The 57,671-nt window shown below is 37.2% G+C and carries 49 protein-coding genes (2 of these 49 cut by a window edge); 15 read left to right on the top strand and 34 right to left on the bottom strand.

What is annotated here, in order from left to right; translation table 11 throughout:
* Positions 1-4,186, bottom strand: the 5' portion of a protein-coding gene (locus ICG50_RS05520) for a choice-of-anchor L domain-containing protein (protein WP_187659908.1). It extends 428 nt beyond the left edge of the window; only the first 4,186 of its 4,614 coding nucleotides appear in the window; its start codon is at positions 4,184-4,186; the stop codon falls past the left edge of the window.
* Between the two features lie 209 nt (positions 4,187-4,395).
* Here ICG50_RS05520 and argS point away from each other — a divergent pair, with 209 nt between their 5' ends.
* Positions 4,396-6,174, top strand: a complete 1,779-nt coding sequence (gene argS / locus ICG50_RS05525; RefSeq protein WP_187659909.1) for an arginine--tRNA ligase — start codon at positions 4,396-4,398, stop codon at positions 6,172-6,174.
* A 36-nt stretch (positions 6,175-6,210) separates the two neighbouring features.
* Here the strand turns inward: argS and ICG50_RS05530 are convergent, their stop codons facing one another.
* Genes ICG50_RS05530 through ICG50_RS05540 form a run of 3 tightly spaced genes read right to left on the bottom strand, consistent with a single transcriptional unit; the run spans position 6,211 to position 10,201 of the window.
* Complete coding sequence (locus ICG50_RS05530; RefSeq protein WP_187659910.1) at positions 6,211-8,733, bottom strand: TonB-dependent receptor; 2,523 nt, start codon at positions 8,731-8,733, stop codon at positions 6,211-6,213.
* On the bottom strand, positions 8,723-9,634 hold the full coding sequence (locus ICG50_RS05535; RefSeq protein ID WP_187659911.1) for a FecR family protein: 912 nt from the start codon (positions 9,632-9,634) through the stop codon (positions 8,723-8,725). The genes ICG50_RS05530 and ICG50_RS05535 overlap by 11 nt, the downstream gene beginning before the upstream one ends.
* A gap of 45 nt (positions 9,635-9,679) precedes the next feature.
* On the bottom strand, positions 9,680-10,201 hold the full coding sequence (locus ICG50_RS05540; RefSeq protein ID WP_187659912.1) for an RNA polymerase sigma factor: 522 nt from the start codon (positions 10,199-10,201) through the stop codon (positions 9,680-9,682).
* 106 nt (positions 10,202-10,307) lie between these two features.
* Between ICG50_RS05540 and ICG50_RS05545 the strand changes: the two genes are divergently transcribed.
* The 4 genes from ICG50_RS05545 to ICG50_RS05560 all read left to right on the top strand — a co-directional run bounded on the left by ICG50_RS05545 (position 10,308) and on the right by ICG50_RS05560 (position 14,443).
* Positions 10,308-11,354 carry a hypothetical protein gene (locus ICG50_RS05545; RefSeq protein WP_187659913.1) on the top strand — a complete coding sequence of 349 codons (1,047 nt, stop codon included), beginning with the start codon at positions 10,308-10,310 and terminating at the stop codon, positions 11,352-11,354.
* A 209-nt stretch (positions 11,355-11,563) separates the two neighbouring features.
* On the top strand, positions 11,564-12,028 hold the full coding sequence (locus tag ICG50_RS05550) for a hypothetical protein (RefSeq protein ID WP_187659914.1): 465 nt from the start codon (positions 11,564-11,566) through the stop codon (positions 12,026-12,028).
* A 131-nt stretch (positions 12,029-12,159) separates the two neighbouring features.
* Complete coding sequence (gene ffh / locus ICG50_RS05555) at positions 12,160-13,497, top strand: signal recognition particle protein (protein ID WP_187659915.1); 1,338 nt, start codon at positions 12,160-12,162, stop codon at positions 13,495-13,497.
* A gap of 58 nt (positions 13,498-13,555) precedes the next feature.
* Complete coding sequence (locus ICG50_RS05560) at positions 13,556-14,443, top strand: bifunctional 5,10-methylenetetrahydrofolate dehydrogenase/5,10-methenyltetrahydrofolate cyclohydrolase (protein ID WP_187659916.1); 888 nt, start codon at positions 13,556-13,558, stop codon at positions 14,441-14,443.
* Between the two features lie 20 nt (positions 14,444-14,463).
* Here the strand turns inward: ICG50_RS05560 and ICG50_RS05565 are convergent, their stop codons facing one another.
* From ICG50_RS05565 to ICG50_RS05575, 3 genes are read right to left on the bottom strand one after another with little or no spacing between them, the layout of a single operon-like run.
* Positions 14,464-14,889 (bottom strand): DUF1456 family protein, encoded by a 426-nt coding sequence (locus tag ICG50_RS05565; RefSeq protein ID WP_187659917.1) that lies wholly within the window; start codon positions 14,887-14,889, stop codon positions 14,464-14,466.
* A gap of 43 nt (positions 14,890-14,932) precedes the next feature.
* A complete protein-coding gene (locus ICG50_RS05570) occupies positions 14,933-15,739 on the bottom strand; it encodes an alpha/beta hydrolase-fold protein (RefSeq protein WP_187659974.1) in 807 nt (268 codons plus the stop codon).
* The gene (locus ICG50_RS05575) at positions 15,739-16,242 is read right to left on the bottom strand and encodes a hypothetical protein (RefSeq protein WP_187659918.1); all 504 of its coding nucleotides are present in this window, start codon (positions 16,240-16,242) and stop codon (positions 15,739-15,741) included. The genes ICG50_RS05570 and ICG50_RS05575 overlap by 1 nt, the downstream gene beginning before the upstream one ends.
* Positions 16,243-16,358: 116 nt before the next feature.
* Between ICG50_RS05575 and ICG50_RS05580 the strand changes: the two genes are divergently transcribed.
* Both ICG50_RS05580 and ICG50_RS05585 read left to right on the top strand, forming a co-directional pair.
* Positions 16,359-16,760: a tellurite resistance TerB family protein gene (locus ICG50_RS05580; RefSeq protein ID WP_187659919.1), complete on the top strand. Its 402-nt coding sequence runs from the start codon at positions 16,359-16,361 to the stop codon at positions 16,758-16,760.
* Positions 16,761-16,908: 148 nt separating this feature from the next.
* Complete coding sequence (locus ICG50_RS05585; RefSeq protein ID WP_187659920.1) at positions 16,909-17,340, top strand: Hsp20/alpha crystallin family protein; 432 nt, start codon at positions 16,909-16,911, stop codon at positions 17,338-17,340.
* A gap of 45 nt (positions 17,341-17,385) precedes the next feature.
* Here ICG50_RS05585 and ICG50_RS05590 read toward each other — a convergent pair whose 3' ends face one another.
* From ICG50_RS05590 to ICG50_RS05620, 7 genes are all read right to left on the bottom strand, one after another.
* Positions 17,386-17,802 (bottom strand): DUF3788 family protein, encoded by a 417-nt coding sequence (locus ICG50_RS05590; protein ID WP_187659921.1) that lies wholly within the window; start codon positions 17,800-17,802, stop codon positions 17,386-17,388.
* Entirely contained in the window at positions 17,802-19,799 is a 1,998-nt protein-coding gene (gene uvrB / locus ICG50_RS05595) for an excinuclease ABC subunit UvrB (RefSeq protein ID WP_187659922.1), read from the bottom strand. Before uvrB ends, ICG50_RS05590 begins: the two co-directional genes overlap by 1 nt.
* A gap of 61 nt (positions 19,800-19,860) precedes the next feature.
* Positions 19,861-20,445, bottom strand: coding sequence for a GDP-mannose pyrophosphatase NudK (nudK, locus tag ICG50_RS05600; protein ID WP_187659923.1), 585 nt, complete (start codon positions 20,443-20,445; stop codon positions 19,861-19,863).
* Positions 20,442-21,398, bottom strand: coding sequence for a 23S rRNA (adenine(1618)-N(6))-methyltransferase RlmF (gene rlmF / locus ICG50_RS05605; protein WP_187659924.1), 957 nt, complete (start codon positions 21,396-21,398; stop codon positions 20,442-20,444). The genes nudK and rlmF overlap by 4 nt, the downstream gene beginning before the upstream one ends.
* A 12-nt stretch (positions 21,399-21,410) precedes the next feature.
* Positions 21,411-22,073: a thiamine diphosphokinase gene (locus ICG50_RS05610; RefSeq protein WP_187659925.1), complete on the bottom strand. Its 663-nt coding sequence runs from the start codon at positions 22,071-22,073 to the stop codon at positions 21,411-21,413.
* A 79-nt stretch (positions 22,074-22,152) separates the two neighbouring features.
* A complete protein-coding gene (locus ICG50_RS05615) occupies positions 22,153-22,971 on the bottom strand; it encodes a DUF4249 family protein (protein WP_187659926.1) in 819 nt (272 codons plus the stop codon).
* A gap of 4 nt (positions 22,972-22,975) precedes the next feature.
* The gene (locus tag ICG50_RS05620; protein ID WP_187659927.1) at positions 22,976-25,348 is read right to left on the bottom strand and encodes a TonB-dependent receptor; all 2,373 of its coding nucleotides are present in this window, start codon (positions 25,346-25,348) and stop codon (positions 22,976-22,978) included.
* Between the two features lie 133 nt (positions 25,349-25,481).
* Here ICG50_RS05620 and ICG50_RS05625 point away from each other — a divergent pair, with 133 nt between their 5' ends.
* Positions 25,482-26,162 carry a hypothetical protein gene (locus ICG50_RS05625; protein ID WP_187659928.1) on the top strand — a complete coding sequence of 227 codons (681 nt, stop codon included), beginning with the start codon at positions 25,482-25,484 and terminating at the stop codon, positions 26,160-26,162.
* A gap of 49 nt (positions 26,163-26,211) precedes the next feature.
* On the opposite strand, the gene ICG50_RS05630 is transcribed toward ICG50_RS05625, so the two are convergent.
* From ICG50_RS05630 to ICG50_RS05645, 4 genes are all read right to left on the bottom strand, one after another.
* Positions 26,212-28,434, bottom strand: a complete 2,223-nt coding sequence (locus ICG50_RS05630) for an NADP-dependent isocitrate dehydrogenase (RefSeq protein WP_187659929.1) — start codon at positions 28,432-28,434, stop codon at positions 26,212-26,214.
* Between the two features lie 272 nt (positions 28,435-28,706).
* Positions 28,707-29,057: a 50S ribosomal protein L19 gene (rplS, locus tag ICG50_RS05635; RefSeq protein WP_171223341.1), complete on the bottom strand. Its 351-nt coding sequence runs from the start codon at positions 29,055-29,057 to the stop codon at positions 28,707-28,709.
* Between the two features lie 199 nt (positions 29,058-29,256).
* Entirely contained in the window at positions 29,257-29,943 is a 687-nt protein-coding gene (trmD, locus tag ICG50_RS05640) for a tRNA (guanosine(37)-N1)-methyltransferase TrmD (protein WP_187659930.1), read from the bottom strand.
* A 143-nt stretch (positions 29,944-30,086) separates the two neighbouring features.
* Positions 30,087-30,887, bottom strand: coding sequence for a class I SAM-dependent methyltransferase (locus ICG50_RS05645; RefSeq protein ID WP_187659931.1), 801 nt, complete (start codon positions 30,885-30,887; stop codon positions 30,087-30,089).
* Positions 30,888-30,965: 78 nt separating this feature from the next.
* On the opposite strand from ICG50_RS05645, the gene ICG50_RS05650 reads away from it, so the two are divergent.
* Together ICG50_RS05650 and ICG50_RS05655 are read left to right on the top strand one after the other, a co-directional pair.
* Positions 30,966-31,901 carry a peptidylprolyl isomerase gene (locus ICG50_RS05650; protein ID WP_187659932.1) on the top strand — a complete coding sequence of 312 codons (936 nt, stop codon included), beginning with the start codon at positions 30,966-30,968 and terminating at the stop codon, positions 31,899-31,901.
* Positions 31,902-31,992: 91 nt separating this feature from the next.
* The gene (locus ICG50_RS05655; protein ID WP_187659933.1) at positions 31,993-32,295 is read left to right on the top strand and encodes a c-type cytochrome; all 303 of its coding nucleotides are present in this window, start codon (positions 31,993-31,995) and stop codon (positions 32,293-32,295) included.
* A 37-nt stretch (positions 32,296-32,332) separates the two neighbouring features.
* Here the strand turns inward: ICG50_RS05655 and ICG50_RS05660 are convergent, their stop codons facing one another.
* Positions 32,333-33,607 (bottom strand): glucose-1-phosphate adenylyltransferase, encoded by a 1,275-nt coding sequence (locus ICG50_RS05660; RefSeq protein WP_187659934.1) that lies wholly within the window; start codon positions 33,605-33,607, stop codon positions 32,333-32,335.
* Between the two features lie 23 nt (positions 33,608-33,630).
* A complete protein-coding gene (gene glgA, locus ICG50_RS05665) occupies positions 33,631-34,857 on the bottom strand; it encodes a glycogen synthase (protein WP_187659935.1) in 1,227 nt (408 codons plus the stop codon).
* A 134-nt stretch (positions 34,858-34,991) separates the two neighbouring features.
* Between glgA and ICG50_RS05670 the strand changes: the two genes are divergently transcribed.
* A complete protein-coding gene (locus tag ICG50_RS05670; RefSeq protein ID WP_187659936.1) occupies positions 34,992-35,345 on the top strand; it encodes a tRNA-binding protein in 354 nt (117 codons plus the stop codon).
* Here ICG50_RS05670 and ICG50_RS05675 read toward each other — a convergent pair.
* From ICG50_RS05675 to ICG50_RS05685, 3 genes are all read right to left on the bottom strand, one after another.
* Complete coding sequence (locus ICG50_RS05675; protein WP_187659937.1) at positions 35,342-35,557, bottom strand: hypothetical protein; 216 nt, start codon at positions 35,555-35,557, stop codon at positions 35,342-35,344. The genes ICG50_RS05670 and ICG50_RS05675 overlap by 4 nt on opposite strands.
* 87 nt (positions 35,558-35,644) lie before the next feature.
* On the bottom strand, positions 35,645-36,022 hold the full coding sequence (locus ICG50_RS05680) for a PUR family DNA/RNA-binding protein (RefSeq protein ID WP_187659975.1): 378 nt from the start codon (positions 36,020-36,022) through the stop codon (positions 35,645-35,647).
* A 70-nt stretch (positions 36,023-36,092) separates the two neighbouring features.
* Positions 36,093-37,850 carry an ABC transporter ATP-binding protein gene (locus ICG50_RS05685; RefSeq protein ID WP_187659938.1) on the bottom strand — a complete coding sequence of 586 codons (1,758 nt, stop codon included), beginning with the start codon at positions 37,848-37,850 and terminating at the stop codon, positions 36,093-36,095.
* A gap of 195 nt (positions 37,851-38,045) precedes the next feature.
* Between ICG50_RS05685 and ICG50_RS05690 the strand changes: the two genes are divergently transcribed.
* From ICG50_RS05690 to yajC, 4 genes are all read left to right on the top strand, one after another.
* Positions 38,046-39,152 carry a Glu/Leu/Phe/Val family dehydrogenase gene (locus ICG50_RS05690; RefSeq protein WP_187659939.1) on the top strand — a complete coding sequence of 369 codons (1,107 nt, stop codon included), beginning with the start codon at positions 38,046-38,048 and terminating at the stop codon, positions 39,150-39,152.
* 113 nt (positions 39,153-39,265) lie between these two features.
* Positions 39,266-40,171 carry a transcription antitermination factor NusB gene (gene nusB / locus ICG50_RS05695; protein ID WP_187659976.1) on the top strand — a complete coding sequence of 302 codons (906 nt, stop codon included), beginning with the start codon at positions 39,266-39,268 and terminating at the stop codon, positions 40,169-40,171.
* 9 nt (positions 40,172-40,180) lie between these two features.
* Positions 40,181-40,678 carry a DUF1573 domain-containing protein gene (locus ICG50_RS05700; protein WP_187659940.1) on the top strand — a complete coding sequence of 166 codons (498 nt, stop codon included), beginning with the start codon at positions 40,181-40,183 and terminating at the stop codon, positions 40,676-40,678.
* Positions 40,679-40,687: 9 nt separating this feature from the next.
* The gene (yajC, locus tag ICG50_RS05705; protein WP_187659941.1) at positions 40,688-40,963 is read left to right on the top strand and encodes a preprotein translocase subunit YajC; all 276 of its coding nucleotides are present in this window, start codon (positions 40,688-40,690) and stop codon (positions 40,961-40,963) included.
* Positions 40,964-41,076: 113 nt separating this feature from the next.
* On the opposite strand, the gene ICG50_RS05710 is transcribed toward yajC, so the two are convergent.
* The 11 genes from ICG50_RS05710 to ggt all read right to left on the bottom strand — a co-directional run.
* Positions 41,077-41,658, bottom strand: a complete 582-nt coding sequence (locus ICG50_RS05710; protein ID WP_187659942.1) for a YdeI/OmpD-associated family protein — start codon at positions 41,656-41,658, stop codon at positions 41,077-41,079.
* Positions 41,658-42,452, bottom strand: coding sequence for a hypothetical protein (locus ICG50_RS05715; protein ID WP_187659943.1), 795 nt, complete (start codon positions 42,450-42,452; stop codon positions 41,658-41,660). The genes ICG50_RS05710 and ICG50_RS05715 overlap by 1 nt, the downstream gene beginning before the upstream one ends.
* 1 nt (position 42,453) lies before the next feature.
* Positions 42,454-43,758: a peptidase T gene (gene pepT / locus ICG50_RS05720; RefSeq protein WP_187659944.1), complete on the bottom strand. Its 1,305-nt coding sequence runs from the start codon at positions 43,756-43,758 to the stop codon at positions 42,454-42,456.
* A gap of 471 nt (positions 43,759-44,229) precedes the next feature.
* The gene (locus ICG50_RS05725) at positions 44,230-44,883 is read right to left on the bottom strand and encodes an MAE_28990/MAE_18760 family HEPN-like nuclease (protein ID WP_187659945.1); all 654 of its coding nucleotides are present in this window, start codon (positions 44,881-44,883) and stop codon (positions 44,230-44,232) included.
* Positions 44,884-45,984 (bottom strand): GmrSD restriction endonuclease domain-containing protein, encoded by a 1,101-nt coding sequence (locus ICG50_RS05730; protein ID WP_187659946.1) that lies wholly within the window; start codon positions 45,982-45,984, stop codon positions 44,884-44,886.
* 242 nt (positions 45,985-46,226) lie between these two features.
* Positions 46,227-48,632 (bottom strand): alpha-ketoacid dehydrogenase subunit alpha/beta, encoded by a 2,406-nt coding sequence (locus ICG50_RS05735; RefSeq protein ID WP_187659947.1) that lies wholly within the window; start codon positions 48,630-48,632, stop codon positions 46,227-46,229.
* A 185-nt stretch (positions 48,633-48,817) separates the two neighbouring features.
* Positions 48,818-51,565 (bottom strand): gluzincin family metallopeptidase, encoded by a 2,748-nt coding sequence (locus tag ICG50_RS05740; protein WP_187659977.1) that lies wholly within the window; start codon positions 51,563-51,565, stop codon positions 48,818-48,820.
* A 130-nt stretch (positions 51,566-51,695) separates the two neighbouring features.
* Positions 51,696-52,418, bottom strand: a complete 723-nt coding sequence (locus tag ICG50_RS05745) for an LOG family protein (RefSeq protein ID WP_187659948.1) — start codon at positions 52,416-52,418, stop codon at positions 51,696-51,698.
* A gap of 31 nt (positions 52,419-52,449) precedes the next feature.
* A complete protein-coding gene (gene uvrA / locus ICG50_RS05750; protein ID WP_187659949.1) occupies positions 52,450-55,281 on the bottom strand; it encodes an excinuclease ABC subunit UvrA in 2,832 nt (943 codons plus the stop codon).
* Positions 55,282-55,360: 79 nt separating this feature from the next.
* Positions 55,361-57,178, bottom strand: coding sequence for a chloride channel protein (locus ICG50_RS05755; RefSeq protein ID WP_187659950.1), 1,818 nt, complete (start codon positions 57,176-57,178; stop codon positions 55,361-55,363).
* Positions 57,179-57,217: 39 nt separating this feature from the next.
* Positions 57,218-57,671, bottom strand: partial view of a gamma-glutamyltransferase gene (gene ggt / locus ICG50_RS05760; protein WP_187659951.1) — the final stretch only. The gene runs 1,217 nt beyond the window's last position; 454 of the gene's 1,671 nt are visible here — the last part of the coding sequence; the start codon falls outside the window, past its right edge; the stop codon is at positions 57,218-57,220.

Raw genomic sequence — 57,671 nt, forward strand, 5'->3', positions numbered from 1 at the left:
TAATGTATTGTGAATCGGAAAAATCTTCTGTGACTGTATAGGTAACAACTGCCGGTTCAGAGGCAATAACATTAACATTTACCGGAACTGAGCTACATCCTGTTGCAGTACGAGTGGCAATTAAGGTATAAGCACCTGGTAATAAAGCAGTATAATTACTACTGGTACCAACAGTTTGCCCTTGTTCATTTGTCCAAATAAAAGTGTGTGTAGCAGTACTTAAACCACTAAAAATGGTGTATGAATTTAAAAGCGTTTGAGTTTCACTGTCAAAACAAATAACACCATCAAGCGGAGTTGGCTCAGGTAAAGTATTTACGATAATTGTTATTGGTTTGATATCAAAACAACTTGTTGCTAAAGTATTGCTAACTCTAACATAAACAGTTGAAAGAGTTGTTGTTGCAATAGCATTAGATTGATTTGAAGCATCTGCTAGCGTGGCATAGTAGGCAACAGTAAATTCGCTTCCTGTTTGGGTTCCTAAAATGGTAGTTGATAAACTTGTTAAGTCAAATGATGTAGCGCCATCATTTGTACCGTCTACATCACAAACTGTTCTCAAAGCAACAGGAACTGGATTAGCAATTGGAGTGTCTATGATAGTTACCGTGAACGAACTTTCATCTGAACAGCCTGAATTAAATGGCGAGACAGCAAAAATATAAATAGTTTGTGAAGTTGAAAATGAAGATCCAGCAGTCAAAAGCGTTCCGGTACCGTTAGGTCCTGTATAATAGTTTCCATTTGTTAGTGTTGGTAAAGTATAGCTTTCGCATATGGTTACATTTGGTAAATCATTAACATTGAAAATTGTAACATTAAAACTAGTCTGGCTGGTACAGTCCGGCGAGGTATTTGTATTCGCATAAACATATAAAGTTTGTGTTGAAGTTAATACAGTTCCGGCATTTAATTGTGTTCCTGTAGCATTCGGACCTGTGTAATAGTTTCCAACGGTTAAGGTTTGTAACGTGTATGAATTACATGCAAATATATTAGCTATCGAAGGAATAACAGGAGTATTATTGATAGTAACCACAAATGAAGTTTCATCGATACATGAAAAAGAAGTTCTGATTTCAGATTCTTTATAAATATAGATGGTTTGAGTAGTAGTAATCACAGCACCCGGTAAAAGTTCAGAGCCGGTTCCGTTTGGACCACCTGATTGTGTATAATATTTATTATGGATTGACAATGATGGCAAAGTGAAGCTATCACACGCCGTTACATCAGCAATTACATCGGCAGAAGTAGAGAAGATATTAATTTGAAAACTATTTTCCGCACTACATGCAGGGGTAGTATCCGAGATAGCATAAATATAAATCCTTTGAGAAGTTGTTATAACTGTTCCTCCAGGAATCATGGTTCCTGTTCCATTCGGACCGGTAAAATAATTACCCACTTGTAATGGTGTTAAAACATATTGATCACAAATATCAATATCAGATCTTGAACTAATAGCCGGAGGTGGATTAATAGTAACTGTAAAACTCGATTGGTTAAAACAAGTACTGTCTAATCTTTTAAAAATATAGACTGTTTGTGTTGAAATAATTACATCACCCGGAAACAATAACGTACCTGTACCGCCTGTTTCAGTATAGTATTCTCCATTGGTTAATGTTGGAAGCGTATAACTTTCGCAAACGGTTACATCGCTTAAAGTATCGATTTCAGGTTGGGCTATACTTAAAGTAAAGAATAAATTATCCGTACAATTTGGGCCTCCGCTTGTAGTTGGCGCATAAATATAAATAGTGGTACTTGAATTGATTACAGTACCGCTTGCAATTTGTTGTCCGGTACCATTTGGTCCGGTAAAATAATTTCCAACAGACAATTGTGGTAGCGTAAAACCATTACACTGTGTGATGTTTTGAGGGGCGATTAAACCAATCACTACTTCAAAACTATCTTCATCACTACATGGTGTTGTGCCTGTGGTTGTGGCAAATACATAAATAGTTTGGCTAGTTGTAATTTGTGTTCCTGCTACAAGTTGTGTTCCAGTTCCGTTAGGTCCTGTAAAATAATTTCCTAAGGATAAGGTAGGTAAAGTATAAGATGAGCATTCAAACACATTGGTTCTTTCTCCAACTTCAATGGTTGGCAGTATAGTAACTGTAAAGCTCGAATCCACAATACAAATTGGAGGAGTTTCAGTTATAAAATAATAGTATACTGTTTGAGATGAATGGATAACTGTACCGGCAGGAATTTCTGTTCCACTTGCTCCGGGACCTGTATAATACTTGCCATAGTCTAGTGATGGTAGAGTATAGCTACCACAATTTGTTACGTCAGGAGGTGTTAGTGATGGTAAATCGATAATAGTTACTACAAAAGAACTATTAGCTGCACAAGTAGACCCTGTAGGTTGGTTGTAAATGTAAAGTGTTGTTGTCACAGTTATTACATCGCCAGCATTTAACATGGTTCCACCACCATTTGTTTCTGTATAATAGTTGCCATTCACTAATGGTAGTAAAGTGTAACTTGAACAAACCACAACATCAAGTAATTCGTCAACCATTGGAGTTGGGTTTACAATTAAATTAAAACTAGTTATACTGAAGCAATCAGGATCTTGTGTGTTGAAAATTCTAACATAAATAGTTTGACCTGAAGACAAAAAATTACTTGAATTAGCAGTTGAAATTGGATTAGTACCATTTGTAGCATTAAGCAATGACGTATAATATCTTATAGTGTATATACCACTCGATTGACCATTTAATACAGTTGGATTTTGTGATACTAAATCAAAATAGGCATCATTCTGAGTTTGTGACCTGGCACACATCGTCAAATCTTGTGGTTGTGTTGCCGTTGGAGGAGGAGCAATTAATAGCGTAAATGATTTAACTCTAAAACACCCGTTTGGTAATTGAATTCTAACAAATATGGTTTGGTTAGGGGAACTATTATATTGTAGAGATAAAGGATTAATATTATTGTCGGCATCATTTTGAGAAATATGATATGTTACAATAGTTAACGGATCTAACCCTACTTTTACTCTACTAGTATTTAAATCAAGATTATAAGTGTAAGTTGTTGCTCCGGTATCACATCTGTATAATGCTCTTGGATTTGGGGATATTATTTCCGGAAGGTATTCTACATTTATTGTGTCTGAAATCGGTTGGCAAAAATTATTATTATTGGTATACGTAACTGTATATGTTCCGGTTTGGTTGACCACTAAAGATGGCAATGTTTCACCAGCTAATAAAACGCCATTTCTTTCCCAAACAAAAGTATAGTCAGCAGCGTTTAAACCCGTGTCTAATGTGTGTGTAGTTCCAAAACATAAAGCGGTATTTGCAGATGATGTTAAATCTAAACCTAAAACATCTTGACCAATATTAAAACTCTCCGATGACATGAATATAGCAGAATCTGATTGCGGATCTAATCTGTCTGCGATAACCAATTTAATGTGATAGGGAACACCTGGTGTTAAAACTGAAGCAGCAGTCAATACTGTAGTTTGACCATTAAAATTAGTGGCAGAGCCTAGTGCACCTGAACCACCATTAAAACTACCAAAATATTGTGAGTTAGCTGAGGGACAAGATGAATTAAATAAAAAATCTCTAATAGTCACAATGGAAATTGGATCATTTGTATTTGGTACTACAGCCAAATTGGTCGTGATACCTGTATTCATATTGGTCAATAAAAATGCAAAAGCATCCGAATATTGACATTGAAAATTTCCGTACTCTTCTGAAGCAAATATAAAATCAAAACTAAAATTAGGTGAGATAGGTGTAAAATCAAACTCTAATATGGTTGCATTTTTAGACACCATTGGGATGCCTGCAGCTGCTAATGCTGCTTCTAGGTTTGCATCGCCAGGCCAAATTGCAGACCCATCATTTAATGATGAAGTGTTCGGACCAGGTGCATTTAAAGCATTTCCAGTACTTAAAACGACACCACTTTGCATCGGGAAATTTGGATTCGTATTTTGAAAGAATCCGATTCCATTGGAGGAACCAAAATTCGTTCCTGTGCTCCAAGTAATATTAGTAGCTGATACACATGGTGAATTGATTAAAACATTGTTAACCAATTGTGGTACCGTATAACTTGTTGTACTTACGGTTACAGGTTGTGATAAACCTATGGCAGACGTTAAGAATGTGATAAATAGTAATAACTTTTTCATGATTTGGGATTTTGACAAAGCAAATATGTATTAAAACATCGTTAAAACGCAAAAAAAGTCGATGAAATGCATAATAATTAATTAATAATAAGTATTAAACTTACAAAATTATTATTTCAGCATAGAAAATATTACTTTTTATATTCCAAAATCAATTCCTAAAAATTTATTTTCTAATGATTATCTTTGCCAACCAAAAAGAAATCACAATGAAACTTTCACAAATTTTAACCCATCACATTCAAGTGGCCATCCAGGAATTATTCAATGTTAAAATTGATAGAGTTGAGTTTCAATTGACCCGCAAAGATTTTGAAGGTGATATTACTATGGTGATTTTTCCGCTATTGAAAGTGATCAAAGGAAATCCTATTGAAATCGGGACCAAAATCGGAGACTATCTGGTAGCCAATTCTAAAGACGTTGTACGTTATAATGTCGTTTCCGGATTTTTGAATTTTGTGGTTTCTGATGCGTATTATTTAAATTTCTTTAGTCAAATTAAGAATAGCGAAAATTTCGGATGGGTTTCGGCTTCGCCAAATGATAAGGCAGTAATGGTCGAATATTCTTCGCCAAACACTAATAAACCATTGCATTTAGGGCACGTTCGTAACAATCTTTTGGGCTATTCGGTAGCCGAAATAATCAAAGCCTCAGGCAAAAAAGTATACAAAACCCAAATCATTAACGATAGAGGAATCCACATCTGTAAATCGATGCTGGCCTGGCAAAAATTTGGTGAAGGTCAAACTCCCGAATCAGGTAATTTAAAAGGCGATAAACTAGTAGGCAATTTCTATGTAAAATTTGACCAAGAGTATAAAATCCAAATCAATGAGTTAATCGCGCAAGGTAAAACCGAAGAAGAAGCTAAAAAACAAGCGCCAATTATTTTGGAAGCACAGCAAATGCTCTTAGACTGGGAAGCCGGAAAACCCGAAGTGATTGAATTATGGAAAAAAATGAACCAATGGGTTTACGATGGTTTTGCCCAAACCTATAAAAATTTAGGAGTTGATTTCGATAGCTATTATTACGAAAGCAACACTTACTTATTAGGAAAAGAAGTAGTTCAATTCGGTTTAGAAAAAGGCATTTTCGAAAAAGATCCCGATGGGTCGGTATGGATTGACCTAACCGAGGATGGCCTAGACAGAAAAATTGTGTTGCGTTCTGATGGTACCGCTGTTTATATGACACAAGATATCGGTACGGCAATCCAACGGGTAAAAGATTTCCCGGATGTCGGTGGAATGGTTTATACCGTTGGAAACGAACAAGATTATCACTTCAAAGTGTTGTTTTTAATTCTTAAAAAATTAGGTTTTGATTGGGCGGAAAGCTTATTCCACTTGTCTTACGGTATGGTCGAATTGCCTTCAGGGAAAATGAAATCTCGTGAAGGAACCGTTGTCGATGCCGACGATTTAATGGAAGAAATGACCGAAACTGCCGGTAGAATTTCAACTGAATTGGGAAAATTAGAAGGCTATTCAACCGAAGAAAAAGCCAAATTATTCAAAACAATCGGTCTAGGTGCATTGAAATATTACATTCTGAAAGTGGATCCCAAAAAGCAAATCCTTTTCAACCCTGAAGAATCTGTTGACTTTGCCGGAAATACCGGTCCGTTTATTCAATATACTTACGCGCGAATCCAATCCATTTTACGCAAAGCGAATTTCGACTTAAATGGAACTACAAGTGCCGTTGAACTTCACGATAAAGAAAAAGAACTATTAAAACAACTAGAACTTTTTCCGGAAATAATTCAAAATGCCGCTAACAATCACAGCCCGGCTTTGGTAGCCAATTATACGTATGAATTGGTAAAAGAATACAACTCGTTTTACCAATCAGTATCGATTTTAGGTGAAGAAGATATGAATAAGAAAACGTTTAGAGTACAACTTTCTAAAAAGGTTGGCGAAACTATAAAAGCAGCATTTAAACTACTGGGAATAGATGTTCCGGAAAGAATGTAAAAAGTCAAGGTTGGAATTTTCCAGCCTTTTTTATTGCTAAAAACTGAGTTTTATATTAAAGTTGGGCGTCATTTCAAGCGAATAAGTATCTATACTCTCTACCGAATTGTCGGTGGTATTTACCCTGTAAAACCGATTCAAACTGTTTTGGGTATTCAATAAATTCAGAATAGATGCAGCAGTTTGCAAGGTTACTTTCGAACCCAATTTCCATTCTTTTGAGGCTGAAAAATTAACTTGAAAATAATCCTCGAGTTTCGAATTATTTGGCGAATTGTAAATAATATTAGGATTGGTTTCGGTCACTGTAAAAGAAGCGGGTGTTGTAACAGGTCTGCCGGTATGCCATTTGGCTCCTAAAGCCAGCTTTAATTTTCGCCATTCATAAATTCCGGCCCAAGAAACGGCATGGGTAATTTCATAATTGTTGGGAAAAGAAGTGTTTAAAAAGGCATCAAAATTATATTGATTGTCGTTAAAGCTGTAACTCAACCAAGTGTAAAACCGATTAAAAGATTTTTGAATCAAAAATTCCGAACCGATTACTTGATAATCACCGGTGGTTTTTTCTAATTCAAATTGGTTTTGAAAACCCTGACTACTACTGGTAATACCAGTAACTTTTTTATAGAAATTGTCTAGAGTCAACAACCAATTGTTCTTTTTAAAACTAAAACCCAACGAAACCTGATTGCTTTTTTGAATAGGTATGCTTGCATTATTAGCCAATGTCCATCTACGTTTCTCAACTCCTAAAAAGTCTTGCTGTAAATCGATTATTTGGGATAGTGTTTGGCTTTTTTGTTCTCCCAAAACCTCCATTCTTAAATGGGAACCCAAAGCTTGGTTGAATTGAATTCTGGGTTCTAAAAGAAAGAAACCAAATTTGTCAAAGTAATTACCACGCAAACCGGCTTTGAGAAAAGTCTCTTTACTTTCGGTTTCCAATACACCTTCTACAATACCAACATGTGTCATTAAAACATTGGTAATGGTTCTGGAGAAAAACGGCAGATTGATTTCATCAAAATTGGTCACACCCGTTTCATTAAATTGGTAACCGGAATTAAAAGTAATTTGATTAGTAATGGAACTCGAATGTCTAACTTGGAATCCGATGTCGAGTACTTGGTTTTTTTGGTCTAAAATCTGATTGCTCTCCAAAGTTTCATTAGAAGAATTCAAATCATAACCCGAAAAATAACCTTTAAATTCGGTATTGTTTCTATTATTCCATGTGGTTTTCCATTGTATGGTGGTGCCAAAATTCTCCTGTTCCAAAGCACTGTTCTTGTTTAAATTATCAATGGACTGATTAAATTGTAGCGTATTTTCAATGGCAATTACATCAATATTCAACTCGTTTTTGCTACCGATTTTTTGTTGAAACTGCGCCGTAATGTCATAAAAATAAAAGTCAACATCGCTTTTATAATTTACAATTTCATTCGAATTTAAATCGGTGATAATCGTATTTTGAAAAATTCGGTCACTGTAGTTTTTGTACGTTGGAGAGGCAAAAAAATCGGTTAATGAACGTCGCGCAGACAAGGTCAAATTAGCGTTTTCTGATACTTTTAATTTGGTATAAAACTCAGCGCTGATGAGGTTTGTGCTAAAACTGCTATTCGTTGCTTCTACAGTATTGGTTCTGGATGAAATATCGACTAAACTCGATACACTTTCCCCAAAAAACGCCGAACTTCCGTTTTTAGTAATTGATATGGTTTGGGCTAATGATGGATTAAAAGCCGAAATCAAACCAAAAAAGTGTCCGGTTTGAAACATTCGAATGCCATTCCAAAGAAACAAGTTTTGGTCATGTGTACCACCACGAACGTTGATATTGGAGATTGTTTCATCTATACTGATGATACCCGGAACTTGTTGCATGGTTTGTAATACATCGGGTTCGATTAAACCGGGTAAAATACCGAATTTTTTGGGTTTTACTTCTATTGAACCATCATTTTTTTTGCTGATTCCCGTGGCCAAATACCTTTGAGTAACCACTTCTTCTAAAACCTGAAGTATAGGTTTTAATTTGAATTTCGGACAATTCGGTACATTTAAATCTTCGGGATTGATACTAAATGATTCGTACCCCTGATGTTCAATCCGAATGAAATCGGAAGAAATTTTTGGAATCTCAAAATGACCTTCAGTATCAGTATAGGTGACAAAGTTTGTTTTTTCTATTCTTATGGTAGCATTTTCAATTCCTTTACCGGTTTCTATATCCAGCAAAAAACCACAGAGTGGTTTGTCTACATTTTGGTCGTTATAAATGGTAAAATATTTTTGGTTGATTTCCTTAAATTGAAGTTTTGTTTCCTTCTTTATATAGTCAATTTTTTGTTCCAATGACCATTTCTTTTCCGGTGCCACTATGGCATAAATAATGATTTCATCTTCTATGTAACTGAATCTTATGTCATGTTGCTTGCTGATGATGTTCAAAATATTTTTCAATGGAATTTCATTCCTGTCTTTTTGGGCCATACCCAATAAAGAGAAGAGACTAATGAACAGTAAAAAAACCAATCTGTTATTGAGCATCCAGATTTTCTAAGATGAATTCGTTTTTACTCACTTTAGTAGGTTTTAAATGATAGGTTGTGGACAATATCTGTAACGCAATCTCTAAATTTTCTGAAGGAATTGTTCCTGTGAATAATTGTGAATTGTCTTTTGATTTCAGGGTCAAAGTTACGTTAAAATGACGCTCAAATTCACTTAGAATTGATTTTAAATCTTCTTGATAGAAAACCATTTCATTATTTAACCATTCCGGACTTTGCGCTAAGTGTTCCGGCATCGCAATGGATTTGCCGTCTTCAAAAGCAACGCTCATGCCTTTGGTAATGATGGTTTCGTTATCGCCATAAGTTACTTTGACTTTACCTTCATAACAAGTTACGTCAAATCGGTTATCGCGTTGTTTTACATTGAATTGTGTTCCGAGAACGGTTACTTTTCCAAGTGAAGTGTTGACTTCAAATTTTTGACCTTTAGCAACTTTAAAATAGGCTTCACCATTAAGTTTCAGCGCTCGATTGTTACTCCAATTCCATTTTTTATACTCAATTTCGGAACCCGAATTTAATACTACTTCTGAATTATCAGGCAAAGTAAAGGAGTTTAATGTGCCATTTTCAGCATACACTGTTGAGGAGGAAAAGTTTTGGAAGCCCAAAAATAATCCCAAACCAATAACCAATACGGCCGCAATTTTGAAAAACCAATTTTGGGCTAATGAAATTGTTTTAATTTCTTTCTTCGGAGAAGCCAAAATGGTTGCCAAAGTTTTATCTTCATCAAAAGACGGCGCTTGTAATGATGCGGAGTGTTTTTTGATGTTTTCATAAATGACAAAGTCAGGCTCTGCTTGGAAAGCTGCCAGTTCTTCACCGGTCATTTCACCGGAAAGCCACTTCGCTAATTTGTAATTTTCTTCCATAATCTATTGCATTTCAATACTGAAACAGATTTACTTTATTTTACCCTACTTAAAATGATCAAACTCTTTTCGCAATTCTAACAAAGCCAAATGAATCCGTTTTTCAACCGCTTTTACTGAAATCTCTAATTCAGCAGCAATTTCTGCATATTTTTTTCCGTCAATTCGATGCATTAAAAAAGCAACACGTTGCGTTTCGTTAAGCTTTTCAATAGCCGTTAATAGTTTGGTTTTGAACTCGTCTTCTTCTAATATAAAATCCGGACTTTCGTTAGTTCGATCTTTATTTGGAGAACTTTTAGCATAATTTAGAACTACTTTCTGGTGAGCAATCACATTTAAAGAAGCATTGTTCGCTATAGTATAAATATAAGATTTGGCTTTTTCGATAGGAACATCAGCACAGTTTTGCCACAATTTGATAAAAGCTTCTTGGGTAACATCTTCGGCTTGGTCTTCGTTGCCAAATTTGTAATAAAGAAAATTTCGTAACGCTTTGGCATGGCTGTTAAAAAAGCCGGAAAAAATGGTTTCTTTGCAAATACCTGATAACTCCTCTTTTGACATACAATTTTGTGGCTTAGTCTTTTGGTAAAAATAATTATTTTTTTCAATTAAAGTAGGGTAATTTTACCAATGATTGTTTTAACTTCAAATCAAATATTATACTCTTATGAAAATGCTGCGATACTTAATTTTTGGCTTTATAATTTTTTTCTCTGGCAGTTGCCAAAATGAAGAAGAGACTATAATTCAAGACAACACTGAAAGTTTTGTGTTGGGTTCACCTATAGCAGATTTGTTATCACGAACTACCCAAAACCCAACCGCTTTAGACAATATATTAGACAATTCAAGTTGTTTCAGTGTTCAATTGCCGGTTACAGTTATTGTAAACGGTCAGCAAATAACAGTAACTGACCAAGCGGATTATCAAACTGTTCAGGATGCAATAGAGGAATTTTCAGATGATGATGATTTGGTCAATTTTGTTTATCCGATAACAATACGTTATCAAAATTTTCAAACCCAAGTGCTACAAGATGCAGATGATTTAGACGATGTTTTAGATAACTGTGGCGATGATGATGGTTTTGATGAAATTGATTGCATTACATTGGTTTACCCAATCACTCTCAATATCTATGATAGTAATAATCAGTTAGCTAATACCGTAACTATTACAAGCAATAGCAACCTTTTTAATTTTTTGAGCAACTTAGGAAGCAATGTTTTTGTAGCTATCAATTATCCTATTTCCGCGGTGAATTCTAATGGACAAACAATCGTTATTAATTCAAATAATGAGTTAGAAAATTTTATAGACGATTCCATAGATGATTGTGACGATGATAATTCAGGCGGTAGCGGCGGATCAGGAAATACAGCATTTATAAGCGTCTTGACTTCAGGAACTTGGTATATTTCCTATTATTATGAAGACGATGATAATGAAACAGATGATTTTACCGGTTATACTTTTACTTTCAATAGCAACGGAACATCCATAGCTTTGAATGGTGGGATAACTACTAATGGAACTTGGAGCACTTTTGTAGACAGTGGACAAAATAAATTAGACCTTATTTTTAACGGAACTGATTTAGATGAAATTGAAGATGACTGGAGAATAATTGAGTTTTCTAATACACAAATCCGACTCAAAGATGTTAGTGGTGGTGATGGTAGTACGGATTATTTAACGTTTACTAAAAATTAAAAAAGTATTGTTTATGAAGTTTTGGCATCAAAAATTTATGGAAACTGAATTGGATGTAAAAAGCAATTACAAGCCTTTTAGCAGCAACGACAAAAGTAAAATGACCTATTGGGTTCACCAATTTTCAATATGGATTTCGATTTTTTTTATACTAATCTTAATAGTCAATTTTTTAAAAAATAATAGTAACCTAACCAATATTTAAAACAATGAAAAAATTAATTTTAATCCCAGCCCTTTTTTGCCTTTTTATGTTAAATGTGGCATCCATGTGCAGTTCTGACGATGATAGTTCTTCTTCTTCACAAGATCCAACGCCGGTTATCAATACCGCAACGAATGGAACTTGGAGAGTTACCAGTTATGTAGATTCAGGCAATGATGAAACCAATCATTTTACCGGCTACAATTTTACTTTTGCCAGTGGTAATGTTTTAAACGCTACCAATGGAACTAATGCATACACCGGAACTTGGTCGGTTACCTCTGATGACAGTAATGATGATAGTCCAAGTAGCGATTTAGATTTTAATATAGCATTTGCTTCACCGGCTAATTTCGCAGACCTAACTGACGATTGGGATATAGTTTCCTATACTGCTACCACAATTTCTTTAATTGATGTAAGTGGAGGAAATGGCGGAACCGATACTTTGGTATTTACCAAGAATTAAGTTTGATTCTAAAAATTGAAATTGATAGTAAACCATCCTTGTAATAAGGATGGTTTTTTTTATATGTTCAATCATAGAAGTTCTAAATCAAATCCTTAAATTTGCACTTCATTAAAACAAAGCATACCATTATGTTCAATAATTTAAGTGATAAACTAGATAAAGCATTACATATCCTAAAAGGACATGGAAAAATCACCGAAGTCAATGTAGCCGAAACTTTAAAAGAAGTTCGTCGTGCTTTACTTGATGCCGACGTTAATTTTAAAATTGCCAAAGATTTTACCACAAGAGTTAAAGACAAAGCCATCGGTGAAAATGTATTAACGACTTTACAACCGGGACAATTGATGGTTAAAATCGTTAAAGACGAATTGACCGAATTAATGGGAGGCGAAGCCACAGGAATTAACTTGTCCGGAACACCATCAATTATATTGATGTCTGGTTTACAAGGTTCTGGTAAAACTACATTCTCCGGAAAGTTGGCTAATTATTTAAAAACAAAAAAGAATAAAAAACCATTATTGGTAGCTTGTGATATTTATCGTCCTGCGGCGATTAATCAGTTGCACGTGGTTGGTGATCAAATTGGCGTTGAAGTCTATTCTGAGCCTGAAAATAAAAATGCGGTCGCTATTGCGCAAAATGCAATTCAATATGCTAAATCAAATGGCTTTAATGTTGTCATTGTGGATACCGCAGGACGTTTGGCTATCGACGAGGAAATGATGAACGAAATTGCCAATGTGCATGCCGCTATAAAGCCTCAAGAAACTTTGTTCGTAGTCGATTCGATGACCGGACAAGATGCCGTGAATACCGCAAAAGCTTTCAATGACCGATTAAATTTTGACGGGGTAATTTTAACCAAATTAGACGGTGATACTCGTGGTGGAGCGGCGATTTCGATTAAATCGGTAGTAGATAAACCCATCAAATTCATCGGAACCGGAGAAAAAATGGAAGCCATTGATGTATTCTATCCTTCGCGTATGGCGGAAAGAATTCTCGGAATGGGTGACGTGGTTTCCTTAGTGGAAAGAGCACAAGAACAATACGATGAAGAAGAAGCGAGAAAACTCCAAAAGAAAATCGCCAAAAACGAATTCGGTTTCGATGATTTCTTAGTCCAAATCCAACAAGTGAAAAAAATGGGTAACATGAAAGACTTAGTCGGAATGATTCCCGGTGCCGGAAAAGCATTGAAAGATGTAGAAATTGAAGACGATGCTTTCAAACATATTGAAGCAATTATTCACTCGATGACGCCTTTGGAAAGAACCAAACCGGCAGTTATTGACATGAAAAGAAAAACCAGAATCGCCAAAGGTTCCGGAACCAAAATAGAGCAAGTAAACCAATTGCTAAAACAATTCGACCAAATGAGCAAAATGATGAAGATGATGCAAGGTGGCGGAGGTAAAAATTTAATGCGCATGATGGGCGGCATGAAAGGAATGAGATAATGTTGAGACGCGATTTATCGCGTCTTATTTTTTTATAATAACACAACAAATTAACTACATGGAATTATTAGACGGAAAGAAAGTCTCCAACGACATCAAGACAGAAATCACGGCTGAAGTGAATAAAATGAAAGCTAATGGTGAAAAAGTACCGCATTTGGCTGCAGTAATTGTGGGGAATGACGGCGCGAGTTTGACTTATGTTGGTAGCAAAGTAAAAGCCTGTGAATTGGTAGGTTTTGAATCGACTTTAGTGAAAATGCCTAGCACCACTTCGGAAACAGAATTGTTGATAAAAATTAAGGAACTCAATGAAAATGATGATATCGATGGATTTATTGTTCAGTTGCCTTTACCGGAGCAAATTGATACCCAAAGGGTTTTGATGGCGATTGACCCAAGCAAAGATGTGGATGGTTTTCACCCTGAAAATTTCGGAAAAATGGCTTTGGATATGACGACTTTTATTCCGGCAACGCCATTTGGTATCTTAGAGTTATTGGAACGATATAATGTAGAGACTAAAGGAAAACATACAGTTGTAATCGGAAGAAGCCACATAGTGGGTCGACCAATGAGTATTTTGATGGGCAGAAAAGGTTTTCCCGGAAATTCAACAGTTACCTTGACGCACAGTTATACTAAAAACATAGCACAAATCACAACGCAAGCGGATATTATCATCACGGCTTTAGGTGTGCCGAATTATCTAAAAGCTGAAATGATTAAAGACGATGCTGTAGTAATTGACGTAGGTATCACACGTGTTGCCGATGACACTGATCCAAGAGGTTATAGAATTACAGGCGATGTAGATTTTGAATTTGTATCCAAAAAAGCGTCCTATATCACGCCGGTTCCGGGTGGTGTTGGACCCATGACGATTGCGATGTTGTTGAAGAATACGTTACTCGCCAGAGAACAGAAACGATTAAGAATGGAATAAAAAAAATCCTGAGTTTAAGCTCAGGATTTTTTGTTTTTACCGTTTTTATATTGGACTTTCTCCACCACTTGCACTTTCGGCGCTTTCTTTTTGTCTTTAGGATTAAAAGGCTTTTTCTTGGAATCTGTTTTAGGTTTTGGCTTGAACTCTGTTTTAGGCTTTTCTGAAACATTTTTCTTAACCTCGGCTTGGTTTTGTTTAATTACCTCCATAGCATTTTTCGGTTCTTCTTTGGTACCACGCAAATGAATTACCAATCCATTTAGGAAATTACGCAATACTTGATCGCCACAATCCATGTATTTCGGGTGATCGGCATTGCGAAAAAAAGCACCCAATTCGGCCGCAGAAATTCTGAAATCCACCAATTGCATGATTTCTACTATTTGGTCATCGCGCAGTTGTAATGCTACGCGTAGTTTTTTAAATATATCGTTGTTGTTCATCTTCTAAATTTTACTTTGTACTACGTATTTCTTACTTCGTACTTTAAAACAGCCAAAGGTACGCCTTTTTAAAATTTTCTCGCCACAATTTTTCGTTGTGTTCTCCGCCTTCTACGATTACTTTTTTGTTTAGTTTTTTACATTCACAACGCTTGGTATTTACCCATTTTTCAACAGTTTCCAGATCGGGAATTACATCAGCATCGCCTTCATTGTCTCCACATAAAAAATAAATTTTGGTTTTAAAATCTTCCGTCTTAGCCATTAACTCATTCATCTCTTTTCGATTAAACCAAAAAGAAGGCGAGAAGCAACCGACTTCTCCAAATACTTCCGGATATTTTAATGCAGCGTAAAACGAAACTAATCCACCCAAAGAACTACCCATAATGGCTGTGTTTTTGGCCGTGGTTTTGGTGCGGTAGGTAGAGTCAACTTTAGGTTTTAAAGTTTTTACAATGAAATCTAAATAGATATCCGCTTTGCCACCGGCGTATTTCGGATGCGGATAAGGGGTTAATTCTTCCATCCGTTTGTCACCACCATGCTCAATTCCAATGACTATAACTTGCGCATTGATACTGTCTAAAGTTTCATCTACATTCCATTCGCCTACATAAGAGGTTTTAGCATCGAATAAATTTTGAGCGTCATGCATGTAAATGACCGGGTATTTTTTGGCGGAAACCGAATAATCTTTGGGCAAATACACCCAAATTTTCTTAGTGCTTTTGAGTTGTGGTGCTTCAATAGTAAAAGTTGAAACTTGTTTACTCGCAGTGCTTTCCTGAGCAACTAACTGACAGAAAACAAAGCTAAACAGGAAAATGAAAATGAATTTCAAAGTAATTAATTATTTGAATCGGTTTCTTTTTCCTCTTCTTTAGAGCCACTCTGTTCGACATTGCCACGATTCTTTTTCTTCTTTTTCTCAGGCTTTTGAGTTTTTAGCAAAGCAAATTTTTCTTTCTGAGATGGATTCAGATAACTCAATATGTTTTTTTCCATTGTTTCTTGAATGGATTTCATTTCGGCATTTTTTTCTTCGTCCGAATAGTCACTTTTAAGTACAATATCCATTCGTTTACTACTGTTAATCATTTCATTCTTAATAGCAATATATTGCAACTCGTCGAGTGATAAGTCGGTTTTCAAGGTAGCCATGTAACGGTCTACTTGAGCAGTTCTGTTTTTTTCAATCTCCGCCGGTGTTGGTTCTTTTGGCGTACTTTGCGTACTTGGCATTCGGTTATTTCTATTCATACCCTGTGTACCATTGGGATTGCCGAATTGAGCATTGACTCCGGTAGTAAAAAAGAGAAAACAAATGAGTAAAATTTTTAATATTTTCATGTCATTCCGATTTTAAAAATGTAAAATTAACTAAAATTGCAAAGCTATCAATGATAAAAATAAATGATTAACATTTGACAAAAAAGCATATTTTAGCGAAAAAAAATAATTTAGTGATGAACAAATACGAAGAAAAATTAGCGTTATTGGCAGAAATGATTGCATTTTCTGTCGTAGATGGAAGACTTCACGAAAGAGAATTTCTTTTTTTGACTATGATTGCCGATGAACTTCAGGTTACCCAAGAAGATTTTAAAGCTTTGTTTCATCATGAAAATTATCCGACTGTAATAAAAACGGAGTTTGAACGTATCCAACAATTTTATCGTTTGGCTTTGTTAATGCATTGTGATGGGGTATTGCACGAACGCGAACAGATTAAAATACACGAAATTGGTATCAACATGGGATTGAATCCTCATGCCATCAAACGGGTATTGAAAGCCATGGAAATCTCACCTACCAAAATGATTTCGCCGGAATTTTTGCTCGAAGTGTTTCAAGAGCAGTTAAACTGATATTTAGTCAGTTAAAGAATTCTTAAATCCGACAAAATTTCATTTTTAATACCTTTTCTTTTGCCAAATTGACCCAAAAAATCGACTTGGTACAGCTTTTGTTTTTTTGGTTGTAATCAAAATAAGTTTAACATTAAATTTTACATCCATGAACTTAGTTAAAAGAAATTACAACAACTTTCCATCTATCATTGATGAGTTTTTGAAACCTGACTGGTTTGGTGGTTTCCAAAATTTACAAACCAATCTACCAGCGGTTAACATCAAAGAAACTGATACTAATTACAGTCTAGAATTGGCTGCTCCCGGAAAAGGTAAAGACGATTTTGTGATTGAAATTGACCACAATGTTTTGACCATTTCTTCTGAAGTAAAAACAGAGAACGAACAAAAAGACGACCACGGAAGGTATACCCGAAGAGAGTTCAATTATAGTGCTTTTAGAAGAGCTTTTACTTTGCCTGAAACCGTTAACACAGAAGATATTAATGCGAATTATGAGAATGGTGTTTTGTATATCACCTTACCCAAAAAACAAGAAGCTTTACCAAAACCAAAGCGATTGATTGATATCTTGTAATCAAAAGAGAAAATGAAGGCGTCCTTTTTTGGGACGCTTTTTTGTTTAATGCTTTGTTTTTATTTCAATTAATTTCAATAGGTCGTTCACTAAAGTTTCATCTTTAATTTCAATACGAATGCCTCTTCCTTCGGCATAAACTTTAGCAGCTTGAAGTTCAGTTTTTATCAATTCAGCTATAGTACTTGCTATAATTGCATCAGTGGCTTTTTGGCCGAAAACAAAAGCGACTTTAAAGAATTGATCGCGTGGTAATAAGTAAATAATCACTCTTTTTTTGTCTTTAATTCTGAAACTCCAACCAAATTTTTCACTGGTAAAAGACCATTCTTCGGTAGCTTCCGGATATAGTTTTTTGGTATACTCCGCAAAAGTTTGCCAATACACATAGGTGTCACCCAAAGCTTCTTGAAGTTGGGCTGCGGTTGGGATTTCGGTTTTATTGGTAAAAATGCTTTTCATTACGCAGTGGCCAATTTGCTTTGCAATGCCTGAATTTCATCGCGGTATTTGGCAGCTTGCATAAAGTCTAATTCTTTGGCGGCTTTTTCCATCGCTTTTCGGGCATCTCGGATTTTCTTTTCTATTTCAGGTTTGGATAAATATAAGCTCTCCGGTTCGGCAGCTTTAGCGATTTTGTCTTCAAAATATTGAGTGGAAACTGAATTACTACTCAAGGCATTGCCCAAACTTTTGTTCAAAGCTTTCGGTACTAAACCATGAAGCGTGTTGTAAGCACTTTGTTTTTCTCGACGGTAATTGGTTTCGTCTATCGTTTTTTGCATGCTGTTGGTTATCTTATCAGCATATAAAATTGCTTTTCCATTCACGTTTCGCGCGGCACGACCTACTGTTTGGGTCAACGAACGATGACTGCGCAAAAAACCTTCTTTATCGGCATCTAAAATCGCTACCAATGACACTTCGGGTAAATCCAATCCTTCACGGAGTAAGTTTACGCCAATCAATACATCGAACAGTCCTTTGCGCAAATCCTGCATAATCTCTACACGTTCCAAAGTATCCACATCCGAGTGAATATAGCGACAGCGAATGGATACTTTGGCCAAATATTTCGTCAACTCTTCCGCCATTCTTTTGGTTAATGTCGTAACCAAAACTCGTTCATCAACTTCACAACGTTGCTGTATTTCTTCGATTAAATCGTCAATTTGGTTCAAACTTGGGCGTACTTCTATAATCGGGTCCAATAAACCCGTTGGGCGAATGACTTGCTCTACATAAATCCCTTCGGACTTTTGCAATTCATAATCGGCAGGCGTGGCCGAAACATAAACGACTTGGTTTTGCATGCTTTCAAATTCCTCAAACTTCAACGGACGGTTGTCCATAGCAGCGGGCAATCGGAAACCGTATTCGACTAAATTCTCTTTCCGACTTCGGTCACCGCCATACATAGCGTGAACCTGAGAAATCGTCACGTGACTTTCATCCACCACCATCAAATAATCATCGGGAAAATAATCAAGCAAACAGAACGGTCGCGTGCCCGGAAGACGGCGATCTAAGTAGCGCGAATAATTTTCAATACCCGAACAATACCCTAATTCGCGTATCATTTCTAAATCGAAATTGGTTCGTTCTTCCAAGCGTTTGGCTTCGAGATGTTTGCCTATTTCTTTAAAATAATCGACTTGTTTCACCAAATCTTGTTGGATATCCCAAATCGCTGCTTGTAAAACATCAGGCGACGTTACAAACATATTGGCGGGATAAATATTCAGTTTTTCGTAGCGTTCAAATACTTTGGAAGTCTTTGGGTCAAAGGCCTCGATGTCTTCAATTTCGTCGCCAAAGAAATGCACGCGAAACGGTTCATCGGCATAACTCGGGAAAATTTCCACGGTGTCGCCTTTAATTCTGAAGGTTCCCGGAGTGAATTCAACTTCGGTTCTCGAGTATAAACTTTGGACCAAACGATGCAACAATTTGGTGCGCGAAATGATTTGGCCTTTGTCTATCGAAATCACATTCTTTTGAAACTCCACCGGATTTCCGATACCGTACAAACACGAAACCGAAGCGACTACTAACACATCACGACGGCCTGATAATAGGGCAGAAGTAGTGCTCAAACGCAGTTTCTCTAATTCGTCATTGATAGACAAATCTTTTTCGATAAAAACGCCGGTAACAGGAATGTAAGCTTCGGGTTGGTAATAGTCGTAATACGATACAAAATACTGCACCGAATTGTTAGGGAAGAATTGCTTAAACTCAGAATACAACTGCGCTGCCAGGGTTTTATTGTGTGCCAAAACCAAAGTCGGTTTCTCCACTTCCTGAATCACATTCGCCATAGTAAATGTCTTCCCCGAACCGGTCACACCCAAAAGCGTTTGGTACTTTTCACCACTAACAATGCCTTTGACGAGTTTGTCAATCGCTTGGGGTTGATCGCCGGTAGGTTGGTATTCGGATACGACTTGGAATTTCATTTTTTAAGTGGCTGAGTGGCTAAGGTTCTGAGTGGCTAAGTTACAAAGTTTACAACTATTTTTATTCTAATAAACGATTGATTTTCGCATGTTGCAAAAGCATAATAGTCTTAGCATCTTTGATTTCACCTGAGGCAATCATGTTGTAAGCTTGGTCAAAATCGAGTTCTAAAACTTCTATATTCTCTTGTTCTTCTTGGATGCCACCACCGTGGTTGACTTTCATGTCTTTGGTATATTCGGCTGCGAAGAAATGTACAATTTCGGTTACGGAACCGGGCGACATATAGACTTCAAACAACTTTTCTACTGCCGAAATTTGGTAACCGGTTTCTTCTTCAGTTTCTCTGCGAATACATTCTTCGGCGTTGTCTTTGTCTAATAATCCGGCGCAAGCTTCAATCATCATACCGGTTTCGTTGCCGTTTACATAAGTTGGCAAACGGAATTGGCGCGTTAGAATAACGGTTTTACTTTCTTTGTTATAAAGCAAAATCGTAGCGCCATTCCCGCGGTCATAAGCTTCGCGAATTTGGGTTTCCCAATTGCCGTCTTTTTTAAGATAATTATAAGTGATTTTTCGAAGAATGTACCAATTATCGGAAAGGATTTCGGATTTAAGGATTTCTATTTTCGGATTACTCATAGGTTTAACGAATTAATCATTTCAGTTTGTTGTTTGGGCGAAAGAAAAGTCCAAGCAACAATTCTGCTAATCTTTTGGCCTTGCGCCATATCGATGGTTTTGATGTCGGCAGCGCCTACTTTTCCTAACGTTTTGTATATGCTTTTCAAATTGTCTTTTTTGGAAACCAAAGTCGTAAACCACAAGCATTGTAGCGGATATTTGGCACTTTCATAAATCATTTGGGTGATGAATCCGATTTCGCCACCACTGCACCACAATTCTGCATTTTGTCCACCGAAGTTTAAAATGGGATTTGAAGTTTTTTTATCATTTAAAGTATTCATTTTTCGCAACGCACTTTTCGCCGCTTCTTCTGGTGAGTTGTGAAACGGCGGATTGCAAATGGTAAAGGCAAATTTGTCTTCGGGTAAAATGATATTTTTGAAAATAAATCTCGGCTCGACTTGCAATTGCAGACTAATGGCCTCAATCAACATCGGATTATCAGCGATGATTTTTTTGCAGTTTTGAAGTGCTTTTTCGTCAATGTCGGTTCCCACAAAACTCCAGCCATAAGCACTGTTTCCAATAATCGGATAAATGCAATTGGCTCCGATCCCAATGTCTAAGCCTACGACAGTTTCGCTTTCGGGAATGATTCCGTTGTTGTAGGTGGCCAATAAATCGGCGATGTAATGAATGTAATCCGCTCTTCCGGGAATGGGCGGACAAAGATAATTAGTTGGAATGTCCCAATTTTGAATGTCGTAATGGGAAACCAATAAAGCTTTGTTCAAGGCTTTTACCGCTTCAGGATTACTGAAATCAATGGTTTCTATGCAGTGTTCGTTAGTATGTACAAAGTTTTTTAAATCCGGATTAGCTTTTATTAAAGCTTCAAAATCATACCGAAATCGGTGAGGATTTCTAGGATGGAAGCTTGTTTTTTCTGAACTATTTTGTGTTTTCAAGGGTTGTTTTTTTTAGTCCCAACATTCCATCAGCAATAAATCGCCTTCGGTGTGGGTGATGGTGACGATGCCGTCTGTGGTAACGTGATTGCTGCTTCCGGTTCGGTAACCTATGGTTAAATCTTCATTGGTCAACGAATAAAAAAGATTTTGGGTGGAAATACCCGTCACTTTTCCAATCGGAATCAAAGAAAGAATTGTATTGGCCGTGTACCATTTTTCAAAAGTATTGGGCAACAAAAACACTTTCGAATGGTCGTCGAGAATTACGACTTTTAATTTATTGCGGTAAGCAACGATATTGGTTAAATTGGTAATCGTATGGTCAGCTCGTCTTCCGGTGGCCCAAATAACATTGGCCGCTTGGTGTCCTTTTTCGATTAAATAATCAAAAGCTTTTTCTAAATCGGTTTTGTCTTGGTTGGGCGCGTACACAATTTCGATTGGGTATTGTTTTTCTTTGTAATGTTCCGGGTCAAAACCGCGGTCAAAATCGCCTAACAATACATCAACTTTAATCCCTAATTCCAACACACGTTCAATTGCCGAATCGAGTACAATAACTAATGGCGACCATTCGAGCAATTGTCCCAGCAATTCAGAGCTGCACATTTCGCCATTGGCAATGATTAAAGCCGGTTCTTGGTCGTCGCGAACGATGTGGTGTGAGGACATTTACAAGTACGAAGTTAAAAGTTAGAAGTACGAAGTGGTAAAAATAACTAAAACTCTTCACACTTCGTACTTCGTACTTTTATTGAATGATATATTCTGTAACTTCAGTTTTACTCAATCGGAAATAGCCTAAAGCAAAATTATTGAAATCCGTCTGATTAACTATATTTCCTCTTAGAGTTGAGGTTGGTGTAGAAAATGGTCCCATATTATTAGAGCCGGTTTGTTCCAATAATACGTCCATATAATTGAAATAGTTAAGCGTAACGCCGTTTAATGTGAATTTTAAAGTATCGTTGGGTTTCAAATCTTCACTGAAGTAAAGTCCGAACATTTCGTTGTTTTGAAAAAAGCGATCTTCAATTACACCATATTCAGGGATGACTTTATAGGGATCATCAATTCTCACTAAATAATGATTGGTTTCATTAATTAAATCATTAAAAAAGAATTTAACTTCGATTTCATTGCCTAAAATTCCGCCTTCATCGTCTTGCTCAATTCGGGTTACCGTTGGTGTATTTAAAAGTTTTTCAGTAGAAGTATACGTTTCTCCTTCATAAATGACAGTTAAAGTGTAAGTTTCATTTACAACCGGATTAAAGTTTAGGCATTTGTATATTCCTTCTTCTGTGTCTTGAACAAAATTGAAAACCTCGTTCGAACTGTTAGTAATATAAACTATTGCATCAGTTACCGGTGGAATTTGGTTGGAAAAATAGTCTGTAGTAGTAGACAGTTTCACGATTTGTTCATTGCCCGGAGTTCCATTAAGCCATTGAATAGAGGCTTCAATCACTAATCTTGGTTCAGCAGTGGACAAATCAACATCAATCACTTTTTCGCAGGAAGTGAAGGCAAAAAGAACTAGGGATAAACTGAATATTATCTTTTTCATAAATTTAGAATTTAATGTTATAAGTAGCACTTGGTACAATGCCGAAAATAGACAAACGTAGGGCTTCATTTGAGCCCGTTTCTTGATTTTGTCTGAAAGTAATGGAAGCCGAATTCATTCTGTTGTAAATATTATAAATACCAAAAACCCATTCGCTTTGCCATTTTCTGCCTTTGTTTTTGGTTGGTGTCAAAGTAGCTGAGACATCTAAGCGATGGTACATGGGTAAATTGTTTTCGTTTCGCGAACTGAAAATAGGAACGGTGATGCCTTGGTATTCATATTGACCGGTTGGAAAAGTAACAGGCTGTCCGGTTTGCAAAATAAAATTAGAACTGAAGCGCCATTTTTCGTTTAATTTGTAATTGCCAACTATGGCTAAATTGTGCAGTTTGTCAAAGCCGGTTCGATACCATTCACCGTTATTGATTCCGGTTTCTTCCGGTGTTCTGCCGTCAACTTGTTGTTCCGTTCTTGACAAGGTATAGGAAACCCAACCTTTGAATCGCCCTGAGTTTTTTCGGAACAAAACTTCTAAACCGTATGCTCTGGCTTTACCGTTTAAAACGACTCTTTCAATGGCTTCGTTGGCTATCAAGTTGGCACCATCAATATAATCTACTCGATTTTTGATTTTTTTGAAAAAAGTTTCTACTTCAAGCGAATACACATCATCGCTTAAATTTCGGAAATAGCCTAAAGCGACTTGGTCTAAAATCTGAGGTTTTAAATATTGGTCACTTGGCGCCCAAACGTCTAAAGGTGTAGGCGATTGTGTATTGGAAATTAAATGCAAATATTGTGACATACGGTTGTAACTTGCCTTTATGGATTGGTCATCATTTAAAGTATAAGCAACGGCAAAACGAGGTTCAATGTTGTTGAATTGGGCTATCGTTTGGTTTTTGCCATAGCTAACGGTTCCAATAGGTTCGGCGCTTTCATAAATCTGAAATTCGGAATTAAAAGTCACCGGTTGGTTGTTGGCATAAGTATTCAATGTTTGTTGGCCCAATCGTAAAAAATTACTAACTCGAAAGCCGTAAGAAAGTGTAATGTTTTTGGAAATTTGGTGTTCGGCATCTGCATAAAAAGCATTTTCCAGGGCATACTTTTTATCCAACTGATCAGCATTGATGCCTGATTCTTCGTTAGTCGGTTCAATCTTACCCGGATTAAAATCATAATAATTAGATTGTAAACCGTAAGTCAGTTTAAATTTATCCGTCAAATAATGTTTGAAGTCGTATTTGAAATTATAGTTTTTAATACCGCTGTCCCAATTAAACCCAATGAAGTCTAATCGAAGGCCATAGTAATAATCAGAATAGATTAACGACATATTTGAAAACAATTTATCTGAAAATAAATGATTCCATCTGAAATTAATCACGGTATTTCCATAAGTGTTTACAAAATTATTATTCAATTGGAATACATCTCTGCCAAAATAACCGGAGAGATAAATATTGTTTTTTTCATTGATAGAGTAACTTAATTTGGTATTTAAATCATAAAAATAAGCTGAGTTAGGATTGTCAACTAATTTTAGAAAGAGATGCGCATAAGAACCTCTTCCGGCTAAAACAAAGGAGCCTTTGCCTTTTACGATTGGTCCTTCGGCTAAAATTCTACTTGAAATTAATCCGATGCCGCCATTCATATGAAAGGAATTTTTGTTACCTTCTTTTTGGTAAATATCTAAAATCGAAGATAATCTTCCACCATATCTGGCCGGAATCCCGCCTTTATACAGCTTCAAATCTTTGATGGCATCCGGATTAAAAACCGAAAATAGTCCAAATAAGTGGGAAGAGTTATAGATGGTGGCTTCGTCTAATAATACCAAATTTTGATCCGCAGCACCACCACGAACGTTGAAACCGGATTGCCCTTCGCCCGCATTAGTAACTCCGGGTAGCGTCAAAATCGACTTGATGACATCAACTTCACCAAATATCACAGGCATTTCTTTAATCTCTTGTATAGTGAGTTTGTTGACGCTCATTTCGGGTTTTCGGACATCTACACGTTTGTTATTTTGTATAATTACAACTTCGTCGAGTTGTTGACTGCTTTCTGATATAAAGAAATTTTTTCGAGTGTCTTGGGTAAGGTTGATAGTTTCTGTTACGGTTTTGTAACCCACATAACTAATCGATAAAGTATAATTTCCTTTGGGTAAGGTAATCGAATAAAAGCCATATTCATTGGTGGTCAAGCCGGTTTTTGTTTCTTCTATGTATAGAGAAACACCAATTAACGTTTCTTTATTTCTTCCATCAGAAATTAAACCACTAAGGGTATATTTTTGTTGAGAATGGAGTTGAAACGTTAATAATATTAAAAAGATAGGAATGAAAATATTTTTTGGCATAAATTTGGCTTTAAGAAATGCAAAAATCTTAATAAAATTAGTAATTTCCTCATAATCATTTGTTAAGGTTAGGTTAATACAAAATAGTAATTTTTACAGGATTGATTATTTTCACTATTCAAAAAGCACTACGATGAAAGTCATTATTTCGCTATTATTTATACTAATTGTCAGTTTTAAAGGTTTTGCTCAATTTGAGCAACCTAAAAAGACTTTGAAAATAGCTCCCGTTACAAATCCTTCTGGGCAAGTGTCGCCAACTTCTTCAAAATCGATTGCTTATCCCAGCATTTTTGACAAGAAAGACAAGTTGTTAGAAAGTGTTTCTTTACTAAAAAAGAAACCGGAAGAGGAAAAGGGTATAATGGAGAAAGAGAAATTTGCCGATCCATCAAAACCATACACCGACAAAATGAATAAGAAAAGCAGTGATGGTGAAATTTTAGAAAAATTCAAAAGTGACAGTTTTTTAGGCGAATTCAAAACCGGGACAAAAATTATAAGCATCGCTTGTAGAGATCATGAAGCACCTGATGGTGATTTGGTTAGAATTTGGCTCAATGACAAAATCGTTGTCGAGGCAATTTTATTAGAAGTAGATTTTAAAGAGGTTTATTTAGACTTAAACGAAGGCATCAACAAAATAGAAATAGAAGCGTTAAACCAAGGAGAATCGGGTCCAAATACAGCTCAATTTGTAATTTTTGATCAAAAGAAAGGTATGATAACCACTAATAAATGGAATCTAACCACCGGAGTTAAAGCCAAATTGGTTATTCTTAAAGACGATGGTGGTTTACAAGAACAGAAATAAAAAAAGCGACCTAAATGGGTCGCTTTTTTTATTGGAATCAAATTCAGTATTACACTAATTTTGATAAAATAGTATTAAAGGTCTGACTCGGGCGCATCGCTTTATCCGTCAGTTCTTTAGACGGTTGGTAGTAACCGCCAATTTGTTGCGGTTTTCCTTGTGCTCCAATTAATTCTTCGTTAATCTTAGTTTCGTTTGCCTTTAATTCGCCTGCGATTTCAGTAAACTTAGCTTGTAATTCGGCATCCTTAGTTTGTGCTGCTAAGGCTTCTGCCCAATACATCGCCAAGTAGAAGTGAGATCCTCTGTTGTCAATTTGTCCCACTTTACGCGCCGGAGATTTATCGGTGGCTAAGAATTTCTCGGTGGCTACGTCTAGTGCTTCAGCTAAAACCATCGATTTAGGATTGTTTTGGGTTTGGGACAAATGTTCTAACGAAGCGCCTAAAGCTAAGAATTCGCCTAAAGAATCCCAACGCAAATAACCTTCTTCAATAAATTGCTCAATGTGTTTTGGAGCAGAACCACCGGCTCCGGTTTCGAATAAACCACCGCCATTCATCAACGGAACGATAGATAACATTTTGGCCGAAGTACCAACCTCTAAGATTGGGAACAAATCGGTTAAATAATCACGCAATACGTTTCCGGTAACTGAAATAGTGTCTAATCCTTGGCGTATTCTGTCTAATGTCAATTTAGTAGCGTCAATCGGATTCATGATGCGAATGTCTAATCCGTTGGTATCGTAATCCTTTAAATATAAGTTTACTTTTTTGATAATTTCTCTGTCGTGTGCTCTGTTTTCATCCAACCAGAAAATGGCAGGTGTGGCAGACAAACGCGCTCTGTTTACGGCTAGTTTTACCCAGTCTTGAATCGGCGCATCTTTGGTTTGACACATTCTGAAAATGTCTCCGGTTTCTACTGCTTGTTCCATGTATACATTACCATCAGCATCTAAAACTCGGATGGTTCCGTCAGTTTCGGCTTGGAAAGTTTTGTCGTGTGAACCGTATTCTTCTGCTTTTTGGGCCATCAAACCAACATTAGGAACAGAACCCATAGTTCTTGGGTCTAATGCGCCGTTGGTTTTGCAATCTTCAATCGTTGCAACATAAAGTCCGGCATAACAACGATCCGGAATCAACGCAAAAGTATCTTGGGCTTTGCCTTCTTTGTTCCACATTTGTCCCGAAGTACGAATCATTGCCGGCATGGAAGCATCAACGATTACGTCAGACGGAACGTGGAAGTTCGTAATTCCTTTATCAGAATTCACCATGGCAATCGCTGGACCATTGGCAATTGCTGTTTCAATCGCAGCGGTGATTTCAGCTTCTTGTGGATGACCTGCAATTTTCACATATAAATCGCCTAAACCATTATCGGCTTTGTAGCCTAATGATTTGAAAACGTCACCGTATTTAGCAAAAACATCTTTGAAATACACTTCCACCATCGCTCCGAAAATAATCGGGTCGGACACTTTCATCATCGTGGCTTTTAAGTGCGCAGATAGTAAAACGCCCGCTGCTTTCGCTTCTTCTATAGTTTGGGAAACAAAAACTTTTAAGGCTTTCAAATTCATTACCGAAGAATCAATCACTTCGCCTGCTTTTAAAGCCCCTAATCCTTTTAATTCTTTAGTCGAACCGTCTTTGCCGACGAATTCTATTTTAAACTGAGCCGCACTGGCTACGGTTACCGATTTTTCAGTACCGTAGAAATCGCCTTCGGTCATGAAAGCTACTTTGGTTTTGGAATCTTTAGACCAAGCACCCATGGAATGCGGATTGGCTTTAGCATAATTTTTAACAGCTTTCGGTGCTCTACGATCGGAGTTTCCTTCACGCAACACCGGATTAACGGCTGAACCTAATACTTTAGAATATCGAGCATTAATCGCTTTTTCTTCATCGTTTTTCGGATTGTCCGGATAGTTCGGAATGGCAAATCCGTGGGCTTGTAATTCGGTAATAGCGTCTGTTAACTGCGGAATAGAAGCAGATACGTTGGGTAATTTTATAATGTTGGCTTCCGGAGTAGTAGCCAATTGGCCCAACTCTGATAAAGCATCACCTACTTTTTGGTCTTCTTTTAAGTATTCCGGGAAATTAGATAATATTCTTCCGGCAAGTGAAATGTCTCTCAATTCAATGTCGATATTGGCCGGAGCTGTAAAGGCTTGTACTATAGGTAAAAACGAATGAGTAGCCAACATAGGCGCTTCATCGGTAAGCGTGTAGTGGATTTTAGATTTTTGTGTCATTGTAGTATTTTTTAATCGTATGGTTTGTTTGTGTTGTATTCGATTGAAAGTGCTCATTTTGAAGCAAGCAAATATAAGTAAATCACTATTACGCTCCGTCGGTTTTGAGCGAAATCGATTGAATTATCAAATTGACAATCTGAAAGGTTTAAATTAGTAAAATGATAATCTGCTGAACTTATATTGGTAAAATGATAATTTTTCAGGCTAATTTTTGCACATAAAAAAGCCCCGATGATATCGAGGCGTTTTTATAAGTACAAAGTTTAGAATTATCTTCTTCTTTCTTTGATTTTTGCTTTTTTACCGGTAAGTTCTCTAAAGTAGTAGATACGAGCTCTTCTAACTTTACCTCTTTGGTTTACTTCAACTTTTTGCAATGCGGGCATATTTACCGGGAAGATACGCTCTACACCAACAGCACCAGACATTTTACGGATTGTAAAAGTTTCAGTCAATCCTGCACCTTTTCTTTGGATTACAACTCCTTTGAAAAACTGAGTTCTTGTTTTTTCACCCTCTTTAATTTCGTAGTAAACAGTGATAGTGTCACCGGCTCCGAACGCAGGGAAATCTTTTTTTGTTGACAATTCGTTATTAACGAAATCTACTAAATTTGCCATTTTTAAAAATAATTATGGTTGAAATCTGAGCAACATTCACGGTTTTCGCCAGAGGTTAGTCAAATGTGGGGGCAAAGATAAAAAAGAATTACGAATTACGAATTATGAATTGCGAATTTTTTTGATGAATTTTTGCAAATATAAATAGCTGTAAATCAGCAATGTGAAGAGTAAATTCTCCTTATTCGTCATTCACCTTTTACAATTCATCATTTTCTAACAAGTCAGGGCGTCTTTTTTTGGTGTGTTCATACGCCATATCTTCGCGCCATTTGTCAATTTTGGCAAAATGACCGCTGGTCAAGATTTCAGGCACTTTCCAACCTTTGTAATCGGCCGGTCGGGTATAAATGGGTCCCGATAATAAATTGTCCTGAAAACTATCCGTCAAAGCCGAAGTTTCATCACTCAAAACACCCGGAATCAACCGGATAATTGCATCGCAAAAAACAATCGCACCAATTTCGCCACCAGAAAGCACATAATCGCCAATCGAAATTTCTTTGGTAATAAAATGATCGCGAACACGTTGGTCAACACCTTTGTAATGCCCGCAAAGAATGATAATATTCTCGTACATCGACATTGTATTGGCCATTTTTTGGTTCAAAGTTTCCCCATCAGGCGACATATAAATGATTTCGTCGTAAGTTCGTTGGCTTTTCAAATGTGTAATACAGGCATCAATCGGTTGCACCATCATGACCATACCAGCGCCTCCACCAAATTGGTAATCGTCTACACTTTTTTGTTTGTTGGTCGTATAATCTCTCAGGTTGTGAAAATGCACTTCCACCAATCCTTTTTCGATGGCGCGTTTCATAATCGAGCCTTCAAACGGACTTCGCAATAAATCAGGTAATATGGTGATGATGTCTATTCGCATGGTGCAAATATAGAAAGAAGTTTTTTTAGAAGCTATTTCCGGCTTTCCACTATATCTTTTTCAATGACTATGGTTTTCAACCACAGCCATTAAAAAAGGATGCCGTTGCAATCCGGGCTAGGGTTTCAGTGTGTACAAGAAATTTATTTCTTCGAAGCCAAAATCGAATACACCATCGGGATTTTATTCTCCAAAGGTTTAATTCGGAACTTTCCTTTTTCAAATTCTACTGTTTTATTAAAACAATTATAGGGCGAGTAATCATATTCATTAAAGGAGTTGATTTCCAAACCACTTTCAATTAAGCTATTCAAAATCTCCGAAATCGGATGGTTCCAAGTGATGGTTTTAGTGGCAATTTCGGCATCGCGGTCGGCGTAAGTTCCGGTTTCGTTTTCAACAATTGGCTCTACATTAAAATAATTATAGAAAACGGTTTCAAAATCATTGTCAAACATCCAAACTACCGGATGAAAATCGGCCATGATGAATTTGCCATTAGGCTTTAAAAAATGCGAAACAACCTTCGCCCATTTATCCAAATCGGGAAACCAACCGATAGTGCCATAACTAGTAAAAACAAGATCAAATTTTTCGTTTATTAAAGTGGGTGCATCATAAATATCACAACAAACAAAAGTCACGTCGAGATTAAGTTTTTCAGCAAATTCTCGAGCTCTTTCTATGGCTTTATCCGATAAATCTACACCGGTGGCTTTGGCTCCCATTCGTGCGAATGAAATGGTATCTTGCCCAAAATGACACTGCAAATGCAATATCTTTTTACCGGAAACATCGCCTAATAAAGGCAATTCAATGTCGTTTAAAGTCGATTTTCCTTTGAGAAAACCTTCCACATCATAAAATTCGGAAGCGATGTGAACGTCCGTTTTGTTGTTCCAAGTTTGTTTGTTTATGGCTTTATAATCGTTTTTATTGTCCATTGGTTTTGGTATTTTTGGTAACCAAATTTACAATATAAAATAGTACCTTTGCCCCAGATTTTTTAAAAATATAAGACAATGGAAAACGGAATATACGCTAAATTCAACACGACTAAAGGGTCGATTTTAGTAAAACTAACACACGATTTAACACCGGGAACAGTTGGAAACTTTGTAGGCTTAGCCGAAGGACAATTAGAGAATTCAGCGCGCCCAATGGGAAAACCTTATTATGACGGATTAAAATTCCACAGAGTGATTCCTGATTTTATGGTGCAAGGTGGTTGCCCGCAAGGCATCGGTACCGGTGGTCCGGGTTACAATTTTGATGATGAATTTCACCCAACCTTAAAACACGATAAACCGGGCGTTTTGTCAATGGCCAATGCCGGTCCGGGAAGCAATGGTTCTCAGTTTTTTATCACGCACGTTCCTACAACTTGGTTAGACGGAAAGCACACGGTTTTTGGTCATGTGGTAGAAGGGCAAGACATTGTTGATGCAGTAGCACAAGGCGATTCAATCGAAACCTTGGAAATTGTTAGAGTAGGTGACGAGGCTCAAAAATGGAATGCCATCGAAGCGTTCAGAACTTTTGAAGGTTCACGCCAAAAAAGAATTGAAGAAGCTAAAAAACAAGCCGAAGAATCAATGGAAAAATTAGCTGCCGGTTTTGAAAAAACGGAAAGCGGTTTGCGTTACAAATTCATCCAAAAAGGAAATGGGAAACAAGCAGAAGCCGGTAAAACAGTTTCAGTTCATTACACCGGACAATTAGAAAACGGTAAAACATTCGACTCTTCTTATCCACGCAAAAAACCAATCGAATTTCCATTAGGGAAAGGTCATGTAATTGAAGGTTGGGATGAAGGAATTGCCTTGTTGCAAGTGGGTGACAAAGCCCGTTTCGTGATTCCGTCTTATTTAGGATACGGTTCAAGCGGTGCCGGAGGCGTAATTCCGCCGGATGCGACTTTGATTTTTGATGTAGAATTAATGGACGTTAAAGGATAATATAAAACTTAAGTTTTGATTAAAACAGAATCCCAATCTTTTACGGTTGGGATTTTTTTTTACATTTACTTCAACCAATAAAACTAAAATCATGAAATATAAAGTACTAGCCTTGGCAGTTTTGGCCACCATTATTTATTCCTGTGCTTCAAAAACGGCAGTAGCAACAACAGAAGTAAAAAAAGATGAAATTAAATTTGCTACGGTTATGACTCCTGAACTAGCCGAAGGAAAATCGCTCTACGAAAATAATTGTGCCAAATGTCATTCCTTATACAATGCCAGTGATTTCAATGCCGAACAATGGAAACCAATTGTTTTGAGCATGCAAAAGAAAGCCGATTTAAGTGATGTTCAAGGCCAAAAAATTTACAATTATTTGACAATGAAATAATAAAAAAAAACACTCTTTCGGAGTGTTTTTTTTTATTTTATACGGTAAACCCGTTCGGAAGTACAGCGCCTTTTTTGACGACGATAATACCGTCTTTTATGGTGTATAAATCGGTGTTGGTGTCTTCTAAATGTTTACCACCATTGAGTCGAACATCGTTTCCGATTCGGCAATCTTTATCAACTATGGTATTGTTGATGTAACACCTTTCGCCAATCCCGATATTGATTATGTCATGTAACGAGTTGGTTCTGATTTCTTCCAGATTTTGGTAATAATCATTTCCCATTAGATATGAGTTGAGGATTGTTGAACCAAAACCCACGCGACTTCTAATACCAATAACCGAATGTTCTACTGTTACACCGTTTAGAATGCAACCTTCCGCAATGACCGATTTGTCAATAGTGGAAGCGCCGGTAATTTTGGATGGAGGCAAAACACGAGCACGGGTATAAATTTTACTCGAATTGTCGAAAAGATTAAACTTCGGAATGTCATCGGTTAAACCTAAATTGGCTTCAAAGAAAGAATCTATGTTTCCAATATCGGTCCAATAACCTTCATATTGGTAGCTGAGTATTTTATGTTTGCCTATAGCTTGCGGGATAATTTCTTTCCCAAAATCTTTGGTGTCCGGATTTTTCATTATTTCAACTAATAACTCTTTGTTGAAAATATAAATACCCATTGAGGCCAAATAGTGTTTGCCTTCTGCTTTAGATTCTTCACTTACTTCCGATGTCCATTCGGGTAGCAAACTCACATTAGGTTTTTCGATAAAGGAAGTAATGTAATTTTCGGAATCGGTTTTCAGAATTCCGAATTCCGGCGCCTCTTTGGCGTTTACCGGTAAAGTGGCAATAGATATATTGGCACCGGCATCATGATGCGCTTTGATCATGGCGTTGAAATCCATTTGGTACAATTGGTCACCCGATAAAATCAAGGCATAATCAAATTCATGGTTCATAAAATGATGCATACATTGGCGAACGGCATCGGCAGTTCCTTGAAACCAAGTTGGGTTGTCAGGCGTTTGTTCTGCCGCTAAAATATCGACGAATGCCGTACTGAAATGGCTAAAGTGATAAGTGTTTTTAATGTGCTGGTTTAAGGACGCCGAATTGAATTGCGTCAATACAAACATCCTTTTGATGTCTGAATTGATACAATTGGAAATCGGAATATCCACCAAACGGTATTTTCCCGCAATGGGAACCGCCGGTTTGGAACGCGTTTGGGTTAGTGGTGCTAATCTTGAACCTTGTCCGCCACCTAAAATAATGGCTAATGTGCTTTTATTTATCATTGCAATATGCTTTAGTTGTTTGATTATGCTTTTTCTTTTTCGAATCTATTGATTACTTCTTCGTAATAATTGTAAGTTGTTTTGGCAATGGAGGCCCAACTGAATTTCTCCAAAACTCTTTTCCTGCCGGCTTTTCCCATTTGGGTGGCCAAAGTTTCATCTTCTAACAATTGATTAACTTTAGCCGCAAAGTTTTTCTGAAAAATTTCGGGATATTTTGGGTTGAAATCCGTTCGGGAAATGCTTTCGAGCTCGATTAAATAACCGGTTTCGCCTTCCACTATAATCTCGGGAATACCGCCAACCGCACTTCCTACAACCGGAGTTTCACACGACATTGCTTCGAGATTGATGATGCCGAATGGCTCGTATAATGACGGACAAGCAAATACGCGGGCGTGGCTGTAAAGGACTTTGATTTTCTCGCGCGGCAACATTTCCGAAATTAGAATGACACCATTTCGACTGGCTTTTAGTTCGGCTATCAATTCTTCGGTTTCTTTGGCTATTTCGGGCGTGTCAGGTGCGCCGGCGCAAAGTACTATTTGACAATTTTCATTGAAATATTTCGCTGCCGAAATCAATTGGGAAATTCCTTTTTGGCGGGTAATTCGACCCACAAAAAGCACAAACGGAATATCAGGATTGATGTTGTATTGCTTTAATAAATCATTGTCAAAAGTCGGACTGTAAAAATCAGGGTCAATACCGTTGTGGATTACGGTTACTTTTTCAGGAGCAACTCCATATGCTTCGATGACGTCGGTTTTCATTTGTTCGCTGACTGCAATAATACCGTCGGCAGTATTATAAGCATGATGTTCAATCCAACGCGACAAAAAATAACCATTACCTAATTGTTCCACTTTCCAAGGTCGGTGTGTTTCTAAACTGTGTGTGGTTAAAATTAATGGCGATTGCAATAATTCTCTCGAAAAGATTCCGGCCAAGTGCGTGTACCAAGTATGACAATGAATTACATCGGCTTGTAAAGTATGTTGCGACATTTCGATATTTTTACTCAAATTGTGAAACATCTTGAGATGCGGATTGGTTTCGTCTTCGGGTTTTGTTAATGAAGATTGGATTCCAATGACATTCATCGAAGCAGAGCTTTCTACTTGGTTGCCAAAACAACGTACTTCAACTTGACCTAATTTAGCCAATTCCTGACTCAAAAAATCGATATGTACTCCGGCACCGCCGTAAATGTTGGGTGGAAACTCATTGGTAAACAGGGCAATTTTCATAGCATTAACCTTAGGATGATTTATTAAAACTTAAAAGTATAAAATATATTCAACTTTTAGATTAACAGTAGGATATAAAAACTATACAAAATTCGGTTTCATATTCTATTTTTGTATAGAAACAATTTTGAACTATGGAAAACACAACAAGTGAAGGGTTGCATTGGAGCGAATTCGAAAAAGTTGAGATGCGAGTAGGAACAATACTCGAAGCGAATGATTTTCCGGAAGCCCGAAAGCCGGCTTATCAATTGGTGATTGATTTTGGAACCGAAATCGGAATTAAAAAATCCTCGGCACAGCTTACGAAAAGATATTCTAAAGAAGATTTAATTGGAAAACAGATTGTCGCAGTAGTTAATTTTCCCAAAAAGCAAATAGGCACTTTTATGAGCGAATGTTTGGTGTTGGGTTCAGTCGGAGCAGAAAATGATATAGTGTTGTTGACTTCTGATTTTAAAGTCGAGAACGGGTTGCGGATAGGTTAGTTTTGTTTTCTCCTTTTGATAGCCATGTAAAGATTAAAAACCGACAAAAACAAAAACATGACAATACCGCCAAAAGCAATTTTTTTAGTCAATGGTAATTCTTCTGTTTGCATTCTTTGGATTCCGTTTGAGATGATCCATAGCCAAAATAGTATACTCAAACTGTGAAACAAGATGCCGTATTTGTTGATGAAAGCGGTAAATTTTTGCATATCAATTAATTTAAAAAGTCCAAAACTTTTCAGCTTCGGACTTGCTTTTTACTAATCACTAGTTACTAGTCACTAATTACTTTTTAATTATATATCGTCAAAATCAATATCGGTGAAACTCTTTTCAGAAGTCTTAGTTTCTTCTGCAGTTTCTTGAACATATTCTCTTTTGAAGTCTTTTTGGTGTCTTTCTGAAATTACTTCTTCCCCTTTGTGGTTCAAAACGTAAGCGGTCATTTCTTCTAAAATATCAGTGAAAGCGGCAAAATCTTCTTTGTATAAATAAATTTTGTGTTTTTTGAAGTGAAAGGAACCGTCTTCTTCAGTGAACTTTTTGCTTTCGGTAATGGTAATGTAGTAATCATCTGCTTTGGTGGCTCTCACATCGAAGAAATAAGTTCTTCTTCCCGCTCTTAAAACTTTAGAAAAAATCTCATCTTTTTCTAGCATATCATTTTCTCTCATATTCTTTCGGTCAATTAATAGTGTTTCTATACAGTTCAAAAATGGTAAAATTTTTGTTACCAAACAACAATTAATTTAATTCTTTTTCCGAAAGTTGTTTCAAATATAGCTCAGCATAATACCCCGGTTGGTTTATCAATTGATTATGAGAACCTTCTTGGATGATTTGGCCTTCTTCAATGATGATAATTTTGTCGGCATTCTTGGCTGAAGAAACCCTGTGGCTGACAATAATCGTGGTTTTGTCTTTGGAAATTTGGAGCAGATTATTCAAGATTTGCTCTTCGGTTTCAGTGTCTACTGCGGATAAACAGTCGTCAAACAACAATATCTCCGGATTCTTGATAATCGCTCGGGCAATGGAAACCCTTTGCTTTTGTCCGCCGGAAAGCGTGATGCCGCGTTCGCCTAATATGGTTTCGTATTGGGCATTGAAGTTCATAATGTTGTCGTGCACCACCGCATTCTTGGCAGCCGTTATGACTTCTTCATCAGTAGCATTTTCTTTACCAAACTTGATATTATTTTTGATAGAATCTGAAAACAAAAACGCATCTTGCGGTACAATCCCGATGCTGTTGCGTAAATCGTATAAATTGACTTGGTCTATGGCTACACCGTCAATAGTAATTTGGCCTTCTTTGATATCATACATTCGCGTGATTAAAGAAAGGATGCTCGATTTTCCGGCGCCTGTTTGGCCTAAAATGGCTAAGGTTTCTCCTTTTTTAACTTTAAATGAAATGTTTTTCAGCGCTGTGATTTCCGTATCTTCATAAGTGAAATTCACGTTTTTGAACTCGATTTCTCCATGGATATTCGTGTTTTCGGTCGCTTTGTTTTTAATTTCAGGTTCGATTTTCAAGAACTCGTTGATTCTTTTTTGAGACGCTTCAGCTTCTTGTACCAAAGACGAAACCCAACCAATGGAAGCCACAGGCCAAGTCAGCATGTTGACATACAAAATAAATTCGGCAATCGTTCCAATACTTTTGATGGTGCCATCGATATACATCAATCCGCCAAAATAAATTACGACCAAGTTGCTCACACCAATCAAAGCAATCATCAACGGACCGAAAAGCGATTGTACTCGCGCCAAACTCATGCTTTTGGTTTTGCTTTCTTTCGCCAAATCAATAATCTCTTCTTGGTACTGTTTTTCCAAGGCATAAGCTTTCACGACACGAATTCCGGAGAAAATCTCTTGGGTAAAACTCGAAATTTTGGACAAATACTGTTGGAATGTCGTGCTGCGTTTGTTGATTTCAGTACTCAATCTGAAAATGATAAAGGATAAAATCGGCAAGGGTAAAATGGTGTACAAAGTCAGCAACGGCGACACATTGTACATATAAATAATCACGACGGTAAATCGGATAAAGGTGTTGATGGTGTACATAACTGCGGGTCCGACATACATTCTGACTTTACCAACATCTTCACTGATGCGGTTCATCAAATCACCGGTTCGGTTGCGTTTGTAGAAATTTTGGTCTAACACTTCGTAATGTTGGAACACTTCATTTTTTAAATCAAACTCTACGTGGCGCGACATTACGATTAAGGTTTGACGCATTAAGAAAGTTAAAACGCCGGCAATCAAAGTCGTACCCACAATCCAAAGGACATTTTCAACCAATTCGGCTTTAATCATGTCGCTTGTCATTTTGTTGCTGTTAAAATCTTCAATCGCTTGAAATGACTGACTGATAAGCTTTGGCGTAAAAAGAGAAAAAATTTGGGCTACAATAGTGATTAAAATTCCCAATAAAAAATGGAATTTGTATTTGACAAAATATTTGTTTAAATATTGAAGTTCTTTCATGGTATTTTTAAAGAAATGGGCTTTATGACTTAAATTCTGTTAAAAAAATTGAGAATAGTTAAATTATAGTATTCTTTATTTAAATTGATTTTATTAACAATATGCTAATTATTTCTGATTTCGATGAGTTTTATTGAATAATATTTTATTTTTGTACCGACTTTTTAGAAAGTCTTTAATTAATACTACTTCATTATGACTTCAGAAATCATCACACCGGTTGAGCTAAAAAAAATGGATCCTGTTTTCGGTCAAGTTTCTTTTGACAATCACGAGCAAATCGTTTTTTGTAATGACAAAGATACAGGTTTAAAAGCAATTATCGGTATTCATAATACAGTTATGGGACCGGCTCTTGGTGGAACCAGAATGTGGAATTATGCCAACGAATGGGAAGCATTAAATGATGTTTTAAGACTTTCACGCGGAATGACTTATAAATCGGCTATCACAGGTTTAAATCTTGGTGGTGGAAAAGCGGTGATTATTGGAGATTCTAAAACCGACAAAACTCCGGAAATGATTACGCGTTTCGGAGAGTTTGTTAACTCTTTAAGTGGAAAATATATTACAGCTGAAGACGTTGGAACTACTACTGAAGACATGGACAGAATTCACAAGGTAACCAACTATGTTACCGGAATTTCTGAGTCTATCGGAGGTTCAGGAAATCCTTCTCCTGTTACGGCTTATGGGGTTTATATGGGAATGAAAGCGGCTGCCAAATACCAATTCGGTTCTGAAAACTTAGACGGTAAAAAAGTATTGGTACAAGGAACAGGTCACGTAGGCGAAACTTTAATCAGTTATTTAAGAAAGGAAGGCGCTGAAGTATTTGTATCCGACATTCATCAAGATAAAATGGAAAATATGGTGGCTAAATACGGTGCCAAAATTTTTACAGGAACTGATTTGTACAGCGCTGAGGTTGATATTTATTCGCCATGTGCTTTAGGAGCAACGATTAATGACGAAACTATCCATAAAATCAAAGCGAAAGTAATTGCCGGTGCAGCCAATAACCAATTGGCAGTAGAAGCGATTCATGGTCAAATTTTAAGAGAAAGAGGTATTGCTTATGCACCTGATTTCTTAATCAATGCCGGTGGAATCATTAATGTTTACGGTGAAATCGTGAAATATGGTAAAGACCAAGCGATGAAAATGACTGAGAATATTTATAACACTACGTTAGAGATTTTTAATTTTGCTGACATCAATAACATGACTACGCAACAAGCGGCGATGCAAATTGCCCAAAACAGAATTGACCAAAGAAAAAAAGAAAACGCTAATAAATAATTATTAGGTTTTAAAATATTCCTATTTTTGCAACGCGAAAGAAATTCTTTCGCGTTGTTAATTTTAAAAAGTTCTTACAGGTGTTAAACAGAAGACATATTCGAGTAAAAGTGATGCAATCCATCTACGCGATGCATCAAAAAAATTCTGAGGAGTTGGAGAAAGAAGAAAAGTTCTTACTCCAAAGCATTGATAACATTCAGGATTTGTATTTAATCATGTTGTCGACTTTGACAGAAATCAGAAAAAAGGAAATTGTTTTTTTGGAAGCTTCCAGCAAAAAACATTTGGCCACGGCAGAAGAAAAAAATCCCAATTACAAGTTTATCAATAACGCGGTACTCCAACATTTGGAAGACAACAACTCGTTAAGCATCGCTTTAGAAAAAAGAAAAATCAACAACTGGTCATTGAACGATGATTATATTTTGATTTTACTGAATGACATCAAGCAAAGTGATTTGTATGCCAAATACATGAGCACTCGCCAGAATACTTTTGAAGAAGACAAGCAATTTGTGATTGACGTGTTCACGGACTTAATTGCGCCCAATGAAAAGCTCTACGAATATTTAGAAGACAACAAACTGACTTGGACCGATGATATTCCGGTGGTGAATACCCAAATCCAGAAGCAATTGAAACAAGTTTCGGAGAAAGGCGAGTTTAGAGTCGTGAAACTTTACAAAGACGAAGAAGACAAAGAGTTCGTGGGAAACTTATTCAGAAAAACCGTTTTAAACGAAATTGAATTGGCCAAAGAATACATCGACAAAACCCCCAATTGGGATGCCGACCGTATCGCCGAAATTGATACTATTATCTTAAAAATGGCCATTTGTGAGTTCTTAAAATTCCCGTCCATTCCAATAAAGGTGACCATCAATGAGTATTTGGAAATTGCCAAAGAATATTCAACTCCCAAAAGCAGTATTTTTATCAACGGGATTTTAGATAATTTGGTCAAAGAATTTCAAACAGAAGATAAAATCAAAAAAGCCGGTAGAGGTTTACTATAATTATAAACTATGAAAAAAAGAATTCATTTAATCGCCATTGTAGCGTTATTATCGTTAACAACAGCTTGTAAAAAAGACAGTACTACTGAAAACAATTCCGGTACAGACACTATTGCTGTAAAACAACCGGAAGCTAATAGGAATCAAGTTCCGGTGGTTCGAGTAGCGGCAAACGGAAAAGTTGCTGTAATGTCTTTCGACCATGACATGCATGATTTTGGGACCATTCAACAAGGAGATAAACCAACTTATGATTTTGCTTTTAAAAACACCGGTGAATCCGATTTAATAATCACTTCCGCTAAAGGATCTTGCGGTTGTACCGTTCCGGAATATCCTAAAACCCCGATTAAACCGGGTGAGTCAGGAAATATCAAAGTGTCTTTTGATTCTAAAGGAAAATCAGGAGCAACTACCAAAACCGTTTCCATCATGTGCAACACAGCAGAAGGCAACAAAATATTAACCATTAAAGCTAACATCGAAGTTCCGAAAGGAGCAAAATAAATTATTATTATGGAACAATTACAGAGTTTTTTACCGTTTTTATTAATGTTTGTGGTGATCTATTTCTTTATGATCAGACCGCAACAAAAGAAAATCAAACAAGAAAAAGAATTTGAATCAAGCTTAAAAGTAGGCGATAAAATCATCACCAAAAGTGGTTTCCACGGAAAAATAGCCGAGTTATCAGAAGGTACAGCCGTTATCGAAACCATGTCAGGAAAATTAAAGATTGAGCGTTCAGCGATTTCTTTAGAATTGACTGCTGCTGCGAATAAGAAAGCTTAAAGGAAAGTACAAAATAAGAAGTACAAAGTACAAAGTAAAATCCCAAACTCCTATATTGGAGTTTGGGATTTATATTTAGTTCTATTTCGTAATTCGTAATTTCTAATTCGTAATTACTTCCTGTATTTATCGTTAAATCCTTTACCCTCCAAAATCATCGGCGCAATTTTCTCCAAGCGAGTAACTTTAGTTTTCTCTTGCTTAGCCGTTGCCATGTATTCCCAATACTCTTTTTGCTTGAAAGGCGTCAGTTGCTCCAAAGCGGTTTTTAAGGCTTTGTCATTATCGAGTGCTGTCTGAAAGAACTCACATTGCATCGCTTCTTTCTTTTCGGGTTTGATAGACAAGCCTGCTTTTTCGTTGGCGATGGCTTCGTTGATGTATTGCAGAATCAGTTTCTCATTGATTTCATTAGCTGAAGTAAAGCGCCATTGTCTCAAAGCTTTCGTTACTCCTTCATTGGCATTGACCAAAACCTGAGCTTCATCTTTTAGGAAAACACCATTCCAGAACCAAAGTGTAAAATAGTTTTTAAAACCGCCAATGCCTAAGACATTTTTATTGTTAATGGTATACACTTCGCCACCCCATTTATTGGTTTCCACCAATTCGGTTTTTTGAACAATTTCTCTTAACCGACCAATTTCTTCGGTCCATTGATCGTTTTTTATCCAGGGATTTTTAGCTTCTTTCATTAATCGAAATTGATGTTCCAATGGTTTTTTATAGCGGTTCTTCTTGGGATATAGCAAGAGAGATTTGGATTGTCGGGACTTACAAAAATTTTGATTATTTCTTCTCTATTGGTTTGCGGCAGATATAGCCAATCATCAGTAATAGAATTGCCGAAAATTTTGTTCCCGTTAGAAAAGTAATAGTAATCTACATTTACCAATCGTTTATCTGATAAAGGGGAACCGGCTACGGCACTATAACCTAAAAAATGAGCGTCGGTTACTTTACCGTTTTTATATAGCTTGTTTTTTTTCAATGCCGGAATCAAAGCAATGCTTAGCAATAACAATCCGATTGTTAAAAAGATTATCGGGAAAAATGAGAAAACAAAACTTGCAGAAAACATAAAAGGTTCCATATTCGTAATCACAGATTGGTTTTTATAAGTCTTCACATCAATGATGCTCCCGGATTCTAAATCGTATACTTTTTCGAGTTCTAAGGTTTGAAATGTATCATTGAACTGCTTACCGTTAATTTCGTATTTATAATAAATTTCAACAGGATGGTCGTTATTAATCGTAACATTGGTTACTTCTTTAAGATAGATAACTTCTGCTTTTACGGCTTTTCCTTTGTCTAGAATTTCTTCGGTATCATAGTCTTCATAGTCATCAGTCACAACATAGTTGATGAAGCTGAACATCAAAAACATAAAAAAGCCAATCATTAAAAAGACTTTGGCCAAACTATAAACTATTTTTTTTTCTTTTAACAACTCATAGAAAGTCAAAAAGGAAACTTTTCTTTCCATATTATTTCTTCTTAGTCTTCTTTTCTTTTTTTTCTTGCTTCTTGCTTCTTGCTTCTTGCTTCGTAAAATCAGTCGTAGCCGTCAATTCCGCAATCTTTACAATCACTTCTACCGCTTTTTGCATGCTTTCCACCGGAACGTATTCATACTTGCCGTGGAAGTTGTGACCACCAGCAAAGATGTTCGGACAAGGCAATCCCATATACGACAAACGACAACCATCAGTGCCACCGCGAATTGGTTTGATTAAAGGTTTGATGCCTAAAGATTTCATCGCTTTTTCGGCCAAATCTACAATGAACATTACCGGAACAACTTTTTCCTTCATGTTGTAGTATTGGTCTTTGATTTCGCAGATGACGATGTCTTCGCCAAATTGTTTCTTAAACTCTTTATTGAATTTCTTGGTGATTTTGTGCACCAATTCTTTGCGCTTGATGAATTTCTTCATATCATGGTCGCGGATGATGAGTTCCAATTTGGTTTCCTCAATACTGCCCGTTAAACCCGTCACGTGGAAGAATCCTTCGTAGCCTTTAGTCTCTTGCGGTGTTTCCCCTTTTGGTAATTCGTTGATGAAATCATTGGCAATTAACATCGAGTTAATCATTTTTCCTTTGGCATAACCCGGATGCACCGATTTCCCTTTAAAGGTAATTTTCACACCGGCGGCGTTGAAGTTTTCATATTCCAGTTCACCTATCTGACTACCATCCATAGTGTACGCCCAGTCGGCACCGAATTTCTTTACGTCAAACAAATCCGCACCGCGACCGATTTCTTCATCAGGTGTAAAACACACTCTGATTTTCCCGTGTTGGATTTCCGGATGTTGGATTAAGTATTCCATCGCGGTCATGATTTCGGTGATACCGGCTTTGTCATCGGCACCTAATAAAGTCAGACCGTTAGTGGTGATTAACGTTTGTCCTTTGTATTGCAATAAATCCTTGAAATAACTAGGCGAAAGAACGATGTTTTGTTCCTTGTTCAAAATGATATCGCCACCGTCATAATTCAGAATCACTTGCGGTTTGACATCTTTTCCGGTAAAGTCGGGTGTGGTGTCAAAGTGCGATACAAAACCAATTGTTGGTACCTTGTGTTTCACATTCGAAGCCAAAGTCGCCATCACATAGCCGTGTTTGTCAATCGTGACTTGCGTCATGCCAATGGCTTTGAGTTCGTCAACCAATTTATTGGCTAAATCGAATTGCTTTTTGGTACTCGGCGTTGTAGTTGAATTCGGGTCTGATTCGGTATCGATAGTGACGTAGCTGATGAAGCGGTCGATGATGTGTTGCATGATGTATTTGTTTTTAGCAAAGATAATAATTAGGAAGTACAAAGTACGAGGTGGGAAGTACGAAGTTTTGCCCTTCGACAAGCTCAGGGTGACACGGTACATTTTGATTGTTTATAGTTTGATAATCAAGATTTGTTTACACAACAAAACCCAATTGATTGCACAATTTGTCCTCCTGAGCTTGTCGAAGGGCTTCTGTTAAACTCCGCAACCCTCTTGTAATCCTCCGAAGCTTGTTCGTACCGTTCCGCAAATCATTTAAAGGGTTCCGCAGACCGTTTGTAGCAGTCCGAAGTGGGTTTATATGCCTCCGAAGACCGTTCTCGTAAGTCCGAAAATTGTTTTTAAGAGTCCGAAGCTATTTCTTGTGAGTCCGAAGCTCGTTCTTAGGCTGGGAAGGCTTGGAAATGCTGTAAAGTTGGTTTTGGGAGGGTTTTTGGGGATTTTGGTTTTTGAGAAGTTATTGGTTTATTAAGGTATTTTAAATTTATCCAATACAACAAGGTTGGTCAGGTGAGCATAAAAAACTTGTAATAAATTAAAAATTTCTTGATGAATTCTAAGGTAATTTTCTTTGTCAAAGTCTAAATTATCTCCATTGCCATGAGCTATAGTATTTCTGTTTTTAAGCAATTGTTCATCTATTAAGTTACTTTTTAATTCAAAATCGGTATACGGTATTCCAACAACTGAAAGTATATTTTTCAAAGTGTCTGAATTTAAATTTGATTTAGTATCTATTGCTTTATCTAAACTCCAACTTGCCCTTTGATTCAATTCATTTTTAAAAAAGGTAATAAATTCTGTATGAATTAAATGCTGTCCGGTTGTTTCAATTTCATGAATTTTAGATTTTAAAGATAAAGCAAGAAGGTTATCAGGTAATTCAGAATAATTTAATCTCTTGTATTTTACAAAGTTTAAATAGTTGTTACATGAGGTTTTAATAAATCCTTCCCAATGAGCATACAAAAGTAAAATTCCTGCCCTCATTTCTGAATTCAATAAATGATTTGTTTTAGCTAAAGATATTCTTTGTTTTATTAAGGTTAATTCCTTTTTTCTCCAGCTAAAATCTTCTTCTAATAATTCAAAGTAATGTTCTTTTGTTCGAATTTTTAACATTTAAAATGAAAATTTTAACTCACCTAAAGGTATTATAACTGGTACTCTAGAGGTAACATTTACACCACTACCTGTTTTTGATTTAAATGTTTCATCCTTCCAAAGTTCTATTAATTTTTCTTCAAAAACTTCGGCTGTTTTAGACTCAATTGTTTCAATGTTTCTTCCTACACCAATTCCGATTGCTTCAAAGGCAGAAAGTAAAAACTTACCTTCAAATTTTAATTTTTCAGAATTATAACGTTTAAATGCTAATTCACCTTTAACCTTATTTAAATATTTAAATGTTCTCTCAAAAATAGTGGACTCTTCAGTATAATCAAATTCAGGTGACTTAGTAAATTCTATCATTTTTTCAGTTATAAAGGCTCCTAAATCTTGAGTTGTTTTTATTTCCAAAACATTCAATTTTCTTAAAATTATAAACCTAAGCGCTAATTCCATATTGTATTGTTCTTCAATCATTCTTTCAGGTAATGAAAGAGTTTCCAGAAAATCTTCATTCAGTGATAAATCTTTTAACCATCTATAGAAAGGTTTATTAATCATTACTAGCAAACAATTTCTAACCTCTTGATCAGATAATTTGGAACCAAGGGTATTTAATCTTTGGAACAATTCATATTTGACATTTTCATCACTTTCTTTTTTTACAATCTTTATATCAAGTTTTTCTCTCTTAAAAGTCAATCTTTGTGCAGGTGTAAAAGAATTGGATACATTTTCATCTTCCCATTTTTTTCCTTCCAATGATGGTAAATATTCTGTAGCTACTAGCGTATTTGGTTCAAGAGACTCACCTTTTTCATTTTTTAAAATACCCATGAATTCAAAAATAGTTGATAACCTTTGAAGTCCATCTACAACATCCCAAACTCCATCTGTTCTTTGTGATACAAAAATAGAGGGTATTGGAATGCCTAATAATATACTCTCAATTAGCTTTGTCTTTTGAAGATTAGTCCAACGAAAAAATCTCTGAAATTCAGGATGTATATCTAATTCATTTTCTTTGTATAGACTTGATAATTCTCCAATAGACATCGGATATCCGTCAGTTGTAATTTCATTTTTCTTTAATTGAATTTCATCCTCTAACATTTTATGCTTTTTTAAATTAATTTTAGTTCTGTACAATAATTACCGCTAATATATGAAAATTGTTACATATTTTATTATTCATTAGAATGGTAGATTGCTTTAAATTATATAAGTAAGCTTAATTAAATTTTCGAAAATTCAGTTATTCAATTACTGTCAAACTGTTTCGAAGTTTTTGGAATCGAAGTGCTTCTGTATATTATTATCCACAAAAAAAGGAACCAACAGGTTCCTTTTCAATATTAATACAAACTCGGATATTCCTCCGGTTTCGCTTCGTGCATAATGGCATAAACCTTTTCAAAAACATCTTCTGCCGAAGGTTTAGAGAAATAATCTCCATCGGTGCCGTAAGCCGGTCGGTGGGCTTTGGAGGCTAACGTTTGCGGTTGGCTGTCTAAATGTTGGTACCCGTTTTGCTCGTCTACAATTTGTTGGAGTAGGTAAGCAGAAGCACCACCGGGAACGTCTTCGTCAACCACCAATAATCGGTTGGTTTTGGCGATACTCTTCACACAGTCGTGGTTTACGTCAAACGGCAACAATGATTGTGCGTCGATGATTTCAACATTAATCCCCACTTCCAATAATTCTTTTGCGGCTTGCTCAATGATTCTTAGCGTTGAACCATAAGAAACTATGGTGATATCGGTGCCTTCTTTTATCGTCTCTACCACGCCAATCGGGGTTTTGAATTCGCCCAAGTTGGTGGGCATTTTTTCTTTCAAACGGTAACCGTTCAAACATTCTACTACTAAGGCCGGTTCGTCTGTTTCCAACAAAGTATTGTAGAAACCTGCCGCTTTGGTCATGTTTCTCGGAACCAAAACGTGAATCCCTCGAATGGCATTGATAATCATCCCCATCGGTGAGCCTGAGTGCCAAATGCCTTCGAGTCTGTGACCACGCGTTCTGATAATCAACGGCGCTTTTTGACGGCCTTGGGTTCTGTATTGTAACGTTGCTAAGTCATCGCTCATGATTTGGATGGCATACAACAAATAATCTAAATATTGGATTTCGGCAATTGGGCGTAAGCCACGCATCGCCATTCCTATTCCTTGTCCGAGTATCGTAGCTTCACGAATTCCGGCATCGGCCACGCGAAGTTCTCCGTATTTTTCCTGCATGCCTTCCAAGCCTTGGTTGACGTCTCCAATATTTCCGGCATCTTCACCAAAGATTAAAGACTCAGGGTATTTATTAAAAATCGCATCAAAATTGTCGCGCAATACTAATCGGGCATCCACTTCTTCCGCTGATTCATCATAAGTTGGGGCAACAGTTGTCGCGCCCAAAACCGTTTTATCGGATTGTGAGAATAGGTGCGAACTGAATTTAGGTTGTATTTTATTGGTGTAATTCGTTATCCAAGTCGCCAATTGGGATTGTCCACTTTCTTTGACTACCAAACGTAAAACTTTACGTGCCGTAGTGATAATATCTTTGCGGATAGGTTCTTTTATTGATGCTAATTCTGAAGCGTATTTTTCAATAAAAACTTTATTTGAACTCGTCTCAGCAATTGAATTTAATAACGAAACCAATTCTTGTTGCTCTTCTTTCATAGGCGAAACAAAAGCAGTCCAAGCGGCTTTTTTGCCTTCCAAAACTTCTTTTTTGGCAGCTTCATCAATGGCTTCTAATTCTTCGGTCGTGGCCAAATTGTTATCGACTAACCAAGTACGCATTTGCGCCAAGCAATCGAATTCTGCTTCCCAAGCCAAACGCTCGGCATTTTTGTAACGCTCGTGTGAACCCGAAGTCGAGTGACCTTGCGGCTGCGTCAATTCGTTAACGTGAATCAAAACCGGAACGTGTTGCTCACGGGCAATCGCGCCTGCTTTTTGATAGGTTTCTACCAAAGTCGGGTAATCCCAACCCTTTACGGTCACGATTTCGTAACCGTTGTTTTCTTCGTCGCGTTGGAATCCTTTTAAGATTTCAGAAATGTTTTCTTTGGTGGTTTGGTAACGCGCGTGAACCGAAATTCCGTATTCGTCATCCCAAACACTCATCACCATCGGCACTTGTAAAACACCGGCAGCGTTGATGGTTTCAAAAAACAAACCTTCCGAAGTCGAAGCGTTCCCTATGGTTCCCCAAGCCACTTCGTTTCCGGCGTTAGAGAACTTGGTTAACTCTTCTAAACCACGAACGTTTCTGTATATTTTGGAGGCTTGTGCCAATCCTAACAAACGCGGCATTTGTCCGGCAGTAGGAGAGATATCAGCACTCGAATTTTTTTGCTGGGTCAAGTTGTTCCAATTCCCGTTTTCGTCTAACGAATGTGTGGCAAAGTGTCCGCCCATTTGACGTCCGGCACTCATTGGGTCATGCGCTAAATCGGTGTGACCATACAAACCGGCGAAAAACTGTTGGATTGAAAGTTGTCCAATTGCCATCATAAAAGTTTGGTCACGATAATACCCCGAACGGAAATCACCTTTTTGGAAGGCTTTCGCCAAAGCCAATTGCGGTACTTCTTTTCCGTCACCGAAAATCCCGAATTTGGCTTTTCCGGTCAATACTTCCTTTCTTCCGAGTAAGCTGCATTCGCGGCTTATTTTGGCAATTCGGTAATCGTTCAGTACTTCTGCTTTGAAATCTTCGAAGGTAATTTCGGTCTTGGTTTGTGCTTCAGTCATGTGTGGAATTGTTTCTTGAGAAAACAAATTTAAATAAAAAGAAGTAATTTCCACCATACTGTTGAAAAAAACTAATTTCAGTATCAATAATTTTAAACCTTAAAAAATAGACTTGACTGAGAAATTTTCAATGATATTTAAATATTGTGAAGAAATGTGTAATATTTAAACGATTTCAACCGTGTCTAAAACCATTTTCTGGTGAAAAGACCAATAAGCGTATCCGGGTTGAAAGTGACTATGAAACGTATTCTTTCTCCGTAGTTTTTTTCGGCTATTTCCCAGCCGTTGTTGGAATACACCGGAAAGTATAATTCGAAATAATCGGTGACTAAATTTAGGCGAACGCCACTGTCGTATACGAATTGCTCGGCTTTATTTTTATTCTTAATCATTCCGATATCACCATAGAGTTCAACCCAATTCCAAATGTTAGCGCTGGCGTTTATAGTCGTCATCCATTGGTTAGCGGTTCTGGTTTCCAACATCGATTTAAAGAATCCATCCGAAATAATCGACTGTTGGCTGAACAAACCGGTGGTTTCGGAACGACCTAAATAATCGTGCTCGAACAAATAATCGGTTGGGCGATCTAAGCCAAAATCGAAATAGGTAGAGGTATTATTGTTGTATAAAAAAGTTCCGGCAAACCAGCGCACATTGATTTGTCGTTTGTCATTAAACAACTTTCGGTATTGCAATTCTCCGGATAATTTACCAAACGAACTCGACAATTGTAAATCGCCTAAGAAATTATAATGCTTGGTCACTTCGGTTTTGCCGTTGTAGTATTTGGCATTGAACACTTTGTAATTTTCGGTATTCTCATCCACCGTAAACGCCGATTTTTCACGATCAATCATGATGTATTTAAAGACAATCATTTCCTTTTTGTTGTCTCTGAAATCATCAGGACGGAAACGCAAATAGACCATCGGATTGATTTTGGTGTAATAAGCATCGGGTGCATAATGCAAATAATGGCCGTTCAATTGGTACCGAATACTGTACAAATTACTGTCGCGGTTGAATTGGTTGACCATAAAATTGGCTTTGCCCGAAAGGCTTTGCGTTTTGGTGGAAATCGTTGGGTTCACATCGAAATTGAATGGTTTGTCCAAAATGGTTTTGTTGTGAAAACGAATGCCGGGTAATAAACCATCGTATAAATTGTATTCTAAAGTTGGAATGAAAACGACTTGGTTGTAATAAGGGTCTTCTAAATCTTTAAAGAAAATGAATTTGATTGGTCGGCTGTTTAGTCGAAATTCTTTAAGCGACTGCCAGTTGTTTCTCAAATTGAATTCGGGTACTTCGTTTTTATAATTGATGACAATTTTCTCCGCGTCATTTCTCGGAACGGTAAAAACACTATCTTTTGGGAACGTGTCAATCCATTTTTTGAAGACTACATTTTTGTCTTTAACGCCATAAACCGGAATCGGCACATGGGTATCGGTTTTATTCTTCAACGAAAAACGGATGCTATCTTTGGTTTTAGTGACTTTGTCAAATTTAAAATCGATGATGTCACGCGAGTTGATGATTTTGTCAAAAAACCATGTAATGTCTTTGGGTGAATTTTTGGTCAGTAACAACTCAAAGTCATTGCGATTGGTTTGCTGTTTTCTATTTAAGTCGATAAATTGTCGGATGCTGGTTTGCACTACTTTATTTTCAAGATAGCTGTCGAGGTATTTCAAACTCAAACCGGCGCGGTATTTTGAAGCAATTTTTTCGTTGAATTTGATTAAAGTGTTTTTGGGTGCGCCCAACGGTTGGTCGAGATTCTTACGTGCCATGAGCATATAAAAATAACTGTATTGCCCATTGAAATCAAGGCTTACTAAGTTGTAGGCACGCAAAATTCTCAGCTTCGCTACATTGCCCATCATTTTACTTTCGGGATGAAATTCGTCTATGTATTTCATCATGGTGTAGACTTGAATTCCGTTAATAATCCAGCTGTCTTTTCTAGGATCGAGTTGTAAAGCGTTGTGCAAATAATTGTCGAGATAAGTTTTCAGAAACTTAATTTCGTACATAAATTCATCCGGAAACGGACTGATGAAATTAGGCAATTGGTTCAAACCATAAAACGGATTTCTATCGTAATCGGCTTGCGTAACCGTGATTTTTTCGTGTGGATATTGGCCTAGATTTTCATTGACATAATTGACAATTTTGTCAATGACAATGGCTCGTTGAATATCAGTTAGGCGATTGTCACGCAGGTTGGAAATAACTTCCACTTGGTTGTTTTTAAATACCGAATATTCTTTAGGAATAGCAATAAACAAATTCAGATTCAGTCGGTTTTTACCCGAAAATTGGTATTGGTTTTGGCTGTTTTTAGCTTCTTTTTGAACTTCATTCAAATCGGAATTCACGGCAAGATTTAACGGAATTCTAATGTCTAAATCATAATCCGAAGGGGCATTAGCCGCATCGTCTAAGTTCAAATTACTGTATTTGACAAAGGCGATACTTTCGTAGCGCGCCGGAATCAAGAAACAGTTTTTGAGAGTCATTTTTCCGTTGTCGCCATAGCCATATGACGTAAATTTATCACTCGGAATTTTGACAAAATAAGTCAGTTTCAAAGTCGCTTTTTGATTCGGCAACAACTTTTCACGCAAGCGAATCTGAATCAAATCCGGATACTTGTCGTCTCTTTCCCAAGTCAACATCGATTGGTTGGCGTCGATGATGGTAATGTTGTCCGTTTGCCCTCGTTCTTTGTCTTGGGCCAAATGAAAATTGCGCACAAACTCATCTGAAAAACGCTCTGCCAAAGGCGTATTTTTATCCCGATACGCATTGTTCCAATCGTTCAAAACGATAAAACTCAGCGTATCGTTGGATTGGTTGTGAAAAGTCAGTTCTTGAATTACATGGAGTATTTTGGTTTCGCTGTTGACTTCCACCACCATTTTAGTATGGTGTTGGGCCAAAGCAACACTGCTAAAAAACAACAATATGTAGGTTAGTTTTTTCAATATTTTGACTTGGTTTTAAAAGCTATCTTACACATTGAATTTAATAGAAAACGATATGGATCTTTTAAAAGTTCGGACTCAAATTGTATTTTTTGTAGAAATTATCCAAAGCTTCTACCACTTCATCTTCAGTATCTACCACTTTTATCAAGTTCATGTCTTCCGGACTAACTGTTTTTTCTTTGTCAATCATTACGGTTTTTACCCAGTCTAATAGGCCTGACCAAAATTCGGTTCCGACTAAAATAATCGGGAATTTACCGATTTTCTTGGTTTGTATTAACGTCATCGCTTCAAACAATTCGTCTAAAGTTCCGAATCCGCCCGGCATTACCACAAAACCTTGGGAATACTTGACAAACATGACTTTGCGCACAAAGAAATAGTCGAAATTTAGGTTTTTATCCTTGTCGATATAAGGATTAAAATGCTGTTCAAAAGGCAATTCGATGTTCAATCCTACCGAAGTTCCACCACCATTGTGCGCACCTTTGTTACCGGCTTCCATGATGCCCGGTCCGCCACCGGTGATGACACCATATCCGGCTTTACTGATTTTATAAGCAATTTTTTCAGCCAATAAATAATAACGGTCGTTTGGTTTAGTTCTGGCTGACCCAAAAATAGAAACACACGGCCCAATTCGCGCCATGCTTTCGTAGCCGTTAACAAACTCCGACATGATTTTAAAAATCGCCCAAGAGTCGTTGGTTCTTATCTCATTCCAGGTTTTTTGTTTTAGTTTTTCCTGAATTTTATCGTCTTCATTTTGAAAATCGTCTCTCATCTTTTAGTATAATTTTTTTTAAGCAAACGTGCTAAAGTAATTCTTTTTTCAAAAACTGCGCGGTGTAGCTTTTCTTATTTTTAATAATCTCTTCCGGAGTTCCGACACACAGAATTTGGCCACCGCCTTTTCCGCCTTCAGGTCCAACGTCAATGATGTGATCCGCCAATTTGATGACGTCCATATTGTGCTCGATGATCAAAATCGTGTTGCCTTTGTCGACCAATTTGTTAATCACATCCATCAATACGCGAATGTCCTCAAAATGCAAACCGGTTGTGGGTTCGTCCATGATGTAAAACGTGTTTCCGGTGTCTTTTTTGGATAATTCTGTCGCCAATTTGATGCGTTGCGCTTCACCGCCCGAAAGCGTGGTGCTTTGTTGTCCCAAAGTGATGTAGCCCAACCCGACATCTTGTATGGTTTTGACTTTTCTGTAAATTTTCGGAATGTTTTCAAAGAAATCCACCGCTTCATCCACGGTCATGTTCAACACATCTGAAATGGATTTGCCTTTGTATCTTATTTCTAAGGTTTCTCGATTGAATCGTTTTCCTTGACAAGTTTCACATTCTACATACACATCCGGTAAGAAACTCATTTCGATGGTTCGAACACCCGAACCTTCACAGGTTTCACATCTTCCGCCCGAAACATTGAAGCTAAAACGTCCGGCTTTGTAACCACGAATCATCGCTTCCGGAACTTGGGTATACAAACTCCTGATTTCCGAAAACACATCGGTATAAGTCGCCGGATTGGAACGAGGCGTTCTTCCAATCGGACTTTGATCGATATCAATCACTTTGTCGATATGTTCTAAACCTTCGATTTTTTTATAAGGTTGCGGTTTTTTGACGCCGTTGAAATAATACTCATTCAAAATAGGATAGAGCGTTTCATTAATCAAAGTCGATTTTCCACTACCCGAAACTCCGGTCACGCAAATCAGTTTTCCTAACGGCAATTCGATAGAAACATTTTTTAAATTATTTCCCGTTGCGCCTGTTAGTTTCATGAATTTACCATTGCCTTGACGGCGTTTTTTGGGTACTTCAATTTTCATTTCGCCATTCAAATACATCGCCGTAATGGTGTGTTCGTTGAGTAGTTCTTTCGGCGTGCCTTTGCTGATGATTTCACCACCAAATTTTCCGGCTTTAGGTCCGATATCAATCACGTAATCAGCGCGTTCTATCATGTCTTTGTCGTGTTCAACCACCAAAACCGAATTTCCGATGTCTCTTAATTGTTCCAAAGAATGAATCAGTTTTTCGTTGTCTCTTTGGTGCAAACCGATACTGGGTTCGTCCAGAATATACAAGACGCCTACGAGTTGTGAACCAATTTGTGTGGCCAAACGAATACGTTGTGCTTCACCGCCGGAAAGCGATTTAGAACTGCGATTGATGGATAAATAATTCAAACCCACATTCACTAAAAAGCGCAAACGGTCTTTGATTTCTTTGACGATTTCTGAGGCAATGATAGTTTGTTTTTCAGAAAGATGTTGGTCTAAATCCTCAAACCAAGCCGATAAATCCGAAATATCCATCGTGGATAAATCGAAGATGTTTTTTTCGTGAATTCGGAAATACATCGCTTCTTTTTTCAAGCGCGAACCGTGACATTCCGGACAGGTGATTTCGTCCATGAATTCTTTAGCCCAACGTTTTATTGACGTGGAATTGCTTTCGTCGTATTGGTTTTTGATGAAATGCGAAATGCCTTCGAACTCTATTTTGTACTCTTTAGTGATGCCCAAAGTTTTGGATTCTACCGTAAATTTTTCCTTTCCGCCTTGTAAAATGATTTGCATCGCTTCTTCCGGAATACTTTCGATAGTATCAGCTAGGCTAAAGCCAAATTTCTCTCCGATGATTTCCAATTGTTTGAAAATCCATGACGATTTGTATTCACCCAACGGAGCAAAACCGCCATTTTTGATAGACAATTTCGGATTCGGAATGACTTTTTTTAGGTTGATTTCATGTACGGTTCCCAAGCCTTTACATTCTTCGCACGCACCTTTTGGAGAGTTAAATGAAAATAAATTCGGCTCCGGATTTTGATAGGATATTCCGGAAGTCGGACACATCAAATTCCGACTGAAATATCTAACTTCATTCGTGTCTTGGTCCAAAATCATCAACACATTTTCGCCGTGATACATGGCGGTTTTGATGCTTTCGGCCAGGCGTTTTTCGTTATCCTCGTTATTCTCAATCACCATTCGGTCGATGACAATTTCGATATCGTGGGTTTTGTAACGGTCGAGTTTCATGCCGGGAAGCAAATCTTGTACTTCACCGTTTACTCTGACTTTCAGAAAACCTTGTTTGGTGATTTGTTGGAACAATTCGGCGTAATGCCCTTTTCTGGCGCGGATAATCGGAGCCAAAATATTGATGCGTTTTCCGGTAAAGTTTTGAATAATCAAGTCTTTGATTTGCTCATCGGAATACGAAACCATTTTTTCACCCGTGACATAACTATACGCTTCGCCACCACGAGCATAGAGTAAACGCAGGAAATCGTATATTTCAGTAATAGTTCCAACAGTCGATCGCGGACTTTTACTCGTCGTTTTTTGTTCAATAGCAATTACGGGAGACAATCCGTCGATTTTGTCTACATCAGGACGTTCTAATCCACCAAGGAATTGGCGAGCATAAGCCGAAAAAGTTTCGATATAACGGCGTTGTCCTTCGGCATAAATGGTGTCGAAAGCCAAAGACGATTTCCCCGAACCCGAAAGACCGGTGATTACAACCAGTTTTTCGCGAGGAATGTTGATATCAATATTCTTTAGATTGTGTACTCGAGCGCCGAGAACTTCAATAGTATTTTCTGTTTCAAGCATAGCAATTGGGCAAAACGCAAAGGTAGTGTTTTGGTTGCAATTTTTGAATAGACGGTTGAGAAGTTATTGTTAAAAAAGATTACTCAATAATCATCTCTTTCAAACGATGACGATAGCTTTCAAGGACGTCAATTTTAGAGAGGAAACCAAAGTATTTTCCTTTATAGATAACCGGTAAAATCGTGGCTTTGGAGGTTTCAAACAGCTTCATGATTTTCTCGGGTTTGTCCTCAAATAAGATTAACTCCTTGGGTTGGCTTATGATTTCTGACATCGTCATAAATTTGACGTGATTCGGATTGAAAATAAAAGCCCTTACTTCTTCAAAATCGACTATGCCAATTAAAGATTTGTGTTCATCAACAATCGGAATTATTTTTTGTTCCGAAGTAGCAAAAATCTCCACCACTTTTGCCGGCGAATCCTGAAGTGTCAGCGTTTTATAATTTTGTTGTACCAAATTGTAAAAATTAATGCTTTGCAAGATGTTCTTATCTTTATCACTAGTGAAAACTTCGCCTTTATCGGCCAAACTTTTGACATCCATAGAATGTTTTTCAAACTGTTTGGAAACGGCAAAACTCACCGAAGACACTATCATCAAAGGTACCATCAAATCGTAACCGCCGGTAATTTCCACAATAAGGAAAATAGCAGTTAACGGCGCGTGAAATAAACCACTCAGAATTCCGGCCATACCAACAATCGTAAAATTGGCTATCGGTAAATGATGCGTGAAGTTGAGCAGATTGATTGATTTGGCTACAAAATAACCTAAATACGAACCTACAAAAAGTGAAGGCGCAAAGTTGCCGCCGTTTCCTCCACTGCCTAAAGTTAATCCGGTTGCGAAAGCTTTTAACAACATAGTAACACCAACAAAGGCCAACAAAACCCATTCGCTTTTAAAACGTTCGAGCATGGTATTGTCTAATAAAAGTCCGGGGTTATTAGACGCTAAGGTTTTGATACTTTCATAACCTTCTCCAAAAAGCGTTGGGAAAAAGAAAATCAAAACCGCTAATAAAAAAGCACCGATAAAAGCTCTTCGGTACCCTTTGTTTTTAAAGCTGCCGAAAAACTTTTCTACTTTTTGAAAATTCCGGGCGTGATATACTGAGGTCAATCCGGCTAAGATTCCGAGTAAAATATAATAAGGTGTATTGTGGTAATCAAATCTGAGTGTTTGCTGGAAATTCAAGATTACATCGTCGCTCAAAGTGATAGTTGAAATCAACGCACCGGTCGCTGCCGAAATGATAATCGGGATAAAAGCCGAGATGGAAATATCCGTCAAAACAACTTCTATGGCAAATAAAACTCCGGCAATCGGCGCGTTGAACGCTGCTCCAATTCCGGCTGCGACACCACAAGCCAAGAGTAGAATTCGGTCTTTTTGGGACAAATGGTATTTCTGCGCGAAGTTGGAACCAAAAGCCGCGCCGGTAATCACAATCGGGCTTTCCAAACCGGCAGAACCACCGAGGCCAATGGTTAACGAGCTGGTTACGATTTGTGCATACATTTGCTTTTTCGGCATGATGCCGCCTTTTTTGGCTACGGCATACAATACTTTAGAACTGCCTTTTTCGATTTGATTGTTTAGAAAATTGCGAACTACAAATACGGTTAGCAAAATTCCGGCAATCGGCAGCAAACTGTTGATGTAAGGAAGTTTTAGGAAACCATTGATATTATTGGCCCAAAGGAAAATGTTATGGGCAAAACTCTTTAGGATAATTACGGCAAACGAACAAGTAATCGCCACAGCAACGCAAGCAAAATAGATAAAGTTTCTTTCGCTGAGTTTGTCTTTCAAAAGGAAAACCAAGTTTTCGGCTCTTCTGAAAATACTTCTGAAAACAATTTTAAAAAAGGAAGCTTTGTTCGACGGCATTATCTCAAACTTTGAAAGGCTAAGATAGTATTCTAAATTTTAAAAACCAACCGCTTTATCATCGCCTCTGAAATCGGCACCACCTTCGAGTTTTCCATCGGGTAAAACTAAAATGGCATCTACTTTACCAATCACCGGAGCGACTTTTTCGTTGATTTTGTAGCCTTTCTTGGCCAGTGTTTCTAATAATAATTGATCAAACTTTTGAGGCTCAAACTGAATTTCGTCAGGCAGCCATTGGTGGTGGAATCTGGGTGCATTTACGGCTTCTTGAATGTTCATGTTGAATTCAGTTACATTCAAAATTGTTTGCAAAACCGAAGTAATAATCATTGAACCGCCGGGTGAACCCAACAACATAAAGAGTTTGCCGTTTTTTTCGACTATGGTTGGCGTCATGGAACTTAGCATTCTTTTTCGCGGCGCAATGCTGTTGGCTTCGGCACCCACTAAACCATAAGAATTCGGAACACCCGGTTTAGAAGAAAAGTCG

Source organism: Flavobacterium buctense, from assembly GCF_014486695.1.
GTDB classification, from domain to species: Bacteria; Bacteroidota; Bacteroidia; order Flavobacteriales; family Flavobacteriaceae; genus Flavobacterium; species Flavobacterium buctense.

Coding starts and splice junctions, on each gene's coding strand:
- ICG50_RS05620 (WP_187659927.1), bottom strand. CDS start 25,348: ATGCCAAAAAATATTTTCATTCCTATCTTTTTAATATTATTAACGTTT.
- ICG50_RS05590 (WP_187659921.1), bottom strand. CDS start 17,802: ATGAAAAGCATTTTTACCAATAAAACCGAAATCCCAACCGCAGCCCAA.
- ICG50_RS05610 (WP_187659925.1), bottom strand. CDS start 22,073: ATGTCCTCACACCACATCGTTCGCGACGACCAAGAACCGGCTTTAATC.
- ICG50_RS05725 (WP_187659945.1), bottom strand. CDS start 44,883: ATGTTAAAAATTCGAACAAAAGAACATTACTTTGAATTATTAGAAGAA.
- ICG50_RS05550 (WP_187659914.1), top strand. CDS start 11,564: ATGAAAAAATTAATTTTAATCCCAGCCCTTTTTTGCCTTTTTATGTTA.
- ICG50_RS05715 (WP_187659943.1), bottom strand. CDS start 42,452: ATGGAAAGAAAAGTTTCCTTTTTGACTTTCTATGAGTTGTTAAAAGAA.
- pepT (WP_187659944.1), bottom strand. CDS start 43,758: ATGCAACACATCATCGACCGCTTCATCAGCTACGTCACTATCGATACC.
- ICG50_RS05645 (WP_187659931.1), bottom strand. CDS start 30,887: ATGGACAATAAAAACGATTATAAAGCCATAAACAAACAAACTTGGAAC.
- ICG50_RS05615 (WP_187659926.1), bottom strand. CDS start 22,971: ATGAAAAAGATAATATTCAGTTTATCCCTAGTTCTTTTTGCCTTCACT.
- ICG50_RS05690 (WP_187659939.1), top strand. CDS start 38,046: ATGACTTCAGAAATCATCACACCGGTTGAGCTAAAAAAAATGGATCCT.
- ICG50_RS05545 (WP_187659913.1), top strand. CDS start 10,308: ATGAAAATGCTGCGATACTTAATTTTTGGCTTTATAATTTTTTTCTCT.
- ICG50_RS05685 (WP_187659938.1), bottom strand. CDS start 37,850: ATGAAAGAACTTCAATATTTAAACAAATATTTTGTCAAATACAAATTC.
- nudK (WP_187659923.1), bottom strand. CDS start 20,445: ATGAGTAATCCGAAAATAGAAATCCTTAAATCCGAAATCCTTTCCGAT.
- ICG50_RS05670 (WP_187659936.1), top strand. CDS start 34,992: ATGGAAAACACAACAAGTGAAGGGTTGCATTGGAGCGAATTCGAAAAA.
- ffh (WP_187659915.1), top strand. CDS start 12,160: ATGTTCAATAATTTAAGTGATAAACTAGATAAAGCATTACATATCCTA.
- nusB (WP_187659976.1), top strand. CDS start 39,266: ATGCAATCCATCTACGCGATGCATCAAAAAAATTCTGAGGAGTTGGAG.
- yajC (WP_187659941.1), top strand. CDS start 40,688: ATGGAACAATTACAGAGTTTTTTACCGTTTTTATTAATGTTTGTGGTG.
- ICG50_RS05530 (WP_187659910.1), bottom strand. CDS start 8,733: ATGCTCAATAACAGATTGGTTTTTTTACTGTTCATTAGTCTCTTCTCT.
- uvrA (WP_187659949.1), bottom strand. CDS start 55,281: ATGCTTGAAACAGAAAATACTATTGAAGTTCTCGGCGCTCGAGTACAC.
- argS (WP_187659909.1), top strand. CDS start 4,396: ATGAAACTTTCACAAATTTTAACCCATCACATTCAAGTGGCCATCCAG.
- ICG50_RS05660 (WP_187659934.1), bottom strand. CDS start 33,607: ATGATAAATAAAAGCACATTAGCCATTATTTTAGGTGGCGGACAAGGT.
- trmD (WP_187659930.1), bottom strand. CDS start 29,943: ATGCGAATAGACATCATCACCATATTACCTGATTTATTGCGAAGTCCG.
- ICG50_RS05745 (WP_187659948.1), bottom strand. CDS start 52,418: ATGAGAGACGATTTTCAAAATGAAGACGATAAAATTCAGGAAAAACTA.
- ICG50_RS05535 (WP_187659911.1), bottom strand. CDS start 9,634: ATGGAAGAAAATTACAAATTAGCGAAGTGGCTTTCCGGTGAAATGACC.
- ICG50_RS05710 (WP_187659942.1), bottom strand. CDS start 41,658: ATGAAAGAAGCTAAAAATCCCTGGATAAAAAACGATCAATGGACCGAA.
- ICG50_RS05630 (WP_187659929.1), bottom strand. CDS start 28,434: ATGACACAAAAATCTAAAATCCACTACACGCTTACCGATGAAGCGCCT.
- uvrB (WP_187659922.1), bottom strand. CDS start 19,799: ATGAAATTCCAAGTCGTATCCGAATACCAACCTACCGGCGATCAACCC.
- ICG50_RS05560 (WP_187659916.1), top strand. CDS start 13,556: ATGGAATTATTAGACGGAAAGAAAGTCTCCAACGACATCAAGACAGAA.
- glgA (WP_187659935.1), bottom strand. CDS start 34,857: ATGAAAATTGCCCTGTTTACCAATGAGTTTCCACCCAACATTTACGGC.
- rplS (WP_171223341.1), bottom strand. CDS start 29,057: ATGGCAAATTTAGTAGATTTCGTTAATAACGAATTGTCAACAAAAAAA.
- ICG50_RS05650 (WP_187659932.1), top strand. CDS start 30,966: ATGGAAAACGGAATATACGCTAAATTCAACACGACTAAAGGGTCGATT.
- ICG50_RS05540 (WP_187659912.1), bottom strand. CDS start 10,201: ATGTCAAAAGAGGAGTTATCAGGTATTTGCAAAGAAACCATTTTTTCC.
- ICG50_RS05675 (WP_187659937.1), bottom strand. CDS start 35,557: ATGCAAAAATTTACCGCTTTCATCAACAAATACGGCATCTTGTTTCAC.
- ICG50_RS05680 (WP_187659975.1), bottom strand. CDS start 36,022: ATGAGAGAAAATGATATGCTAGAAAAAGATGAGATTTTTTCTAAAGTT.
- ICG50_RS05700 (WP_187659940.1), top strand. CDS start 40,181: ATGAAAAAAAGAATTCATTTAATCGCCATTGTAGCGTTATTATCGTTA.
- ICG50_RS05565 (WP_187659917.1), bottom strand. CDS start 14,889: ATGAACAACAACGATATATTTAAAAAACTACGCGTAGCATTACAACTG.
- ICG50_RS05740 (WP_187659977.1), bottom strand. CDS start 51,565: ATGGTGGTGGAAGTCAACAGCGAAACCAAAATACTCCATGTAATTCAA.
- ICG50_RS05730 (WP_187659946.1), bottom strand. CDS start 45,984: ATGTTAGAGGATGAAATTCAATTAAAGAAAAATGAAATTACAACTGAC.
- ICG50_RS05585 (WP_187659920.1), top strand. CDS start 16,909: ATGAACTTAGTTAAAAGAAATTACAACAACTTTCCATCTATCATTGAT.
- ICG50_RS05755 (WP_187659950.1), bottom strand. CDS start 57,178: ATGCCGTCGAACAAAGCTTCCTTTTTTAAAATTGTTTTCAGAAGTATT.
- ICG50_RS05625 (WP_187659928.1), top strand. CDS start 25,482: ATGAAAGTCATTATTTCGCTATTATTTATACTAATTGTCAGTTTTAAA.
- ICG50_RS05735 (WP_187659947.1), bottom strand. CDS start 48,632: ATGACTGAAGCACAAACCAAGACCGAAATTACCTTCGAAGATTTCAAA.
- ICG50_RS05655 (WP_187659933.1), top strand. CDS start 31,993: ATGAAATATAAAGTACTAGCCTTGGCAGTTTTGGCCACCATTATTTAT.
- ICG50_RS05575 (WP_187659918.1), bottom strand. CDS start 16,242: ATGAAAATATTAAAAATTTTACTCATTTGTTTTCTCTTTTTTACTACC.
- ICG50_RS05580 (WP_187659919.1), top strand. CDS start 16,359: ATGAACAAATACGAAGAAAAATTAGCGTTATTGGCAGAAATGATTGCA.